This is a genomic window from Flavobacterium sp. 245, assembly GCF_004362055.1.
In the GTDB taxonomy this organism is placed as follows: domain Bacteria; phylum Bacteroidota; class Bacteroidia; order Flavobacteriales; family Flavobacteriaceae; genus Flavobacterium.
The window spans coordinates 115,343-173,013 of sequence record NZ_SNXB01000011.1 but is presented as its reverse complement, the minus strand read 5'-3'; the positions used below and the strand labels follow the sequence as shown (position 1 = coordinate 173,013).

The 57,671-nt window shown below is 33.0% G+C and carries 56 protein-coding genes (2 of these 56 running past the window's edge); 33 read left to right on the top strand and 23 right to left on the bottom strand.

Annotation, left to right across the window (positions count from 1 at the left end):
• The 6 genes from EV145_RS18920 to EV145_RS18895 form a co-directional block, all read right to left on the bottom strand.
• Positions 1–59: the 5' end (the start) of a hypothetical protein gene (locus EV145_RS18920; RefSeq protein ID WP_133526759.1), read on the bottom strand. The gene continues 688 nt to the left of window position 1, outside the view; the window shows 59 of its 747 coding nt (coding positions 1–59); the start codon lies at positions 57–59; its stop codon lies beyond the left edge, outside the window.
• A 289-nt stretch (positions 60–348) separates the two neighbouring features.
• Positions 349–813: a DUF962 domain-containing protein gene (locus EV145_RS18915; RefSeq protein ID WP_133526758.1), complete on the bottom strand. Its 465-nt coding sequence runs from the start codon at positions 811–813 to the stop codon at positions 349–351.
• Between the two features lie 99 nt (positions 814–912).
• Positions 913–2,154, bottom strand: a complete 1,242-nt coding sequence (locus EV145_RS18910; protein WP_133526757.1) for a TMEM143 family protein — start codon at positions 2,152–2,154, stop codon at positions 913–915.
• Positions 2,155–2,554: 400 nt separating this feature from the next.
• Complete coding sequence (locus EV145_RS18905; RefSeq protein ID WP_133526756.1) at positions 2,555–3,085, bottom strand: hypothetical protein; 531 nt, start codon at positions 3,083–3,085, stop codon at positions 2,555–2,557.
• Positions 3,075–3,473: a hypothetical protein gene (locus EV145_RS18900; RefSeq protein WP_133526755.1), complete on the bottom strand. Its 399-nt coding sequence runs from the start codon at positions 3,471–3,473 to the stop codon at positions 3,075–3,077. Before EV145_RS18900 ends, EV145_RS18905 begins: the two co-directional genes overlap by 11 nt.
• 103 nt (positions 3,474–3,576) lie before the next feature.
• The gene (locus tag EV145_RS18895) at positions 3,577–5,517 is read right to left on the bottom strand and encodes an AAA family ATPase (RefSeq protein WP_133526754.1); all 1,941 of its coding nucleotides are present in this window, start codon (positions 5,515–5,517) and stop codon (positions 3,577–3,579) included.
• 660 nt (positions 5,518–6,177) lie between these two features.
• Between EV145_RS18895 and EV145_RS18890 the strand changes: the two genes are divergently transcribed.
• Positions 6,178–6,390: a hypothetical protein gene (locus tag EV145_RS18890; protein WP_133526753.1), complete on the top strand. Its 213-nt coding sequence runs from the start codon at positions 6,178–6,180 to the stop codon at positions 6,388–6,390.
• A gap of 59 nt (positions 6,391–6,449) precedes the next feature.
• The gene (locus tag EV145_RS18885; protein ID WP_133526752.1) at positions 6,450–7,979 is read left to right on the top strand and encodes a SulP family inorganic anion transporter; all 1,530 of its coding nucleotides are present in this window, start codon (positions 6,450–6,452) and stop codon (positions 7,977–7,979) included.
• Between the two features lie 225 nt (positions 7,980–8,204).
• Here EV145_RS18885 and EV145_RS18880 read toward each other — a convergent pair whose 3' ends face one another.
• The 10 genes from EV145_RS18880 to miaB form a co-directional block, all read right to left on the bottom strand.
• A complete protein-coding gene (locus tag EV145_RS18880; RefSeq protein ID WP_133526751.1) occupies positions 8,205–9,926 on the bottom strand; it encodes an amidohydrolase in 1,722 nt (573 codons plus the stop codon).
• A 188-nt stretch (positions 9,927–10,114) separates the two neighbouring features.
• Positions 10,115–11,314 (bottom strand): ectonucleotide pyrophosphatase/phosphodiesterase, encoded by a 1,200-nt coding sequence (locus EV145_RS18875; protein WP_133526750.1) that lies wholly within the window; start codon positions 11,312–11,314, stop codon positions 10,115–10,117.
• Between the two features lie 402 nt (positions 11,315–11,716).
• Complete coding sequence (gene groL / locus EV145_RS18870) at positions 11,717–13,345, bottom strand: chaperonin GroEL (RefSeq protein ID WP_133526749.1); 1,629 nt, start codon at positions 13,343–13,345, stop codon at positions 11,717–11,719.
• An 87-nt stretch (positions 13,346–13,432) separates the two neighbouring features.
• Positions 13,433–13,708, bottom strand: coding sequence for a co-chaperone GroES (gene groES, locus EV145_RS18865; RefSeq protein ID WP_012023920.1), 276 nt, complete (start codon positions 13,706–13,708; stop codon positions 13,433–13,435).
• Positions 13,709–13,851: 143 nt separating this feature from the next.
• Positions 13,852–14,187: a preprotein translocase subunit SecG gene (secG, locus tag EV145_RS18860; RefSeq protein WP_133526748.1), complete on the bottom strand. Its 336-nt coding sequence runs from the start codon at positions 14,185–14,187 to the stop codon at positions 13,852–13,854.
• A 3-nt stretch (positions 14,188–14,190) separates the two neighbouring features.
• On the bottom strand, positions 14,191–15,612 hold the full coding sequence (locus EV145_RS18855) for a tetratricopeptide repeat protein (RefSeq protein WP_133526747.1): 1,422 nt from the start codon (positions 15,610–15,612) through the stop codon (positions 14,191–14,193).
• A 97-nt stretch (positions 15,613–15,709) separates the two neighbouring features.
• A complete protein-coding gene (locus tag EV145_RS18850; RefSeq protein ID WP_133526746.1) occupies positions 15,710–16,228 on the bottom strand; it encodes an LptE family protein in 519 nt (172 codons plus the stop codon).
• A 95-nt stretch (positions 16,229–16,323) separates the two neighbouring features.
• Complete coding sequence (locus tag EV145_RS18845) at positions 16,324–17,580, bottom strand: sigma-54 interaction domain-containing protein (protein ID WP_133526745.1); 1,257 nt, start codon at positions 17,578–17,580, stop codon at positions 16,324–16,326.
• A gap of 59 nt (positions 17,581–17,639) precedes the next feature.
• Complete coding sequence (locus EV145_RS18840; RefSeq protein WP_133526744.1) at positions 17,640–18,011, bottom strand: GxxExxY protein; 372 nt, start codon at positions 18,009–18,011, stop codon at positions 17,640–17,642.
• 87 nt (positions 18,012–18,098) lie between these two features.
• Positions 18,099–19,544, bottom strand: a complete 1,446-nt coding sequence (gene miaB, locus EV145_RS18835; protein ID WP_133526743.1) for a tRNA (N6-isopentenyl adenosine(37)-C2)-methylthiotransferase MiaB — start codon at positions 19,542–19,544, stop codon at positions 18,099–18,101.
• A gap of 444 nt (positions 19,545–19,988) precedes the next feature.
• Here miaB and topA point away from each other — a divergent pair, with 444 nt between their 5' ends.
• The 8 genes from topA (at position 19,989) to EV145_RS18795 (ending at position 30,993) form a co-directional block, all read left to right on the top strand.
• Positions 19,989–22,505, top strand: a complete 2,517-nt coding sequence (gene topA / locus EV145_RS18830; protein WP_133526742.1) for a type I DNA topoisomerase — start codon at positions 19,989–19,991, stop codon at positions 22,503–22,505.
• Between the two features lie 14 nt (positions 22,506–22,519).
• Entirely contained in the window at positions 22,520–23,671 is a 1,152-nt protein-coding gene (locus EV145_RS18825) for a formimidoylglutamase (RefSeq protein ID WP_133526741.1), read from the top strand.
• A gap of 262 nt (positions 23,672–23,933) precedes the next feature.
• Entirely contained in the window at positions 23,934–25,334 is a 1,401-nt protein-coding gene (gene gldK, locus EV145_RS18820; protein ID WP_133526740.1) for a gliding motility lipoprotein GldK, read from the top strand.
• Between the two features lie 57 nt (positions 25,335–25,391).
• On the top strand, positions 25,392–26,039 hold the full coding sequence (gldL, locus tag EV145_RS18815) for a gliding motility protein GldL (RefSeq protein ID WP_133526739.1): 648 nt from the start codon (positions 25,392–25,394) through the stop codon (positions 26,037–26,039).
• A gap of 52 nt (positions 26,040–26,091) precedes the next feature.
• Entirely contained in the window at positions 26,092–27,636 is a 1,545-nt protein-coding gene (gene gldM, locus EV145_RS18810) for a gliding motility protein GldM (protein ID WP_133526738.1), read from the top strand.
• A 45-nt stretch (positions 27,637–27,681) separates the two neighbouring features.
• Positions 27,682–28,671, top strand: coding sequence for a gliding motility protein GldN (gene gldN, locus EV145_RS18805; RefSeq protein ID WP_133526783.1), 990 nt, complete (start codon positions 27,682–27,684; stop codon positions 28,669–28,671).
• A gap of 166 nt (positions 28,672–28,837) precedes the next feature.
• Complete coding sequence (gldN, locus tag EV145_RS18800) at positions 28,838–29,830, top strand: gliding motility protein GldN (RefSeq protein WP_133526737.1); 993 nt, start codon at positions 28,838–28,840, stop codon at positions 29,828–29,830.
• Between the two features lie 74 nt (positions 29,831–29,904).
• Positions 29,905–30,993: an NAD(P)/FAD-dependent oxidoreductase gene (locus EV145_RS18795; protein WP_133526736.1), complete on the top strand. Its 1,089-nt coding sequence runs from the start codon at positions 29,905–29,907 to the stop codon at positions 30,991–30,993.
• Here the strand turns inward: EV145_RS18795 and EV145_RS18790 are convergent.
• Entirely contained in the window at positions 30,959–31,342 is a 384-nt protein-coding gene (locus EV145_RS18790; protein ID WP_133526735.1) for a DUF983 domain-containing protein, read from the bottom strand. The two genes, EV145_RS18795 and EV145_RS18790, sit on opposite strands and share 35 nt — an antisense overlap.
• A gap of 350 nt (positions 31,343–31,692) precedes the next feature.
• Here EV145_RS18790 and EV145_RS18785 point away from each other — a divergent pair, with 350 nt between their 5' ends.
• The 18 genes from EV145_RS18785 (at position 31,693) to EV145_RS18695 (ending at position 48,038) form a co-directional block, all read left to right on the top strand.
• Entirely contained in the window at positions 31,693–32,268 is a 576-nt protein-coding gene (locus EV145_RS18785; RefSeq protein WP_133526734.1) for a TerD family protein, read from the top strand.
• Positions 32,269–32,316: 48 nt separating this feature from the next.
• Entirely contained in the window at positions 32,317–32,982 is a 666-nt protein-coding gene (locus EV145_RS18780; RefSeq protein WP_133526733.1) for an HAD family hydrolase, read from the top strand.
• A gap of 2 nt (positions 32,983–32,984) precedes the next feature.
• The gene (locus EV145_RS18775; protein ID WP_133526732.1) at positions 32,985–33,791 is read left to right on the top strand and encodes a phosphoribosyltransferase family protein; all 807 of its coding nucleotides are present in this window, start codon (positions 32,985–32,987) and stop codon (positions 33,789–33,791) included.
• A 2-nt stretch (positions 33,792–33,793) separates the two neighbouring features.
• Positions 33,794–34,348, top strand: coding sequence for a TerD family protein (locus EV145_RS18770; protein WP_133526731.1), 555 nt, complete (start codon positions 33,794–33,796; stop codon positions 34,346–34,348).
• 5 nt (positions 34,349–34,353) lie between these two features.
• Positions 34,354–34,962, top strand: coding sequence for a TerD family protein (locus tag EV145_RS18765; RefSeq protein ID WP_133526730.1), 609 nt, complete (start codon positions 34,354–34,356; stop codon positions 34,960–34,962).
• A 9-nt stretch (positions 34,963–34,971) separates the two neighbouring features.
• Complete coding sequence (locus tag EV145_RS18760) at positions 34,972–36,060, top strand: toxic anion resistance protein (protein ID WP_133526729.1); 1,089 nt, start codon at positions 34,972–34,974, stop codon at positions 36,058–36,060.
• Between the two features lie 19 nt (positions 36,061–36,079).
• Positions 36,080–37,045 carry a hypothetical protein gene (locus tag EV145_RS18755; RefSeq protein ID WP_133526728.1) on the top strand — a complete coding sequence of 322 codons (966 nt, stop codon included), beginning with the start codon at positions 36,080–36,082 and terminating at the stop codon, positions 37,043–37,045.
• Between the two features lie 14 nt (positions 37,046–37,059).
• Complete coding sequence (locus EV145_RS18750) at positions 37,060–37,611, top strand: TerD family protein (RefSeq protein ID WP_133526727.1); 552 nt, start codon at positions 37,060–37,062, stop codon at positions 37,609–37,611.
• A gap of 21 nt (positions 37,612–37,632) precedes the next feature.
• A complete protein-coding gene (locus tag EV145_RS18745) occupies positions 37,633–38,292 on the top strand; it encodes a TerD family protein (protein ID WP_133526726.1) in 660 nt (219 codons plus the stop codon).
• Positions 38,292–38,705: a hypothetical protein gene (locus EV145_RS18740; RefSeq protein ID WP_133526725.1), complete on the top strand. Its 414-nt coding sequence runs from the start codon at positions 38,292–38,294 to the stop codon at positions 38,703–38,705. Before EV145_RS18745 ends, EV145_RS18740 begins: the two co-directional genes overlap by 1 nt.
• Positions 38,706–38,717: 12 nt before the next feature.
• Positions 38,718–39,356: a vWA domain-containing protein gene (locus EV145_RS18735; protein WP_133526724.1), complete on the top strand. Its 639-nt coding sequence runs from the start codon at positions 38,718–38,720 to the stop codon at positions 39,354–39,356.
• Between the two features lie 154 nt (positions 39,357–39,510).
• Positions 39,511–40,146: a vWA domain-containing protein gene (locus EV145_RS18730; protein ID WP_133526723.1), complete on the top strand. Its 636-nt coding sequence runs from the start codon at positions 39,511–39,513 to the stop codon at positions 40,144–40,146.
• Between the two features lie 2 nt (positions 40,147–40,148).
• On the top strand, positions 40,149–40,634 hold the full coding sequence (locus tag EV145_RS18725) for a hypothetical protein (protein WP_133526722.1): 486 nt from the start codon (positions 40,149–40,151) through the stop codon (positions 40,632–40,634).
• Between the two features lie 252 nt (positions 40,635–40,886).
• The gene (locus EV145_RS18715) at positions 40,887–41,939 is read left to right on the top strand and encodes a TerY-C metal binding domain-containing protein (protein ID WP_133526720.1); all 1,053 of its coding nucleotides are present in this window, start codon (positions 40,887–40,889) and stop codon (positions 41,937–41,939) included.
• 2 nt (positions 41,940–41,941) lie between these two features.
• Positions 41,942–43,342: a PP2C family serine/threonine-protein phosphatase gene (locus EV145_RS18710; RefSeq protein ID WP_133526719.1), complete on the top strand. Its 1,401-nt coding sequence runs from the start codon at positions 41,942–41,944 to the stop codon at positions 43,340–43,342.
• 3 nt (positions 43,343–43,345) lie between these two features.
• Complete coding sequence (locus EV145_RS18705; protein WP_133526718.1) at positions 43,346–44,857, top strand: helix-hairpin-helix domain-containing protein; 1,512 nt, start codon at positions 43,346–43,348, stop codon at positions 44,855–44,857.
• A 29-nt stretch (positions 44,858–44,886) separates the two neighbouring features.
• Positions 44,887–45,894, top strand: coding sequence for a TerC/Alx family metal homeostasis membrane protein (locus EV145_RS18700; protein WP_133526717.1), 1,008 nt, complete (start codon positions 44,887–44,889; stop codon positions 45,892–45,894).
• A 230-nt stretch (positions 45,895–46,124) separates the two neighbouring features.
• The gene (locus tag EV145_RS18695; protein WP_133526716.1) at positions 46,125–48,038 is read left to right on the top strand and encodes an ABC-F family ATP-binding cassette domain-containing protein; all 1,914 of its coding nucleotides are present in this window, start codon (positions 46,125–46,127) and stop codon (positions 48,036–48,038) included.
• Positions 48,039–48,258: 220 nt separating this feature from the next.
• On the opposite strand, the gene EV145_RS18690 is transcribed toward EV145_RS18695, so the two are convergent.
• Entirely contained in the window at positions 48,259–49,218 is a 960-nt protein-coding gene (locus EV145_RS18690; protein ID WP_133526715.1) for an App1 family protein, read from the bottom strand.
• A gap of 62 nt (positions 49,219–49,280) precedes the next feature.
• Between EV145_RS18690 and EV145_RS18685 the strand changes: the two genes are divergently transcribed.
• On the top strand, positions 49,281–50,150 hold the full coding sequence (locus tag EV145_RS18685) for a diacylglycerol/lipid kinase family protein (RefSeq protein WP_133526714.1): 870 nt from the start codon (positions 49,281–49,283) through the stop codon (positions 50,148–50,150).
• Positions 50,151–50,163: 13 nt separating this feature from the next.
• Here the strand turns inward: EV145_RS18685 and EV145_RS18680 are convergent, their stop codons facing one another.
• Positions 50,164–51,309, bottom strand: coding sequence for a peptidogalycan biosysnthesis protein (locus EV145_RS18680; RefSeq protein ID WP_133526713.1), 1,146 nt, complete (start codon positions 51,307–51,309; stop codon positions 50,164–50,166).
• 118 nt (positions 51,310–51,427) lie between these two features.
• Positions 51,428–51,916: a DUF1761 domain-containing protein gene (locus tag EV145_RS18675; protein ID WP_133526712.1), complete on the bottom strand. Its 489-nt coding sequence runs from the start codon at positions 51,914–51,916 to the stop codon at positions 51,428–51,430.
• Positions 51,917–52,093: 177 nt separating this feature from the next.
• On the opposite strand from EV145_RS18675, the gene EV145_RS18670 reads away from it, so the two are divergent.
• Together EV145_RS18670 and EV145_RS18665 are read left to right on the top strand one after the other, a co-directional pair.
• Positions 52,094–52,948 (top strand): Two component regulator three Y domain protein, encoded by an 855-nt coding sequence (locus EV145_RS18670; RefSeq protein WP_133526711.1) that lies wholly within the window; start codon positions 52,094–52,096, stop codon positions 52,946–52,948.
• Between the two features lie 234 nt (positions 52,949–53,182).
• Positions 53,183–53,488 (top strand): hypothetical protein, encoded by a 306-nt coding sequence (locus EV145_RS18665; RefSeq protein WP_133526710.1) that lies wholly within the window; start codon positions 53,183–53,185, stop codon positions 53,486–53,488.
• A gap of 90 nt (positions 53,489–53,578) precedes the next feature.
• Here the strand turns inward: EV145_RS18665 and EV145_RS18660 are convergent, their stop codons facing one another.
• Together EV145_RS18660 and EV145_RS18655 are read right to left on the bottom strand one after the other, a co-directional pair.
• A complete protein-coding gene (locus tag EV145_RS18660) occupies positions 53,579–54,112 on the bottom strand; it encodes a hypothetical protein (protein WP_133526709.1) in 534 nt (177 codons plus the stop codon).
• Positions 54,113–54,139: 27 nt separating this feature from the next.
• Positions 54,140–54,904 (bottom strand): ThuA domain-containing protein, encoded by a 765-nt coding sequence (locus EV145_RS18655; protein WP_133526708.1) that lies wholly within the window; start codon positions 54,902–54,904, stop codon positions 54,140–54,142.
• A gap of 246 nt (positions 54,905–55,150) precedes the next feature.
• On the opposite strand from EV145_RS18655, the gene EV145_RS18650 reads away from it, so the two are divergent.
• Both EV145_RS18650 and EV145_RS18645 read left to right on the top strand, forming a co-directional pair.
• Positions 55,151–55,675 carry a hypothetical protein gene (locus EV145_RS18650; RefSeq protein ID WP_133526707.1) on the top strand — a complete coding sequence of 175 codons (525 nt, stop codon included), beginning with the start codon at positions 55,151–55,153 and terminating at the stop codon, positions 55,673–55,675.
• Between the two features lie 8 nt (positions 55,676–55,683).
• Positions 55,684–56,169, top strand: a complete 486-nt coding sequence (locus tag EV145_RS18645; RefSeq protein WP_133526706.1) for a hypothetical protein — start codon at positions 55,684–55,686, stop codon at positions 56,167–56,169.
• Positions 56,170–56,350: 181 nt separating this feature from the next.
• Here the strand turns inward: EV145_RS18645 and EV145_RS18640 are convergent, their stop codons facing one another.
• Positions 56,351–57,671, bottom strand: partial view of a TlpA family protein disulfide reductase gene (locus EV145_RS18640; protein ID WP_133526705.1) — the 3' portion only. 32 nt of this gene lie beyond the right edge of the window; 1,321 of the gene's 1,353 nt are visible here — the last part of the coding sequence; its start codon lies beyond the right edge, outside the window; it ends in the stop codon at positions 56,351–56,353.

Below are 57,671 nucleotides of genomic sequence, written 5' to 3'. Positions count from 1 at the left end.
CGTCTATAGGTGAAAACATCATAACTTTCTATTTTAACTTCTTTAGCATTTATTTTCATAACGATTTCATTTAGGCAATGATAAAGTTATGAGAATATTTTGTAAGTATTTGATAATTAGTGATTAATAATGTTTTCAATACGCGGATTATACGTCATTTTTGTCATTTCGAGGAACGAGAAATCTCCGCGAGTAGCTCTACAAAGATTGACGATTTAGATGAAGGAGTTTCTTGCGGAGATTTCTCGTTCCTCGAAATGACAAGCACGCGCTAGCAACATGCAGAAAAAATCCGCTTTAACTCGTTTTAATCTGTGTCATCCGTGTTCCATTAAAAGCATTTAAAGGTTATTTTCTAGAAAATAAATTCTCGACAACCCAAGCCGGGCCAATCAATAAAAACTGAAGATCTTTTAAGAAAGATGGTTTTTTGCCTTCAATATTATGACCATAAAATTGTCCGATCCATGCAATAACAAAAACGCCAATTGAAAACATCCATAACGGCACAAACTGACTGATGTAATAATTTGCAATTAGACAAATTGCTGAGAAAATGGCAATTTTAACCGCCATTGCAACGGATAAGCGAATATAAAATACAAGAACAAATAGCAAAACAACAAACGCCCAATTTTCGATAATTGGAGAATTAAGTTTTAAAGTGTTTGCGATAATCCCACTCGGAATACTCATTAGCAAACCCACAATAGAAAAATAAATAGCTGGAACACAAATGTAGTGTATCGCTTTGTTTTTTGGGTTTTGGTGGCTTACAGCATATTCTGCAAACCATTGATCTAAGGTTCTCATTTTTGTGGTTTTAATAGTTAGTTATCGTAAATCTAATGAAATTTCTTTTACAATTACGGTATGAAAAACAATAACTAAAAAATGAGAAGTTTTCTGGTTTTAGCTTTCTTGGCTCATTTTATTATATTCAAAAACATTATCCCACAATTCATCAATTTTAATTAATGCATCGTTTAGCGAAATTACACTCCATCTTCCGTTGATTTCAATTCCGAGACCAATGTTTTTCAATTTCAATAAGGCATCATTCACGTCAAAATCTAATTCGGTATTTAATTTTGTTTCAAACCAAGATTCTATTTGTGTATCCAGTTCTTCTGCCGTAAGCGGATGAGGGCTTCGATTTAAAAAAGAATAAGCTAAAATGGTTTCTTTTAAAACTTCTTCTTCAGATGAGTTTAAAAGCGAATAAAAAGCGCCGCTGTTGTTTCCGAGGTTTTTGAAATACAAACTGTCTGAAAGAATTTTAGAATACCTTATTTTTTTGTTTACAAAATTGTTGTATTGGCGGAAACAATAAATTGATAAAATTCCTAAAGCTATTAAACCTTGATTTAGTGACGTTTTACTGTTTAGCAAATCGATGGCTTCGCCAGTTTCATAAGCATTATACATATTAATTAAGGCCGGAATTACTTTGGCGCTCAATAATGAAATTCCACCAAAAATTCCCGGAATCCACAACAGCATTTTATCCTTCAAAGACATTCTCGGAATGGCATTTGGGAAAATTGTTTCAAGATCGTTTTTTGGAACCCGTTTAAAGATTTTTAATCCGATAGAACCCGGATCAATCGGCATTTTTCCTAATTTGACTTTCTTTTTGGTCAAATAATCAGCATCACTGTAATTCAAATAAATCAATACGCGATCGTAGTACTCGATTTCAACTTCTTTCTTCCAAAAAATATATTTCGAAATCTTTTCTTTCGCTTTATGCTGACCGCGCACGTATAGTTCGTAATCTTTAAAAGCATTAAAATCAATTGACAAATCCAAACCAATCAAGTCCGATTCTGCAAAAGCAGTTTCTAAAGTGTCTTTATCAATTCTGTGGTAATTACCGCGTTCTAAAACCGTTTGCAATGTTTCTTTAAAGATCGAAAAATCACTTTTTCCAATGAAACCTTCGCGCTCTTTTTCGCTTAAATCGGGATCAAATAAGGCGTAATTTTGTTTTAGATTTTTATTGAGATTAAAAGATTCGTAATGATAATAATGCTCAATTATTTCGAATAGATTTCTAAAATCAGCAGCTTTTTCTGTATCAGCAGCAAAAGCAGTAATTTGTTGTTCGAGTAAGAATTCCTTGTTGAACGGAATATAATGTTCGCGTGTCATATTGATTTTGGGACTTAACTTGTTCTTAGGCATAGAACTGCAAAGGTAGGAAGTTTTAATAGCTTCTCCTATTTGATTGCAGTGTTGCAGCAAGTTTTAACTTTCCGAAAACAAGAAACGTTTTATATTATTTTCAAAAAAAATGAGATTTCGAATCGTTGGGAGCGACCTGAAATCTCATTTTAGCGTTCAAAAAAAATAACATCATTTTACTAATTTGCCTCGCGGAAATTATATTCTACAGTAAAAATTATTCGGTGGCAATATTACTAATTATTAAAATGGAGGCAATGCGTATTTATACGTGTTTTTTTTGCTAGCGCGAGCGTCTCGCTCGTGACTACTATGTGTTCACAAGAGCGATGCTCAAGCTAGCAGGAGAGAAGGATAGTTTCTACTCTTAATAATTATCATAAAAGTAATTTATAATTTCCATTTCTGTAATTTCGAAGTCATCAAATATATGTACTAGATTAAAAATCCCTAAAGGATATTCAGATACCTGAGCTGCAAATCTTTCGATGTTTTTTTTATCTGTAAAGTTTATATCATAAATTTTTTCAATACCCATTCCTCTATCTTTATCTATGGAAGATATTTCAATGTCGCATAAATATTTATTATTTTGATATGTGATAAATAGGCCTTTAGTTTTTTCTTTATAGCCAATAATAATTTTTTCAAATAATAATTGAAACTCCTCAATACTTTCAATATTAAATCGTTCTTGATAAAAATTAGCAAAATGTTTATTTAAATTATCATCAACTTCAACTACAATTTTATCTGAAACGATAACATTTAAAATAGTATTAGGCATTACGATATATACAAAAGATTTTTCATTATAATTTTCTATAGTAAGCTTTTTGATAATTTTAATATGCTTATTTAAGTATGATATTATTTTCTTTAATTGTTTAGTTTTCATGTTTTATTTTTTTAAACAGTTCAATGTTTGTGCCTCTCACAAATATAATGTAACTTCCATTGTTTTCTATAATTATATCATTGCCACTTGTCTTCGCTATTATTCTACCATTTTGGCGAACGATATTGTCTTCCATAACTGGATACATTCTTCCATCATATTTCATGGTTGGTTTTTGAACTTTTTCAATTCCAGAATAAAAATCTTCAATTTCTTCTAATTTTGTATTTATTTGTGCCAAAGCTTCTTCAGCATTAGTACATTCCATTGAGATTTCTAAAGTATGATAATAAGATTTTAGTCTTTCATGTTTACTAAGCACAGTTCCAGGTTGCTTTAAAGGTGGTATATCTGTAATATTATCTAAAATTTCTTTTAATCCCGGCATAATATTATTTTATTATTGATGATGCTGTACATAATTCGTAAGGTATGGGTGAAAACTATTTTTTTGAATTTTCAGTTTCTATGATTATATTTTTGTTATCGCATTATTTGTAAATCTTCTTTTTAATTTCTTCTATCCAATCTAAATTATTTCGATTTGTAAAAAAAGGTTGTTTTGCTAGCTCGATATATTTTTTTGCAAAAAGAATTTTATTGAATCCCTCTTTATCGTCAAAAAAGTCTTTTAAAACCTTCTTTTCTTTGGTTGTTAAATCAAAAAAATCTGTAGAATATTTTTCATCAATTTGAAATTCTTTTTTTGAGTATAGATCTGAAATTTCCGAATAATTTATGTTAAATTCTTGAAGAGTATGATAGAAAATTAAAGGATCTAGGCAATCTTCAATTTCTGTTGGCGGGCTCATTAATGCATTATTAACGTCTACCAAAATAGATTCATCTTTTCTTAAAACTAGTCTTTCAAAAATTAAATTTTTGTCTTTAATATATTCTGAAACATCAATTCTTTCTTTGTCGGTATCAATTAAACAAAATACTTTACCGGTAATTATATAGTCAGGATCTTTTATCGGTGTGGTTAAATAACTATATATTTTTTTTACTTCTTTAAATCCTCCGACAGGTAAAACACGAAGATTTTTTTCATTTATTTCGTTTTCAAAATAATAATCGAAATATATTTTTTCAGACTGTCCTTCACAAATTATCCAATAATATTGATTGTCCTGCATTATTGAAATTATAATTGATTGAACTAGATCATTGTAACTTTTGATGTTATAATCAATGGGTAAAGGCCCTTTATGAAGTTTTTTTGAATGAACTAGATTTTCACGGTAATTATAAAGATTTAGAAATTTATAACTTATTTCGTTTTTATTGTTTTTTGTGATTGCGGTTGCACTTCCGTTAGTAATAATAGGTAAAAAACCATACCAATGGGTAGATACTAAAATTTGATGATTATCTTTACTGATTTTTAAAAGCTTATCAAATTGTTCATAGCAATTTGATATATGTAATGATGCCTCTGGTTCGTCAATTGCTAAAATAATATTGCTTTCACGATCATTGTTTTTTCTTAAAAAAGAATATGCAACATCTATTAATGCTTTTCTTTTTTCCCCTGAGCTAAGTTCTGTTACAGGTATAGATTTTGAATTTTCAATTTTTTTATTCAAGACTTTAATAGAGAAGTAAGCCTCAATAATTTTTGAGACTAAATCAGGCATGGTCAAATTATCTTTGTAATATCCTTTGTAATGATATATTTCTAAAACTTCTTCAATTTCTTTTACAAACTTCCCTAAATCCTTATTAATTTGATTTATTGTTTTTTGTGTAATTGCTTTTTCAATTTCTCTTTGAATATTTTTATCCATTAATTTCTGCATATCTTGTGTCTCAAGCTTAGTGTAAGTCTGAACATCAGTTTCAACAGGAATGTATATATAGGAATAATGAGAATTTATATATTCATAAAATCCTTTAAAGTATCTTTGCAACTCAGTATCTTCATATTCCTTATTCGGGGTGTCATTTATAAAAGAAAGCTGATTATGAAATGAACCAAAATATATTCCAGGATCATTATATTTTTTACCAGCAAATAATAAGAAAAAGTCATCAGGATTATAATTATTCAATAATTCACTACGATGTTTATCAAAATCTCCTCTTCCTTTAAAAGTTGTTTTCCATAATAAATCTGATAATAATTTAGCTTTATTAAACTGTTCTAGATCGGGTTTAGTTTCCTTTCTTAATTTATCTTTATGAATTAAAAAGACAGGAACAATAAAAGGAAAGTTGTCCCCACTAATACCATCTGATTTAGCTTCGTTATTTATCGGCCAATCTGTTGCACCTTTTTTATTAAAACAAAAATCAAGGGCTTCTAATACAGAACTTTTACCGCAGCCGTTTTCTCCAATAATACTAGAAAATCCTACACCTTCTGAAATGGGTAAATAATTAATTCCTTTATATATTTTAAAGTGTCTTAAAAAAATCGATACTATCATTTTATTATTTAAGTTATTTTTGTTTATCAAGAATACTTATAGTAAGTATTTAAACAGATTTAAATTAGTTTCAGTAAACCTGAGATTATAATTTACAATCAGTTTAACAACAAATATCCTTTCTCAATTATTCCTGTCATTACGGAAATCCATAATTCAAAAAAATATTTATTCCCAAAACAATTATACCACTAAATAAATCTCAATCACCAAGTACTAATACGTGATTTTTCTAAATGAGTAAAGGCGTCAAATTTTAACTTTGTTTTTCATAGCAAACTTTAGCTCAAAATCAAAAAGCGCAAACATCATGAATGGTTTGCGCTTCTTTTAAGAAAACTATTTGGAAGTGGGTAATATCGTAAAAAATAAAAGTGAGACTCATAATCGCTGGCGATTTGTTATCTCACTTTATGCCCCAAAATTTAGTATAAACATTCAAGGATTTTCAACCTACCGAAAATCATGACCAATCTTTACAATTTGTTTATAACACAAGTATAGTAATTAATAGAGACTGAGCACCAGGTATTTATACGGGATTTTTGTTAATAGTTTTGAGGCTTATTATCTAATTGTCAAATTAGCTAATTGCCACATTTTCTAATTGTTTGAATGAAAGTTTTTTCTTAACTTTAAATTACTCAAATCTAGGTGATTATGGTAGTGGAAGTTTTTAAAACAAATGTAAAGAAAGAGGCAGATAAAAATTATGTTATTGCCGTTATTCAGACCCAGTTTCCAGATTATAGAATTAATTTTGATCTGGAGGACTGTGATAAGATATTAAGGGTAGAAGGTGTTGATCTTGAATGTGATAATATAATTGATTATGTACATTGTCTGGGTTATACATGCGTGAGATTGGAATAGAGTGTAGAGAATAGAAAAGCTTGGGGCTCGTCTAGTATTATTTTTTACATTTGTGTCCTATGAAAAAAGCATTCCAACTCTTCGATTTTACTCAAAAAGTCAATTATAAAAATGAAATTTTAGCCGGTTTAACTGTCGCTATGACTATGATTCCGGAATCGCTGTCGTTTGCTATTTTGGCTGGATTTCCGCCTTTGGTTGGTTTGTATGCTGCTTTTATCGCCGGATTGATTACAGCAATTTTTGGTGGAAGACCGGGAATGATTTCTGGCGGGGCAGGGGCAACGGTAATTGTTTTGATTGCCTTGATGAAATCCCACGGAATAGAATATGTTTTTGCTGCCGTTGCACTTGGCGGTGTGGTTCAAATTTGTATCGGGCTTTTTAAACTTGGAAAATTTATTCGATTAGTTCCACAGCCTGTAATGTTTGGTTTTGTAAACGGACTGGCAGTTGTGATTTTTATGTCGCAGCTGGAACAGTTTAAAACTATTGTCAACGGCCAGATTTCTTGGCTTCACGGAACTCCATTATATATTATGTTAGGATTGGTCGCGCTGACGATTGCAATTGTTTTGATTTTTCCTAAAATAACAAAAGCTGTTCCGGCTTCTTTAGTGGCAATTATGGCTGTTTTTGCTTTGGTTATTATATTTAATATTGAAACCAAAACGGTTGAAGACATTGCTTCTGTTCAAGGCGGATTTCCTCCTTTTCATATTCCGAATATTCCGATTTCTTTTGAGACTTTTAAAATCATATTTCCATATTCAGTAATTGTTGCAGCTGTTGGTTTGACCGAAGGTTTGCTGACACTGAATTTAGTTGATGAAATTACAGGAACACGCGGAAATAGTAATCGCGAATGCATTGCACAAGGAAGTTCGAACATTTTAAACGGTTTCTTCTACGGAATGGGCGGTTGCCCGATGATTGCACAGACTTTAGTAAATCTAGGAGCAGGCTCGCGTGCCAGACTTTCGGGGATAATTGCATCTTTGACCATTTTAATAATCATTCTTTTTGGAGCTCCCGTTATTGGGAAATTGCCAATGGCAGCTTTGGTAGGCGTAATGATGATGGTCGCAATTACAACTTTTGAATGGGCAAGTTTCAGGATTATAAACAAAATGCCGAGACATGATATTTTTGTTGGAATTTTGGTTGCTTTAATTACAATTGTATTGCACAATTTGGCTTTGGCGGTTTTAATTGGTGTCATTATTTCGGCTTTGGTTTTCGCCTGGGAAAGCGCCAAAAGAATTCGTGCCAGAAATTTTATTGATAAAAACGGCGTAAAACATTATGAGATTTATGGTCCTCTATTTTTTGGATCAATAACTACTTTTATGGAGAAATTCGACATTCAAAATGATCCAAGTCACGTAATCATTGATTTTAAAGAAAGCCGTGTTTCTGATATGTCAGCAATTGAAGCACTGAATAATTTGACAAAAAAATACAATCAGGAAAATAAAAAGATAGAGTTACAGCATTTAAGCGAAGATTGCAGGCAGTTACTGAAAAATGCGGATGCTGTTATAAAGGTAAATGTAATTGAAGATCCTACTTATAAAGTGGTGTCTTGATTAGAAAATGTGGCAATTTGAGAATTAGATAATTGACTTACGACATCCCAATTTTCTGTAAAGACACATTGCAGTGCGCATTATGTGTACCTATAATATATGACAAACCTGATAGGTTTTTAAAACCTGTCGGGTTTATTTGTTTAAACGTTATGTGAATGTCAGAGGTAGATGGACTTTAGTACATATCTACAGAAAATACAATTCCAAAATAAAATTATCTGATTATCTAATTGGCAAATTATCTAATTTAAAAATAGTCTTTCCTTCCTTAATGGTTTCTAAAACCTGAATGTCAATAATTTTTTTTGGATCGATTTTTAAAGGATTTTTATCCAAAATAACAAAGTCAGCTAGCTTTCCTTTCTTGATAGAACCTTTGGTGTTTTCTTCAAAATATTGATAGGCAGCCCAAGAAGTAAGAGATTGCAAAGCATTATAAGGACTAATTCTTTCTTTATGGCCAATTACATCACCAGATCTGCTGATTCTATTGACTACAGAATACAAAATCATAATACTGTTAGGAAGCGCGACAGGAGCGTCATGATGTTCTGTAAATTTCATTCCTTTTTTTAAAGCAGTGGCAGCTGGAGAAATGCGATAGGCTCTTTCTTTTCCGAGTGTTTCATCGCGGTGCCAGTCGCCCCAATAATATGTATGCATCCCAAAAAAAGAAGGTATAATTTTTAAAACTTTCATAGAATCTAATTGATCAAAACGGACTGTTTGCGCATGTATGGCAACAGATCTTCGGTCTTTTCCGCCGTACAAATCAGTGGCATTACGAATAGCTTTTATATATTCATCAATTGCAGCATCGCCATTGCAATGCGCTAAAATCTGCCAGTTATTAGCATACGCCGAATCGACTAATGAAATAGCGTCTTCTTCTTTGGGAAAAGCTGGATATCCTGAATAGGTTGTGGGTTTACCTGGAGGAGGAATTTTGTATGGTTTAGTAAGCCAAGCCGTTTTTCCTTGTGGAGAACCATCGAGAGAAAGTTTTACTCCCGCAATTCTAAAATGATTAGTATAGTTTTTTTGCACCCCATTGGCTTTCATATATTCCATTTGAGTTTGTATATCTGGATATGCAGCGACATCTATTGAAAGCTTACCTTCATTGGCTAGTTTTTTCCATGTATTACATGCATCACTACTTGCACGGCCTTCCTGAGCAGTAGTAAATCCGAATTTGGTATAGGCTGCGATGCCGGCTTCTGCAATTTTTACATTTGCAACAGTATCGAGAGTTCCCATTATCTTAAAAAGCGGTATAAACATTGCCATTTCTTCGAGAACTCCATTTGGTTCCTGAGAGCCTTCTTTTCTTCTAATAAAACCGCCTGCAGGATCTTTCGTTGCAGCTGTGTAACCAGCTAATTCTAAAGCTTTATGGTTCATCACCGCCAAATGGCCAGATTGGTGAATAATCAAAACCGGAACAGTAGTTGAAACTTTGTCTAAATCATCGGCAGTAGGAGGTAATTTTTCTTTTAATTGTGCATCATCGTAGCCAAAACCAACAATCCAGCCATATTTTCCAACTGCTTTGGAATTTTTACTTTTCCATTCATTTAAAAGGGAAATGATTGTCGAAATATCGTTTCCTGTTCCATCTGGTGCTGGAAGTAAATTTGCAGATACAGCCTGAAAACCTGCATTCCAAACATGTCCGTGTGCATCAATAAAACCCGGAAGGATGATTTTGCCTTGTAAATTATTCATTAGAGTTTTGTCACCATGAAATTTCTCGGCTTCAGCTTTTGTTCCAACAAACAGAATCTTACCATCTTTTACCGCGACTGCTTCTGCATAATTTGGTTTGTCGCCTTCCATAGTTAAGATATCGCCTCCAAAATAAATTGAATCAGCCGGATTGGTAATTTCTTTTTTACAACTCACTAAAACTAATATTAATAGAAGGAAAGGGATTTTTCTCATTTGTGTTTTTTTAAATGAAGTAGTGAATGATTTTTACAATACTTCTTAAAGTTAGAAAATATAATAATACATTAATGGTTTATTTTCAATGAATTATGTTTTGCTTTTTAGAATAAAAAAAGCCGAACAGAATTTTCTGTCCGGCATTTTCGTTTAGCGTGTTGTTGTCGAATTGTTTTATTGGCACATTATTTCAACATATTTTCAACTTCGCTGAACTTTCCGTCGACTTCTTCGATTTTTAATCCCAAAATATGCGCTATTAAAGGATAAACTGAAACATTCTGGAATGTTTTGACCGTTTTATCAACCTTAAAATTTGGACCTTTTGCATAAAAAATGGCGTGCATGTCTTTTTCATTGTTGTCATAACCATGCGTTCCGCCTTTTACATTTTGAGATTTTTTGGATACTAAACTCCAGCCTTTATCCGCTTCTATAACAAAATCATGCACACGCGGATTGGTTCCGTAATGAAGTCTTTTGGGAACTTCAGTTGATTTCCAAAAATGAATATGAGGTACTTTTTTCAAAGCATCTGCAATTGAATCTTGATAACCTGCTTTTGCCTGAAGACTCATAATTGGGTTAATTACATCTTTGTAACCCAGCCATTCTGGTTTTAAATAATCTAAAACAGCCACTTTTTTATCATCGCTTATGTTAGCCATCCCGTGATCTGAAACAATAATCAAATTGATTTGTTTTCCAATAGCAAGTTGATCTAATTTTCGGGATAACTCGCCCATAATCGAATCCATTTTGATGACCATTTTTTTGTTTTCTGGCGAAAGCGGACCATAATTATGTCCCGTATGATCAGGTTCATCAAAATATAAAGTAACCAAATGTGGACGCTGTTTTTCTGGAAGCTGTAACCATTTTAAAACGGTATCAATTCGTGCTTCATACGGAATTTTATTATCGTATTTTTTAAAGTAACTGGGATTTCTTTTGTCAATATCAGAACCAGGCCAGAAGAATGAAGCCGTTTTTACACCTTGTTGTTCGGCTAAATTCCAAATCGGATTTCCGCCATAAAATCTTGAATCATTTTTTGCATTGCTTGACAATGAAAATGATTCATTTAAAGAGGCATCATAAAAAACATTATTGATAATTCCGTGATGATCTGGATAAAGGCCAGTAACGATTGAATAGTGATTTGGAAAAGTTTTGCTTGGGTAAGAAGGCTTCATTGATTTAGCATGAACACCTTCTTTTTCAATCTGTTTTAGATTTGGAAGATTGAATTGCTTACCGTAATCCCAGCGAAATCCATCCATAGAAACTAAAACGACGTAAGTATCTTTACTGGTTTGGGCATGTAAAAAAGTACTAAGAACTAAGAATGTAAAAGATAAAAGGTCAGTGGTGAATTTTCTCATTGTGCAATTTTAAATAGAAGAGCAAAGGTAGAGATAAGAGTTTTTTTAAAGAAAAAGAGAATGTTAAGTTTCCTAGGAATTACACTAATTTCCACGAATTGTTTTGTGAAAAAATAAATGCCACAGATTATAGGATTAAAAGGATTATAATCTTTGCGTAAAAAGTTACCACAGATTGAAGGATTAAATGGATTACGATCTTTGGCTAAAAAAAGTTTGCCACGAATTACACTAATTTCCACGAATGTTTTGCGCGTAATCTTTGAAAAAAAATTAGTGAAAATTAGTGTGATTCGTGGCAAAAAAATCTTTTTAATCTGTGCAATCTGTGGCAAAAAAAATAAAAAAAAACGCCAAACAGAAATTTCTGCTTGACGTTTTATAGTTTAGAAGTTAGAATGATTACATCATTCCTGGCATACCGCCACCCATTGGCATTCCGCCAGCGCTTTCTTCTTTAATATCAATTAATGCACATTCTGTAGTAAGGATCATTCCAGAAACAGATGCAGCATTTTCAAGTGCTACACGAGTTACTTTTTTAGGATCGATAATTCCAGCTTTAAGCATATCTACATATTCGTCAGTTTTTGCATTGTATCCAAAATCACCAGAACCTTCAGCCACTTTAGCCACAACAACAGAACCTTCAAGACCAGCGTTTTCAACGATAGTTCTTAATGGAGATTCAACAGCACGAGAAACAATCTGAATTCCAGTTGCTTCGTCAGCGTTATCTGCTTTTAAGTCAGCTAAAGCAAGTTTTGCTCTTAATAAAGCAACACCACCTCCGGCAACGATTCCTTCTTCAACAGCCGCACGAGTTGCGTGCAAAGCATCATCAACTCTGTCTTTTTTCTCTTTCATTTCAACTTCAGAAGCAGCACCAACGTAAAGAACAGCAACACCACCAGCTAATTTAGCCAAACGCTCTTGCAATTTTTCTTTATCATAATCAGATGTAGTAGTTTCCATCTGACCTTTAATTTGGTTTACTCTGTTTTTGATGATATCAGCTTCACCAGCACCGCTTACAATAGTAGTGTTGTCTTTATCGATAGAAACTCTTTTTGCAGTTCCTAACATTTCGATAGTTGTATTTTCAAGAGTATAACCTCTTTCTTCAGAAATTACAGTTCCGCCAGTCAAGATTGCGATATCTTCTAACATTGCTTTTCTTCTGTCCCCAAAACCTGGAGCTTTTACAGCAGCAATTTTAAGAGCACCTCTTAATTTGTTTACTACTAAAGTAGAAAGAGCTTCTCCATCAACATCTTCAGCAATAATCAATAATGGTTTTCCTGATTGAGCAACAGGTTCTAAAACTGGAAGTAATTCTTTTAAAGAAGATACTTTTTTGTCGTATAATAAGATGTATGGAGAGTCTAATTCAACTTCCATTTTCTCTGGATTTGTTACGAAGTAAGGAGAAAGGTATCCTCTGTCAAACTGCATTCCTTCAACAACATCCACGAAAGTATCAGTTCCTTTAGCTTCTTCAACAGTGATAACACCTTCTTTTCCTACTTTAGAAAAAGCAGTAGCGATTAATTCACCAATAACTTCATCATTGTTAGCAGAGATAGAAGCAATTTGTTTGATTTTATCAGAGTCGCTTCCAACCACTTTAGCTTGTTTTGCTAAGTCGGCAACGATAGCTTCGACAGCTTTGTCGATACCGCGTTTTAAGTCCATTGGGTTTGCACCCGCAGCAACGTTTTTAAGACCTTCTTTAACGATTGCCTGAGCTAAAACTGTAGCAGTTGTAGTTCCGTCACCCGCTAAATCATTGGTTTTTGAAGCTACTTCTTTCACCATCTGCGCACCCATATTTTCTAATGGGTCTTTTAATTCGATTTCTTTTGCAACAGAAACACCATCTTTAGTAACAGTTGGTCCACCAAATGATTTTCCGATAATTACGTTACGACCTTTTGGTCCAAGAGTTACTTTTACAGCATTTGCTAATGCATCAACACCACGTTTTAATCCGTCACGTGCTTCAATATCAAATTTTATATCTTTTGCCATTTTTTTAATTTTTGTTTAAAGTTTGATTTGTTTCAAGTTAATTAAGTTCTTAATTCTTAATACTTCTTACTTAATACAATATGTTTTTTAGATAATTGCAAGGATATCATCCTCACGCATAATTAAATAATCAGTTCCTTCTAATTTTAATTCTGTTCCTGCATATTTGCCATATAGAACAGTATCGCCAACTTTTACAGTCATAGTATGATCTTTAGATCCGTTTCCTACTGCAACTACAGTTCCTTTTTGTGGTTTTTCTTTGGCAGTATCTGGAATAAAAATACCTGAGGCAGTTTTAGTTTCAGCTGCAACAGGCTCAATAAGTACGCGGTCTGAAAGGGGTTTAATGTTTAATGCCATGATTTATATTATTAATTAAGTTATACGTTTTTTAATGTTCAATAAACTTTCAGAAATTATGCCATGCTCTGAAAACTGACATTTTTTCTTAAAAAAAATGCCAGCTTTGACAGGCTGGCATTAGATTTTATATCGAGATATAATTATTTTGCTGGTGCTGCAGGAGCAGGAGTTCCTTGAGTAGGAGCCGCTGGCGTATTTGCAGGAGCTTCTGTCTTCTCAATAATTTTAGATCCAGTATCATTTAATGATCCTGTAAAGCTTAAGCTTGAAAGTAAAATTAAAACGATCAAAATAGTAGCTAATGTCCAAGTACTTTTATCTAAAAAGTCAGTTGTTTTTTGTACACCGCCTAACATTTGTGTTCCGCTGATAGTAGAAGATAATCCTCCTCCTTTAGGGTTTTGAACCATGATTACTACGATCAATAGAAAACAAACTATTGTGATTAAAACTAAAAAAATTGAAAATGTGCTCATTACTTAATTATTGTTATTGTTATTTTGTTGTAAAATCTTTATATCCGATATGCGGTCTGCAAAGAAAGTAATTTTTTCTGGATATTTCAAAATTAATATTTCATATGCTTGAATTGCTTTTGTATATTTTTTTTGTTCCAAATATACTCTGGCTAAAGTCTCTGTCATTAAATAAGAACTCTCGTCTTTATTGATGTCAAGCTGAACTGCAGCTGTTATTGCTGTTTGTTTTATAGGAGAAATTTTTGGATTAGCTTCGATAAAACGGTCAATTATTTCTGCTTTTTTCTTTTTCTCGTCTTCCGTTTTTTCTTCTTCTGCGACAGTTCCTAATGTTTGTTCTGCTTTTTCAATCGCATTTCCTGTTAGATTTTCTTCCATTGGCGCTTCTTTGGTTCTGTCAATAGGTTCTGTTCTTGCTAATTGCAGCCATTCTTGGAAAGAATGCTTCTCTTTTGCAGAAAAATCTAATGGTTTTCCAATTTCCAGATTTTCTTCTGCAATTTTTACCGCTTCAGAGACTTCAATTTTTTCTGGTTCAGGAAGTGTTTCAGTTTCTGGAAGCGTGATTACAGCTTCCGGAATTTCAATTTTTTCTGGTTCTGTAATTGTTGCGTTATCTTCAATTGCAATTGCTAATTCTGGAGTTTCTATTTCTATCGGTTCTTCTGTTGCAACAGTTTCTTCAATAGCAATTGCTTCTTTTTGAATTTCAACAACGATTGGTTTTTCAACAGTTTTAGCTTCTTCAAAAACTACATTTTCTGCTTCTTTTATAGCATCAAATACCGATTTTTCAATTGGATCTATTCTGACAGCAGGAATTTCATCGTCTAATCTGTCTTCCAGAAAAGTGCGGCTTAGTTCCTTAATAATTGGAGTTTCTTCTATAACAGAAAGTAGGGCAGGCTCTTCAATTATTGGTTCAATTGGTGTTTCTTCGACAACAGAAACTGCAGCTGATTCTTCAATTATTGGTTCAGCCAGTTTTTCTTCGATTTTTGCTGGTTCCTCAAAAGTTACTGATGTTGCTTCTTTAATAGAATCTAAAATTGATTTTTCGATTGGATCAATTCGAACTTCGGCAAGTTTCTTTTTTTCTTCTGCCGAAACAATTTCAACATCAAAAACAGTAATATTTAAAAGTTCACTGAGTTTGCGATTATAATAGTGGCCTTGAATAGGAGTAAATTCTTCAGAAGTAATAAAATCAAATAAAACCGAACGATCTGTAGTATGCGCGGCCGTAACTTTTAATGCATAATTATACTTAAAACTGTTTTGTTTGTAAAGTCCTTTTAGTCGCAATGCGCGTGCACTTTGAAAATATGGAAATTCATTCAAAACACTTCCTAATGTTTCGGCCTGTTTTTCTGTAACGGTATCAGGTTTGTTTATTAGGTATGTATAATCGGTTACGTTCATTTTTTATTGTTTAATCGTTTTTTATTGTTTAATCGTTTATTCGTTTAACTGTTTAATCGATTAAACGATCATCCGATTAACCAATTAAACAAAAAAATTACCATTTAGCCAATGACTCATTAAAAATATCCTGCGTAATTCTTTCAAAAATAGTTTGAATTGCTGTATTTAAAACTGATCCAGTTGGAAGTTCTCCTCCTGGGAAATCATTATAGAATTCAAATACTTTTTCAAAATCATCTGTTTCTTTATTCTTGTTTGAGAATCTAACATTTACACGAATAGTCAAACGGTTTTGTGCGGCTCCTACATCACCAGTTCCTGTCACAGCTGTTGCCGTCATAGGACTTATTCTATAATCTACAATTTCACCTTCATAAACTAAATCGCCACTATTACTGACTAAGTTTAAGTTGGTTTGATTCATGATTATATCCTGTAAAGCCAGCGTAAATTGTCTGTCGATTCCAGGCTCGATTAAATCGGCATTGTTCTGGAAAAAGTTAACCTGAAATGTTTTGGCATCAACTGGTTTTGCTCCTGTAAAGTTATAAACGCCGCAACTGCTAAATGTTGTGGCTACAAAAAGAATTAAAATATATTTTAAGTATTTCATTTTTTATTTTAAGAATTGTTTCGTCAATTTAATGACACTCGGTCAAAGATATTCATTTCGGTTAAAATATTTTTGTTTTAACTTCTTTGAAAGAATTACAAATCAAATTGCTTGATTTTTCTATATAAAGTTCTTTCAGAAATACCTAGCTCATCAGCAGCTGCTTTACGTTTTCCTTTGTTTTTTTCTAATGATTTTTTGATCATTTCGATTTCTTTCTGTTCTAGACGTAAAATTTCTTCTTCTTCGATGGTTTCGGCAAACAAATAATTGTCGTCCTGCATCTGATAGTTGTCTTCTCGGCTTGCCGGAGTCATAACAGCAGTTCTTGGTTCTTCTTCAAAATCAATTTCGCTGTCATTTTCTTGATTTCCGTATATCTTCTGAATTAAATTCGGATTAATGTCTTGCACTTTTGATGAGCCATTTTTCATCAATTCCAAAGTCAGTTTTTTCAGATCGTTCAAATCGCTTTTCATATCAAAAAGGACCTTGTATAAAATGTCTCTTTCAGTACTAAAATCGCTTTCTTTTTTCTTATCGCTGATTACCGAAGGCAAATTGCTTCCTTCAGCAGGCAAATACGACTGAAGTGTTGCCAGCGTAATATCTCTGTTGGTTTCTAAAACAGATATTTGTTCGGCCACATTTCGAAGCTGACGTATATTTCCGCTCCATCTAAATTTTTGAAGAAGCTGTACAGCATCATCATCCAGTTTTAAAGGAGGCATTTTATATTTATGAGCAAAATCGGCTACAAATTTTCTGAACAATAAATGAATGTCTTCATTTCTTTCGCGTAAAGGTGGCAAAGTGATTTCAACAGTGCTTAAACGATAGTACAAATCCTCACGGAATTTTCCTTTTTCGATAGCATTGAATAAATTTACATTAGTTGCTGCAACAATTCGAACATTGGTTTTCTGAACCTGAGATGAACCTACTTTTATAAACTCGCCATTTTCTAAAACACGAAGCAAACGAACCTGCGTTGTTAAAGGCAGTTCTCCAACTTCGTCAAGGAATATTGTTCCGCCATCAGCTACTTCAAAATAACCTTCACGCGTACTTGTAGCTCCTGTAAAAGCTCCTTTTTCGTGTCCAAAAAGTTCACTGTCAATTGTTCCCTCCGGAATCGCTCCGCAGTTTACGGCAATATATTTTCCGTGCTTTCTGTGCGAAAGCGAATGAATAATTCTCGGAATATTTTCTTTACCAACACCACTTTCCCCAGTTACCATAACCGAAATATCAGTAGGAGCAACCTGAATGGCTTTTTCAATGGCACGATTTAATTTTGGATCATTTCCAATAATCTCAAATCGCTGTTTTATTGCTTGAACTGTTTCCATTTGTTTTTTTTCTTTTGCCACGAATTTCACGAATTTCACGAATTTTTTTCGAAATCGCACTATTGAATAACTCTTTTATGTTGTAATGACTTTTTATTAAAGTTAACAATAATTCCTAAATCACTATCTGCCAGTTTTAAATAATTAATTGTTTGAGCTGTATGTTCATCAATTATATCTTTCGATGCTTTCACTTCTAAAATGATTTCATCATACACAACAAAATCAGCATAGAATTTATGTGCTAGAACAATGTCTTTATATTGAATGTTATATTCCTTTTCACGTTCAAACGGAATATTGTGCTTTTTAAATTCATATTCCAGTGCATCTTTATAAACTATTTCAAGAAGTCCTCCGCCGAGTATTCTATGAATTTCCATACAAATGCCAACAATTTTAAAATACTCTTCTTTTCTATACAATTCCATAATTTACTTTTTCAAGCAAATTTATCAATTGAAGAATTAAATGAAAGAAAATTCGTGTAAATTAGTGAAATTCGTGGCGAACCAATTTTAATTCATTTCGCTCAATCCAACTGCTTCACCTTTTAAGGTTCCAGAAGTACAACTTGTGATTTTTACGTTTACGAAATCTCCAATTTTATAATTCTCTTTTGGGAAAACTACCGTTATGCTTTGAGAGTTTCTTCCAGAGAATTCTTCTTTTGATTTTTTAGAAACTTTTTCTACTAAAACTTCCACAGTTTTACCAACAAATTCTTCGCTTCTAAACCAAGCGTGTTTTTGTTGTAAATCAACAATTTCCTGTAATCTTCTGGCTTTGGTTTCTTCTTCAACATCATCTTCCATTTTTCTTCCTGCCAAAGTTCCAGGGCGTTCAGAATACGAATACATATAACCGAAATTATATTTTACATATTCCATCAAACTCATTGTATCTTGATGATCTTGTTCAGTTTCTGTTGGGAAACCGGCAATCATATCTTGCGAAATCGAAGCATCAGGAACAATTGTTCTGATTTTGTCAATCAAAGCCATATATTCTTCGCGAGAGTGCAAGCGATTCATTTCTTTCAAAATTCGGTTGCTTCCAGACTGAACCGGCAAGTGAATATGTTTGCAGATATTTGGATATTTTGCAATAACGTGCAAAATGCTTTCGTGCATATCCTGCGGATTCGAAGTTGAAAAACGAATTCTCATTTTAGGAAAACCAACCGCAACCATTTCAAGCAATTGGTCAAAATCAACTGCAGTTGCTTTTTGCATTTCAGAAGCGTTTACGAAATCTTTTTTCAAACCACCGCCATACCAAAGGTAACTGTCAACATTTTGTCCTAAAAGTGTAATTTCCTTGAAACCTTTATTCCACAAATCCTGAATTTCGTTCATAATGCTTTGCGGTTCACGGCTGCGCTCGCGTCCACGTGTAAAAGGTACAACGCAAAACGTACACATATTGTCGCATCCACGAGTGATCGAAACCAAAGCTGTGATTCCGTTGCTCATTAAACGCACAGGCGAAATATCTCCGTAGGTTTCCTCTTTTGATAAAATTACATTAATAGCATCGCGTCCTTCTTCAACTTCAGCCAATAAATTTGGAAGATCTTTATAAGCATCAGGACCAACAACAAGGTCGACTATTTTTTCTTCTTCTAAAAACTGACTTTTCAAACGTTCAGCCATACAGCCCAAAACGCCCACTTTCATTTTTGGATTTATACGTTTTACAGCGTTGTATTTTTCCAGACGTTTGCGGATCGTTTGTTCGGCTTTGTCTCGGATAGAACAAGTGTTCACTAAAACCAAATCAGCCTCTTCTAAAACCGAAGTCGTGTTATATCCTCCGTCAGACAAAATGGAAGCTACTACTTCACTGTCTGAAAAATTCATCGCACAGCCGTAACTTTCTATAAATAGTTTTTTAGTATTCTCGGGTTTATTTTCTAAAACAAGACTTTCGCCTTGTTTGCTTTCTTCAATAATCTTTTCCATTGTAAAATTTCAAAGTGCAAAGATAGGTTAATTGATGTAAATATGACAAGATGTCAGATAAAGAATTAACAAATTTAATTTTAGATTTTATATTGTTGGAGCGTAATACAAAGAGAAGTTTTTAAGGTTTGTAAGAAGAATCTAAAATCTAAAGTTTGAAATCTAAAATAATAATAAGTAGCTATTCCAGCTTTTCGCTTCAAATGAATTTCACTGAACTCCGATTAAAATAAAAATATGATGAAGTAATGGGCTAGTGCAGACGATTCTAAAAAGCACATTTCGCTAACATAATCAACTAAAAGTTACACCTATATATATAATAGGTAGGAATACAGATAAATCTGCAATTTTGAGAAACATAATATTAAAATAACTCAAAAATGCACTGATAAGGTTAATATTTAAAAAAAATAGATACTTTTGTTGCAGAAAATAAGAGCAATGGCAAAGAATTTAGTAATAGTGGAGTCACCTGCAAAGGCGAAAACGATCGAGAAATTTCTTGGAAACGATTTTCAGGTGGAGTCAAGTTATGGTCACATAGCCGACTTACCATCAAAGGAAATAGGAGTAGATGTAGAGAATGGTTTTAAACCTAAATATGAAGTTTCTCCGGATAAGAAAGCCTTGGTAAGCAAACTGAAAACACTATCTAAAAATGCCGAAATGGTTTGGTTAGCAAGCGATGAGGACCGCGAAGGAGAAGCTATTTCATGGCACTTGGCGGAAGAATTAAAATTAGATTCAAAAAAAACCAAACGAATTGTTTTTCACGAGATTACAAAATCTGCGATTCTTAAAGCAATCGATAATCCAAGAGAAATTGATTATAATTTAGTTAATGCACAACAGGCGAGAAGAGTATTAGACCGTTTAGTGGGTTACGAATTATCTCCAGTTTTATGGAGAAAAATCAAAGGCGGACTTTCAGCTGGTCGTGTACAATCTGTTTCAGTTCGTTTGATTGTTGAAAGAGAGCGTGAAATTCAAAACTTTAATGCAGTGGCAACGTATTCAATTGTTGCTGAATTTGTAAACGAAGCCGGAAAAGCTTTCAAAGCAAAACTGCCAAAAAACTTCAATACTAAAAAAGAAGCCGAAGATTTCTTAAACAAAAACATCGGTTCTAAATATAAGGTAGCTGATTTAGAAACTAAACCTACCAAAAAATCTCCAACAGCACCTTTTACAACTTCAACGCTTCAACAGGAAGCGGCCAGAAAATTGTATTTGCCGGTTGGAATCACAATGCAGTTAGCACAGCGTTTGTACGAGGCCGGACTTATTACTTATATGAGAACCGACTCTGTGAATCTTTCAAAAGATGCAATGGACGCAGCTGAAGCTGAAATCATAAAATCGTACGGAAAAGAATTCTCGAAACCGAGAACTTTTGCAAACAAAAGCAAAGGAGCACAGGAAGCACACGAAGCAATTCGTCCGACTGATATGTCTCGTCATTCTGTAAATATCGATCGTGATCAGGCTCGTTTATACGATTTGATCTGGAAAAGAACATTGGCTTCGCAAATGAGCGACGCGCAACTTGAAAGAACAAACGTAAAAATTGAAGCAGATAATCATAGCGAAATTTTTACAGCTTCTGGTGAAGTATTGCTTTTTGAAGGTTTTCTTAAAGTTTATTTAGAAGGGCATGATGATGATGAGGAAGAACAAGAAGGAATGCTTCCGGCATTAAAAGTGAATGAAAAGCTGGTTAATAACTATGTTACAGCTACAGAACGATATTCAAGACCACCGGCACGTTACACGGAGGCTTCTTTAGTTAAAAAATTAGAAGAACTTGGAATTGGACGTCCTTCTACTTATGCGCCAACTATTTCAACTATTATTAATAGAAATTATGTTGAAAAAGGAACGCTTGAAGGTCACGAACGTAACTATACACAGCTTACTTTAAGTGACAATAAGGTTGCGGAGAAAGTTTTAAAAGAAAATACGGGTTCTGATAAAGGAAAATTGGTTCCAACAGATATTGGGACAATCGTAACAGATTTCTTAGTTAAAAACTTCGGAAATATTCTTGATTACAATTTTACTGCAAAAGTAGAGCAGGATTTCGACGAAATTGCCGAAGGAAATATTGACTGGGCAAAAATGATGCAGGATTTTTACAATCAGTTTCATCCAAATGTAAAAGAAGTTGAGGCAAATGCTGAACGTGAAAGCGGTGAAAGAATTCTTGGTAAAGATGCTGACGGAAGACAAGTTTCTGTTCGTTTAGGAAAATTTGGCCCGATGGCTCAAATTGGAGAAGCAGACGATGAAGATAAAAAGTTTGCCAGTTTAATGGCGGATCAAAATATTGGAAATATCACGCTTGAAGAAGCTTTGAATTTATTTTTGCTTCCAAAAAGTTTAGGTGAATATAAAGGAGAAGAAGTTGAAGTAAGTAATGGTCGTTATGGCCCTTATGTACGTCATGGAAGTGTGTTTATTTCGTTGCCAAGAGGGGAAGACCCTTTAGGTGTTTCAAAAGAAAGAGCTCAGGAACTAATTGATGAAAAAGCATTAGCTGATGCGCCAATTGCTATTTACAAAGGAGAAGCTGTTCAAAAAGGTGTGGGGCGTTTTGGTCCGTTCATCAAATGGAATGGTCTTTTTGTGAATGTGAGCAAAAAATACAATTTCGATAATTTATCTCAGGCTGATGTTGAGGAATTGATTGAAGATAAATTACAAAAGAATATTGATAAAGTGCTTCACAATTGGGAAGAAGAAGGAATTTTAGTTGAAAAAGCGCGCTGGGGCCGATCTGTTATTACAAAAGGCAAAATCAAAATCGAATTAAGTAAAGATGTTGATGCAACAAAATTAACATTGGCTCAGGTTCAGGAAATGATTGCAGCGAAAACGCCAGCTAAAAAAACGCCGGCTAAAAAAACAACAACAGCAAAGAAAGCTCCTGCTAAAAAAGCAGCAGCTAAAAAGAAATAATTTAAGTACAATAAATGGAATTTGATTTTCTAGAACCAGTTAACGACGGAATTGTAAATTTTATCAATTCGTTGTCTTCTCAAGAATTGGGTAGTAAAATAGTATTGCATACCCATGATCAATTTCCGGATATAAGCAAAATAAATATAGCCATTATTGGTGTTTTAGAAGACAGACGAAACATTAATATGGTGAATGAAGTTAATTTGACTGCCATTCGCAAGAAGCTTTACGGTATGTTTCCAGGCAACTGGGATGCGTCTATTGCTGATCTTGGAGATATCTTGGCGGGCGACTCAGTAGATGATACTTATTTTGCGCTTAAAAAAGTTGTGGCTTCATTAATCAAGAATAAAGTCATTCCTATAGTTCTAGGAGGTTCTCAGGATTTAACCTATGCTTTGTATCGCGCTTATGATGATCTTGAGCAAATGGTAAACTTGGTTTCAGTAGATAACCGTTTTGATTTTGGTAAAGAAAATGAATCCGTTTCGGCTAATTCATATCTGACTAAAATAATTATTGACGAGCCGAATAATCTTTTCAACTATTGCAATATTGGATATCAGACCTATTATAATAGTCAGGAAGAAATTGATTTGATAGAGAAACTATTTTTTGATGCTTATCGTTTAGGCGAAATTTCAAATAATATCGCATTGGCTGAACCTGTTTTTAGAGATGCTGATTTGGTTAGTATTGATTTGAATTCTGTAAAATCTTCTGCTTCAGGAAATTTAGTTTTATTTGAGCCTAATGGTTTCAATGGAAAAGAGATTTGTTCTCTGGCAAGATATTCAGGAATTAGCGATAAAGTTTCGGCATTCGGGATCTTTAATCACAATAGTACCGTGCATGAAGCTGCTCTAATTGCTCAAATTGTTTGGTATTTCGTAGAAGGATATCATTATCGCTCAAAAGAATATCCATTTGGTAGCAGAACAAATTATTTAAAATATATTGTTCCTCTAGAAGATGAGGAGCTTATCTTTTACAAAAGTGATAAAACAGATCGTTGGTGGATCGAAATTCCGTTTGTTTCTGATGGAAGCAATAAATTGAAAAGAAATACGTTATTACCGTGTTCTTACGACGAATATTTATGCGCTTGCAACCAAGAATTGCCAGAAAGATGGTGGAAAGCACAGCGAAAAAATGCTTTGTAAAAGAAAATTTTGATGAAAATCTTAATTTTTTTAAATTTTAAAAAATTATCAAACAAATATTAGTAGGAAATAAATTATAAATTATAAAATTTAATGTCTTACGTCGATTTTTTATGCTAGTTTATCGATAAAATATTTTTTTTTTATTTTATTTAACATTATTTTTGAACGGTAAAATAAATTTCGCAACTAGTATTGTTTTTTAGATAAATAATAAATACGTTTACGAACTATAATAATGAATAGATAATCCCAAATTTATATGAAGAAGTTTATTGCATTTGCAGCAATTTTAACACTGGTAATTGGCTGTGGTAAATCAGGTGACAAAGGTGAGTTAGTTGGTGTTACAGGAGGGAAATGGCATCCTGAAAAGCCATATGGAATGACTTTGGTTCCAGGTGGATCTTTTATTATGGGTAAAGCAGATGCTGACTTAGCTAATGTAGAAGATGCTCCAACTAAAACAGTAACTGTGCGTTCATTTTATATGGATGAAACTGAGATCACAAACAGTGAATATCGTCAGTTTGTGGAGTGGGTAAAAGACTCTACAATGAGAGTTCGTTTAGCGATCTTGGCTGATGAAACTGGTCAAAAAGCTACTGGTGATGCTAAAGGAAAAAAAGGTGGCAGTATTGCTGATTATGCATTTAATGATTCTGAGCCAGATAAAATGACGGCTTACGATAAGTACATGTATGATAACTACTATAGTGTAGGAACTAAAGATGATCCTTATGCTGGTAGAAAATTAAACAAAAAAGTAAAGTTAATTAAAGATACAAAAGCTTATCCAGACGAGTATTATGCTGAAGTTATGGATTCTATGTATCTTCCAATAGAAGAGTCATACAATGGTTTAAGAACTATTGATGTAAATAAATTGAAATTCCGTTATTCTTGGATGGATATTCAGGCTGCTGCAAAAGCAAAAGTTGGAAAAAGAAAAGACTTTGTTAAAACAGAACAAGTAAGTGTTTATCCTGATACAACAGTTTGGATTAAAGATTTCGCTTATTCATATAATGAGCCAATGCACAATGATTATTTCTGGCACAAAGCTTATGGAGATTATCCTGTAGTTGGTGTTACTTGGAAACAAGCAAAAGCTTTCTGTGCTTGGAGAACTTTAAACAAAAACAGTTATATCAAATCTAAGAAAAAAGGACGTGACTTAGTTAATGCTTTCAGATTACCAACAGAGGCAGAATGGGAGTATGCTGCAAGAGGAGGTCTGGAATCTGCAACTTACCCATGGGGAGGTCCTTATACAAAAAGCGACAGAGGTTGTTTTATGGCAAACTTCAAACCAAGCAGAGGAGATTATGCTGCTGATGAAGCTTTATATACTGTTGAAGCTAAGTCTTATGAAGTAAACGGTTACGGTCTATATAATATGGCAGGAAACGTTTCAGAGTGGACGGATTCAGCTTACAACCCAAATGCATACGAGTATGTTTCTACAATGAACCCTAACGTAATTGACGGAAACAACCAAAGAAAAGTGGTTCGCGGAGGATCTTGGAAAGATGTTGCTTACTTCCTACAAGTAAGTACTCGTGATCACGAATATGCTGATTCAGCAAGAAGTTACATTGGATTCAGAACTGTACAAGATTACATGGGAACTCAAGTAACTGGAAGCAGCAAAAAGAAATAATTATATAATTAAATTCAATAACCAACAAATCTATTTTAAAACCTAAAAAAAAGTATTATGGCATTATTAAGTAAAAAAGCAATGAATTTCGCTTATGGTATGGGAGCGGCAGTAGTAATTATTGGAGCATTATTCAAAATTACTCACTTTGAGATTGGGCCATTAACAGGAACATTAATGCTTTCTGTAGGATTAGTTACAGAAGCGTTAATCTTTGCGCTTTCTGCTTTCGAACCAGTTGATGAAGAGTTAGATTGGACTCTTGTTTATCCTGAATTAGCAAACGGACAAGCTAGAAAAAAAGCGGATAAAGTTGAAACTCCAACTGATGCTCAAGGATTGCTTTCTCAAAAATTAGACTCATTATTGAAAGAGGCTAAAATTGATGGAGAATTAATGTCAAGCTTAGGAAATTCAATCAAAAACTTTGAAGGAGCTGCAAAAGCAATTTCTCCAACAGTTGATTCAATTGCAGGACAAAAGAAATATGCTGAAGAAATGTCTATGGCAGCTGCACAAATGGAATCATTAAACAGTTTATACAAAGTTCAATTAGAAAGTGCTTCAAGAAATGCACAAGCTAATAGCGAAATCGCTGACAATGCTGCTAAATTGAAAGAGCAAATGCAATCTATGACTGCTAATATTGCTTCTTTAAACAGTGTTTACGGTGGTATGCTTTCTGCAATGAGTAACAAAGGATAATTAGTTTTTAACTATTATATTAAAATTATTAATAAGAACTAATTAGAAAAAAATGGCAGGAGGAAAATTAACCCCTAGACAGAAGATGATTAACCTGATGTATCTGGTTTTCATCGCAATGTTAGCAATGAACATGTCCAAAGAAGTTTTATCTGCTTTTGGATTAATGAATGAAAAATTTGAAAATGCTAACACGTCTTCAGAACAATCAAATGCAGGTTTATTATTGTCGTTAGACCAAAAAGCGGCTGAGGCAAAAGGAGAATTCGCAGATGCAGCAGTTACTGCTCATAAAGTTGAAACTATTTCAAAAGAATTTTATGGATACATCGGTTCTTTAAAAGGTGATGTTTTAAAAGGTTTTGAAACTGATAAAGAAACAGGAAAATTACCTTACGAGTCTATGGACAAAGGTGATAATATCGACAACTGGTTTACTGGTGAAGGATACACTAAAAAAGGAAATGAAATCATTTCTAAAATTGAAAAGTATAAAGCGGACATGAAAGCTGCTTTGACGGATAAAAAGAATAAATACGGAACGATCATTGCAGAAATTGAAAAGAAATTTGATGTTTCTGATGTAAAAAACAAAGAAGGCTTAAAAGATAAATATTTAGCTTACCACTTTAAAGGTTTCCCTGCGGTTGCTTCATTAGCTAAACTTTCTGCTTGGCAAAATGACGTTCAAAAAGCGGAATCTGATGTTTACAGTGCTGCTTTAGGAAAAGCTGCGGTTGCTGCTGCTTCTTACAGTAATTACCAAGCAATTGTAGTATTAGAGAAAAATGCTTACTTCCAAGGTGAAAAAGTTACTGGTAAGGTAGTTTTAGGTCGTTATGATGAAAACACTAAGCCAACTTCTTTCCAAGGTCCTGGACAAATCGTTAACGGACAAGCTGTTATCTCATTAACTGCTGGAGGTGTTGGAGAGCAAAACATTAACGGACAATTTACTTTCTTGGAAGATGGAAAAAACATTCCGCTTAAATTCGCTGGAAAGTATGTTGTAGTTCCAAGACCAAATTCAGCTACTATTTCTGCTGATAAAATGAATGTTGTTTATAGAGGTGTTGTTAACCCAATCTCTGTATCATTCGCTGGTGTTGCTGATAATAAAGTAGTTGCTAGTGCTCCTGGATTGAGTTCAGCTGGTAAGCCTGGTAAATATAGCATGAGTCCTGGTGCAGGTACTGAAACAACAATTTCAGTTACTGGTACATTGCCAAATGGAGATAAAGTTTCAGATAAGAAAACATTCAGAATTAAAGGTATTCCTGGACCAACTGGTACAATTAGAGGTGATTATGGTGTTGTTAAAGGACCTAAATCTAATTTAGAAGTTGCTACAATTGGTGCGAAATTAATGGATTTTGATTTCGAAGTTGGTTTAGATGTTGTTGGATTTAACTTGAAAATTGCTGGACAACCTACAGTTGTTGTTACTGGTAACAAATTAAATGCACAATGTAAACAAGTACTATCAAGAGCTGGTAGAGGAGATCAGGTTACTATTTCTGAAATTAAAACTAAACTTGTTGGAGCTGGAAGCTATTTATTGCCAAGAACTGCTCCAGTAATTTTCGAAATACAATAATAAATGTAGATAAAACTACGTTCAATATCTTATAATGATATCATGATGAAAGTAAGAAATTTTTTAATAGCTATTGTTTCTATCGTTGGAGGTTTTGCTTCTCACGCGCAATCTAATTTGCTTAACGCGAAAACACCTGCTCAAATAGGACTTAAAACTCCTGCGCAACTTATCTCAGATAATGATAAGCCTTTAGCTTACGGTTATGTTGATGATAGAGATATTTTGATGGGAAAAACAACTTGGGAGATTATTGATTTGAATGAAAAAATCAATTTTCCATTGTATTTTCCTGTAGATACAGCTAACATTGGTGCTGATAGACGTTCTCTTTATGACGTTTTAACCAAAGCTATCAAAAAAGGTAAGATAACTGAAGTTTACACAGATAGTTATTTTAATACTAAAAAATCTATGAAAGACATCGAAGGATCATTATCTCGTATTGATACAACTGATGCTGGTAGAGAACTTATCAACCAAAATCCAGACGACTATAAAACACGTGTTGTGAAGAAAAAAGTGGTTACTGGAACTGGTAAAAAGAAATCAGTTAGTTACGTTGATGAAACGGTACCTCCTTCAAGAACTGTACCTGCAGAGTATGTCTTAAAGCAAGATTTAACTGCTCAGGATGTTACACAATACAAAATCAAAGGATATTGGTATTTTGACAAACGTCAAAGTGAATTAAAATATCGTTTACTTGGAATTTGTCCTGTAACTCCAGACGTTTATACAATGAACAGTGATGAAAAGGATTATATTGAGTTGTTTTGGGTTTTCTTCCCAAATTCGAGAGAGGCTTTGCATGAAGCAAAAGCATTCAACGATAACAACTCTGCATTGCCAATTTCATTCGATCAGATCTTGAATTCTAGACGTTTTAATGCAGTTGTTTACAAAGAGGAAAATCTTTATGGAGACAGAGCTATTAGCGACTACATGAAAGATAATGCTCAAAATCAGTTGTTAGAATCTGAAAGAGTAAAAGAGAAGATTCGTAACTTCGAACAAGATATGTGGAACTACTAAGTACCAATATAACATTATAAGAAAAACTCTTACTACCTTTGTAGTAAGAGTTTTTTTTTGCTTAGAACTCTTATGACGGTTAAATAAATCTTTACGATTTTATTTTGTAAGAAAAAATGCACAATATATTTAAGAATATTTCGTTTAGTTTCTTATACTATTTATTATGAAGAAAGTAAGAAATTTTTTTATCGTTATGTTTTCTGTTGCGGGAAGTTTTGTTTCTTATGCACAGTCTAATTTGCTTAACGCTAAAACTGTTCAGCAGATTGGCGTTAAGACACCTGCCCAACTTATCTCTGACAATGATAAACCTTTAGAATATGGTTATGTTGAAGACAGAGATATTTTAATGGGGAAAACTACTTGGGAGATCATTGATTTGAATGAAAAAATCAATTTTCCGCTTTATTACCCCGTAGATACTGCTAATATTGGCTCTGACAGGCGCTCTCTTTATGATGTTTTGACAAAGGCAATCAGGAGTGGTAGAATAACTGAAGTGTATACAGACAGTTATTTCAATACTAAGAAGACGATGAAAGATATTGAAGCTTCATTGTCTCGTGTTGATACTACTGATGCTGGACGGGAGCTTATTAATCAAAATCCAGATGACTATAGAGAACGTGTTGTGAAAAAAAAGGTTGTGACTGGTACCGGTAAAAAGAAATCGGTTAGTTATGTCAACGAGACAGTTGGACCATCAAGAACAGTTCCTGCTGAGTATATTCTAAAGCAAGATTTAACTGCTCAAGATGTTTCACAATATAAAATAAAAGGGTATTGGTACTTTGACAAACGTCAGAGTGAATTGAAATATCGTCTAATTGGTATTTGTCCTGTTACTCCAGACGTTTATACGATGAACAGCGATGAAAAGGATTATATAGAGTTGTTTTGGGTTTTCTTTCCAAATGCTCGAGTCGTACTTCATGAAGCAAAAGCTTTTAATGATGTGAATACTGCGGCTTCAATTTCATTTGATCAGATATTGAATTCGCGACGTTTTAATGCAATTATTTATAAGGAAGAAAATATGTACGGCGATCGTGAAATCAAAGATTATATTAAAGATAATGCACAGGGTCAATTGCTGGAATCAGAAAGAGTTAAAGAGAAGATTCGAAATTTCGAAGAGGATATGTGGAATTACTAAGTTTTCAAATTAAGTTATACAACAAACTCTTACTATCTTTGTAAGAGTTTTTTATTTTACCTATACACTGCACAATGCTTGACTATTTAATTGTCGGATCTGGATTGGCCGGAATTTCTTTCGCCGAAGTGGCTCTTAAGAACAATAAATCTATTTTGTTAATTGATAATCAATCACAGCATTCCTCTAGAGTGGCTGGCGGGTTGTATAATCCTGTAATTTTGAAACGTTTCAGTGAAGTCTGGAATGCGAAGGAGCAATTGATTTTGATGAATGATTTTTATGATCGAGTTGAAGATAAACTGCAGGAGAAATTTAATTTTCAAATGCCAATTTTGAGAAAATTTTTCTCAATAGAAGAGCAAAATAACTGGTTTGCTGCATCAGATAAAATAAATTTAGCGCCATTTTTATCTACTAAATTAATAACAAAGAAATATTCAGGTATCGATTCTCCACATGATTACGGAGAGGTATTGCATACTGGATATGTCAATACTGCTTTATTGCTAGATAAATATCAGCAGTATTTGCGTGAGAATAATTTACTTCTTGAAGAATCTTTTAACAGCAACAACATTGAGTTTTTGGATTCTGGAATTCAATATAAAAATATTCAGGCGCGCCATATCATTTTTGCCGAAGGATTTGGAATGCATAAAAATCCATTTTTTAATTATTTGCCTTTAGATGGAACAAAGGGAGAATTGTTAATTATAAAAGCACCGGATTTAAATCTGGATTTAATCGTCAATACAAGTGTTTTCATTTTGCCTATGGGAGAGAATCTATTCAAAGTAGGAGCAACTTATAATTGGCACGACAAAACTGACGCACCTACAGAAGAAGGCAAACAAGAACTTTTAGATCGAATAAAAGAAATTATTACTTGCGATTTCGAGATTGTAAGGCACTTTGGAGGAGTTCGCCCTACAGTGGCAGATAGAAGGCCTTTGCTTGGAACTCATGAAGTTCATAAATCATTGCATATTCTTAACGGACTTGGAACACGCGGCGTTATGCTGGGTCCTGCTTTGGCGCAGGCTTTATATGATCACATTGAAAATGAAATTCCTATACCTCAGGAAGCCGATATTAAGCGATTCCATAAAAGATACTTAAAAAGTCTTATTTCTGAGCAGCCTTCGGATCGTAAGAAATAAACATATTGATGTATAAATTTCTGGAAAGTCTTAAAACAAACGGAAATAAAAGGATTAAAGTAACTACTATCGAAATAAATGATTGTTCGATTGTTGTTCCAAAAAAGACAAACGAAACAATAAAGGCAGCAATTCCAACAGCTACATTCAGTCCGTAGCTCACATACATTGCACCATAAAAAAATGAAGGTTCAATTTGATATTTTAGACCGCAGTGACTGCAGTTTTCATTCATTTTTAAAACTTTTGTCAAATGAAGCGGATTCTGATCTGAATACATACTTTCTTTTTGACATCTTGGACAGCTTCCGGTGAAAATACTGTTTATTTTGGATCCTTTTTTAAACATTTTTTGTGTCGTTTTTTTAATTCTGAAATCAAAAAAAAATGATTTGCAAAAAGAACATTCTAAAAAAAGAAGTTCAATTGCAAATATAAGATTTTACTGTTGAAAAGGCTGGAAGCATCAATTAAAATGCGTCGAGTTTTTTTTCGATTTTTTCCTTTAACTTTTTTATTCATATTACTGTGACGCCAATTATGTTATAGTTCAAAAAAGTTTCTTGCGTTATTTATTTGCATAATAAAAAAGGGTTGGATTGTTAATAAGTATTTTCGGCTTTTACGGAAACCCTCATTTTACTTCATTGCCTTTTTTGTATCATTGTAGGGTTATAAATTTTTTTAAAGATTATTATTATGGCAATAAATTTGCAAAAAGGGCAAAAAATTGATATTGGCTTGTCACGAATCACTGTTGGATTAGGATGGGATCCTAATGAAGGAACAGGAAATGATTTTGATTTAGATGCTTCTGCTATAATGATAGATTCTAATCGAAAACTTTTACAGGAGGATTATTTTATTTTTTACAATAATTTATCTTCTCCAGATGGTGCTTTAGAACACACCGGCGACGATCCGACTGGAGGCAACAGTGATGGGAGTGATGATGAAGCAATTAAAGTAGATTTGAATAAAATCAACCCTGAGGTTCAGGAAGTGCTTTTTGTGGTAACTATTGAAGACTTTGAAAGAAGAAAACAGAATTTTGGCCAGGTAAGAAATTCTTATATCAGAATTGTTGATGACGCGTCAGGTCAAGAAATTGCTAAATATGAATTAGATGAAGACTTTTCAGTTGAAACTGGAGTTGAATTTGGAAGGCTTTATAAAAGAAATGACCAATGGAGATTTGAAGCTTCGGGAATTGGTTACAGAGCAGATCTTGGATTCTTCCTTGAAAAATATTATTCAGGTCAGATTATAAAATAAGCCGGATAGCTTCAAAAGGTTAGAATAAAAGATTTTAAAAATTAAAATTTGAAAATAAATTACGAAAAATACAGTCACATATCTTTTGATTTATGGCTAACATTAATAAAATCCAATCCAGAGTTCAAAAGTAAAAGAAATGCGCTATTAAGAGATTTTTTTGAAATTGATTCTGATATTGAAAAGGTGAATCAAGTTGTGCGTTATTATGATGTTTTGTGCAATAATATTAACGAAAAGACAGGATTAAATTTAGATACATTCGAAATTTATTATTTAGTTTTAGGCGCACTTGGACTTGATATAAAAGAGATCGAAACCAAGAAATTGGGTGAGTTTTATCTTGAATCTGAAATTTTGTTTATGAAGTACAAACCGGATTTGATTTTTTCTGACACAAAAAAATTGATGAAGGAAATGACCGGGGCAGATAAAACGATCAATATTTTGAGTAATACTGCTTTTATAAAGGGAAAAACCTTGAAAGAGCTTTTGGCATATTATGAACTTTCGGAATTTTTTAAGTTTCAGATTTATTCTGATGAAGTAGGTTTTTCGAAGCCAAATAAAGAAATTTTTCAGCTGGTTCATGATGAAATAAAGATTTATAAAAAAATAGAAAAAAAAGAAATATTGCATGTAGGCGATAACAAAGTTGCAGATTATAACGGAGCTGTAGATTTTGGATTTGATGCCTTCTTATTAAAAATATAAAAGTGAATAAAAGTTTTAGTTTACATAAAGTTACTGACAGTGAAAATTGCCCTTTTCAAGAGGCAGAATACAGCAGATTTAAATTTGGCGATAAATTCTATGCTGAGAAATTTGCAAAAGAACTGTTTGCTGGTTTTGTTGCGCAATATAAAGACTTGATTTTGTCTGAGCAGGAAGTTGTTATTTTGCCAAGTCCTTATCTTTCAATCCCTACCGCCTCTAATTTTTTATGTTATTATTTCAAAAAAGAACTTAACAGCTTTTTGTTTAAAAATGGCAAAAAAGCGTGCATCGAATCTAAAATTTACAGAAATCAGACTTATGTTACTGATTACGGAAATTTAGATTTTGCTGAAAGAGTTAAATTAATTTCTAATGACACTTATTATATAGACCGCAATTTTATTGCTGGGAAACTATGCATTTTTGTTGATGATATTAAAATTACTGGAAGTCACGAACATACTGTTAATCGAATTTTAGATCAGTATGACGTGAAGGGTGATTTTCTTTTTGTGTATTTCGCTGAATTAACTAACAAAGAGATCCATCCAAAAATCGAAAATTACTATAATTATTTTGCTGTTAAAAATGTTGAAGATATTGCTGCAATTATAAACAGTAATCATTTTCAGTATAATACTAGAATTGTGAAATATATTTTGAGTCTTAATGAAGAACAATTTATGTTTTTGATTGATTCTATTTCAGAAGAAAAAAGTAAAGACCTATTTCACCTGGCTATCAGCAACAATTATCATCAAATATTAGAATACAAAACAAACATAAACGTTATAAAAATAGATTAAACATGGCTATTAATTTACAAAAAGGACAACGCGAGAATATTAACGCACCTAAATTTACAATTGGTTTAGGATGGGATACAAATAACAGCACGACAGGTTCAAGTTTTGATCTTGATGCTTCAGTTTTTATTTTAGGAGATAACAAAAAAATAATATCTGATTCTCATTTCGTTTTTTACAACAATCTTAAATCACCAGATGAAGCAGTAATTCACACCGGAGATAACTTGACAGGAGACGGAGATGGTGATGACGAACAAGTTAAAATCGATTTGACTAAAATTAACGCAGCAGTTAAAGAAATCTGCATTGTGGTTACTATTCATGATGCTGTTGCCAGAAAACAAAACTTTGGACAGGTTAGAAATTCATTTATACGCATTGTAGATGACAGTAATAATACTGAAATCGTAAAATACGAATTAGAAGAAGATTTTTCTATTGAAACAGCTGTTGAATTTGGAAGAATTTACAACAAAGATGGACAATGGAAATTTGAAGCAATGGGTGTAGGAATGAAAGGTGGATTAGAAGATTATTTAAACAAATATAACTAATAGATATGGCAATTAATTTAGAAAAAGGACAGCGTATAAATCTTGAAAAAAGCAATGGTACTAAACTACAAAACATTTGTGTAGGTGTAAACTGGGGCGCCATCGAGAAAAAAGGTTTTTTTGGTACTAAAAAAGAAGCAGTAGATTTAGATGCAAGCTGCGCTGTTTATGATGAGAAAAAAAGTCATATTGATTCAGTTAACTTTAGAAAATTAATTTCAAGCGACAGAGCAATCAAACATAGCGGTGACGATTTGACTGGCGATTTAAATGGTGATGACGGACTTGATAACGAAGTAATCACACTAGATTTTTCAAACTTAAATCCATCTGCAAATTATGTGGCTTTTTTTATAAATAGTTTCAGAGGACAGGATTTTAAAGATATTCCTTTTGCTTCGATTCGTATTTATGAAGGAACCCCAACAAGAGTAAGTCAGGAATTTGCACGTTTTGATGTGGCTAATGATGCTACTTTTGCAGGCAGTGTTTCTATGGTTCTTGGTGTATTTTATAAAAGAAATGACGAATGGAAATTTAGCGCTGTAGGAACTCCAACAAGCGATAAAAAATTAGAACAAACAATTGTTACTATTCAGCAAAATCATTTATAAGATATTATTATGTCAGAAAATCAACTGGTTGCACAAGAAAATACTTCATTAATTGATAAGGACGGAAATGTAAATCTGACCACGATTTCTGAAGCAGAAATTAATAGTTTTAAGTCGATTTCGAATCAGCTGAATGAAAATGATGCGAACTCAATCATCAATTACGGTGCTGAAATTCAAAATTCGATTGCAAAACAAAGTGATACATTTTTAACAAACGTTAGAACTTATAATTCTGGCGAAGTTGGAACTTTGATTAATGAATTATTAACAGAATTAAATTATGTTGATGTCGACCAGCTTGATCAAGGACCTTTTAAAAGATTTTTATCTAGAATTCCGCTTCTGAACAAATTTGTAATTGATGTTAAGAAACTTTTTCAGCAATACGATAAAATTACTGTGAATATTGATAAAATCAGTAATAAAGTAAAAGCTGGAATGATCAATTCGGTTAAGGATAACAGCGCACTTCAAACTATGTTTGATGGCAATGTGAACCTTATCAAAGAAATGGAAAAACACATTATTGCGGGACAAATTCGATTTAAAGAATTGAACGAAGAACTGGCTGTGATGGAAGGAAATCCTGCGCAATATCAGGATTATCAAATTTCAGATAAAAGAAACTTTATCAATCGTCTAGACAAACGTTTAGCCGATATGAAAATTGTACGTTTCATCATGCTTCAGTCTTTGGCACAGATTCGTGTTGTTCAAAATAATAACACTTCAATTGCCGAAAAAGCACAGTCAATTTTGACAACTACAATGCCAGTTTGGAAAAACCAATTGACACTTGCGGTTGCTTTACAAAGACAAAAGCAAAATATTGAAGTGCAAAGAAGAGTTTCTGAAACCACAAATACGATTCTGCAGAAAAATGCCGAAATGCTGAAACAAAATAGTATCGAGGTTGCGAAAGAGAATGAAAATACGGTTGTATCGCTTGAAACTTTAAAAATGACTACAAAATCATTAATTGATACGTTGACAGAGGTAAAACAAATTCACGAACAAGGAACTGAAACAAGAAGACAGTTAGATGCCGGATTACAAAGCCTTGAAGCCGAATTAAAAAAAGGAGTTATAAGCTAATAGAATAGAATTCTTTTAAATGCAAGAGGAAGAGGAACGGTATGTTCAAATAATAAATGACAGTAACAGAAAGCTTGTGGTTTTAAAATTGTTATCCAATTTTTTTAACCACAAGGATTTTGTTGGTGTTTTAGTAAGAACAAAAGTCATTCATTCGCTTTTTCAAAAGAATAAGACTTTAGATATAAATAAGCTGGAACTGTTTCATATTCAGTTTACAAACAGTCTAATTGAATTATTTCAGAAGATTAAAAAATCGAAGGAACAACAATATCTTCTGGTTTCAGATGAAATGGATATCAATGCCGATATCATTGCAAAAATGAAGCTGGAAATTGGAGATGAAAAATTCTCAGATAGAACAAAAGGACACGCGCAATTGATGTCAAAAAAAATCGAACAATTGTATCATTCTTTTGAATCAGGTAATACTAGTTTTTTTGACTGGCATGATATTATGTCTTTCTCTGACAGGGTCAAATCAGAATATTACAGAGAAATAAGTATTGAAGAATATGATTTGCTGACAAATGTCAAAAAGAACCTGTATGAAAACAAATACGCTAAGTTTGAGAAAAAACTTCTGGGAAGATTAAATATTCTAAACTTTAAGATTAAGTTTTTATGTGGTTTAGAATGTAATAATGAAATTATTGAGGTTTACGAATTTAGAGATTCTAACGACAGATTCATTTTTGTTGGCAACGAAAAGTCTTTTTATTTCATTGATGAAGAAAAGGCAAAAGGAATCAACCTTTCTAAAAATAATTCGGCTAAAGCGGAAATTATTGCGCAGTTAGAAGAAAAGAATGCTTTGTCAGCAATAGAAATGAGTACAATAAAAACCTCACTTCCTGAAAATGTTCAAGATGTGCTGAGAGATTATTTACATAAAATTTCGTCTGTTGACTTTTTAGAAGATCTGCAAAATGTAGACGAGCAAACCAATATTTTAAGAACAATGTTGAATATTAATATTAATTAAAAAGATAAATAAAAATGGCAATTAATTTAGAAAAAGGTCAAAGACAAAGTATTGACGCACCAAAATTTACAGTTGGACTTGGCTGGGACAGTAATTCTAGCAATACAGGATCAGAATTTGATTTAGATGCTTCCGTTTTTTTGGTTGGTGCAAATGGCAAAATTCCTAATGACAACCATTTCGTTTATTATAATAATTTAAAATCACCTGATGGTGCAGTAACACATACTGGAGATAATTTGACTGGTGCAGGAGATGGAGACGATGAAAAAATATTAATTGATTTGTCAACAATATCGCCGGATGTTCATGAAATTTCATTTGTGGTAACCATTCATCATGCTGATACAAAAAGACAAAACTTTGGTCAGATCAGAAATTCATTTATCAGAATTGTGGATCAGACAAATACAGAATTAGTGAAGTATGAACTTGATGAAGATTTCTCAATTGAAACTGCAGTAGAGTTTGGAAGAATTTATAAAAGAAATAACGAGTGGAAATTTGAGGCGGTTGGTATAGGAATGAAAGGCGGTTTGCAAGATTACTTAAATAAATATAACTAATTAAAATAACTATTTAAAACTATGGCAATTAACTTAACCAAAGGACAAAAAATTGATTTGCGAAAATCAAGCGGTGAATCATTAACTAATTTCTGCGTTGGTGTAAACTGGGGTGCAATTGAAACAAAAGGATTTTTAGGATTATCAAAAAATGTAATTGACATTGACTTAGACTTAAGTTGTGTTTTGATTGATGACCAAAACAAACTTTGTGATCATTTATATTCTCCACTTTACAGAGTAGAAGTACTGCAACAATTTGGTTTGCCAAAGGGTAAACTGGTGAGTGTAGATAACGCTTTAAAACATACAGGCGACGATTTAGCAGGAGATAAAGGTGGTGATGACGGCTTGGATAATGAAATTATAACGGTTGACCTTACAAAAGTTGATGCTAAAGTAAATCAGATATTTTTCTTTTTGAACAATGCAGGAAAAGAAGATTTCTCTCAAATTCCATATGCAAAAATTAGAATGTATGAAGGAACTCCAACTCGAGTTGTTTCAGAATTTGCATCTTACAACGTTTCTGCAGACAGTCAATATGTAAACAAACGTTCAATCATTATGGGGAAATTATACAAGCGTAACGACGAGTGGAAATTCAGCGCAATTGGTGACCCTACAGATGACACATTTTTAGGACAGACAATTCATAAAATCGTAAAATCGTACCTATAATGGAAATCAAAAATATTGAAGGACTAAGAGTTTCGCAGGTTCGAGACCTAGTGCAGCAGGGCGGTAAATTTGTTGTATTTCCATACACAGTTTCATTTATTTTAATGACTTTGAAAAGAAGTTCTGATATTTATTTTATCAGACCAGATGAAAATACATTCAAATATTCTTACGGATATGTAATCCTGAATTTATTTGTTGGCTGGTGGGGAATTCCATGGGGACCAATTTATACAATAGGATCTGCGTATCATCATATAACAGGCGGAAAAGATTTGACTCACGCAGTTATGGGACACTTGACACAGCATGATCCTGAAGCCAATACAAATACTTATAATATTAATGGAGTTGAAAGTTCTAATAACGGAAGCACTGCTTCTGAAACGCCAACTTATAATATTCCTGTATAAAACATTATAATCATGAGAAGACTGCCTGTTTACTTGCTATTAGACACATCGGGTTCAATGACTGGCGAACCTATCGAAGCCGTTAAAAACGGCGTTCAGATGATGATCAGTTCCCTGCGTCAGAATCCGCAGGCAATCGAAACTGCTTTTTTAAGTGTGATTACTTTTGATACAGCAGCACAGCAAATTATTCCGTTAACAGATTTAGCCTCTTTTCAAATGGTTGATCTTAGAGCAACTGGTGTAACTGCGCTAGGCGATGCACTAAGATTAACAGCTCAAAAAATTGAATCTGAAGTTGCAAAAACAACAACAGAACAAAAAGGAGATTGGAAACCATTAGTTTTTATAATGACTGATGGCGTGCCAACAGACAGCTGGGAAAGCGGTCTGGCCGAATTTAAAAAAGTTAAAACGGCTTATACGGTTGCTTGTGCAGCGGGAGGAAACGCAGATACAAACGTATTAAAACAAATTACAGATAATGTAGTTAGTCTTGATTCAGCAGATAGTGCAAGTATTGGAAAGTTTTTTCAATGGGTAACCGCTTCGATTGGAGTAACTTCGACAAAAATCGAAGATTTAGGTAAAGAGTTTACAAATTTTAAAGATTTGCCTCCGCCGCCATCTGAGTTAAATATTGTAGTTTAAACAGATGGAGGCTGAGCTTCTTTCCGTTTTTTAAAATTAAACAAACTTTGTAGGATTGCATTTTTATTAAAATGTACTTTCAAAATTTGTATGTCATTTACTTTCTAAAACCAGAATCAGGAATTTCATTGTTTTACTATTTTTAAAAAATAATATGAGAAGACTACCAGTATATTTTTTGCTAGATACTTCAGGTTCTATGTACGGTGAGCCAATTGAGGCGCTGAATAATGCTTTAAGCGGTATGATCAATACATTGCGTTCAGATGCTCAGGCACTAGATTCCTTATGGATTAGCATTATAACATATGACAGAGAAGTAAAAGAAATTGTACCTCTGACTGAGCTTGTTCATTTTCAGCTTCCAGAAATTACCTGTCCTCAAAGCGGCCCAACAAATACCGGAGCGGGTCTGGATTTTGTAATTCAAAAAGTAAAAAAAGAAGTTATTAAAGGCTCGGCAACTCAAAAAGGAGACTGGAAACCTTTGCTTTTTGTTTTTACAGACGGAAAACCGTCCGACATTCAGCTTTATAGAGAGAAAACGCGTGAGATTAGAAACCTGGATTTTGGAGCAGTTGTAGGTTGTGCGGCTGGACATATGGCAAATGATGAAATTTTAAAAGAATTGACAGACAATGTTGTTCATTTGGCTTCAGCTGATAGTTCTACACTGAAACAATTTTTTAAATGGGTTTCTGAAACCATCGAACACGGCAATAAAAGTCAAGGAACTGGAGAGAGCGTAACATTACCTCCACCACCAAGCGAAATAACGGTTGTGATTTAATTATGGAAGTACTTTCATTTATAATTTCTATTGTTGGTATAATTATACATATTGTGCAAAAAGCCGATAATTCGTCATACAGCAGCAACAGAAGTTCTTATGGTTCTACTACTACTCACGAAGTTGTTCACAAATTTACGCCGGAGGAAAAATTAGAAAACATGAATATCGACAGTTTGAACATTTGTTTGAAAACTGGAGAAGCCTTTAATTTTTCGCTTGAAAAAGCCAGACTTACATTGCTTAATAAGTACGTACAGAGTGATTTTTATATTGACGACGCCTTGATACGTAAAAATTGCATGTACATCAAAGTAAGACATTCAATTCCGTTTAAGGGCAGCAATAAATGTTATGGAGCTTCTTTTTCGATCAATTATATGACAGTAAATAATGGTATTTCGGTATATGGATCGCAAAAATTAAACGCTGATGAAAAGCAGGTTTTTGAAGAAATAGCAAATGAACTAATTAAAGCAATTTCATAATGCATATACTTAAAATTTTTATTCAGATTCTAATTATTGGGCTGTTTTTATATTCAAAATTATTGCCTTATAAAGACAAATTAAATTCGCAGTACCGAAGTATTTTTGATTTTTTCAATAGTATTTTTTCGCCCATATTTAATTCCTTGAAAACAATAGTAAAGCCTTTTCAGGTTGGAGTTGGTTTAGCGGTTGATATGACACAGGTTTTGCTTTTAATTATTTTTTTAATGTTATTAAATTTCCTTTAAAATGAGAAGACTACCGATATATTTCTTAATCGATATTTCTGAATCAATGGTTGGAGAACCAATTCAACAGGTTGAAGAAGGTTTAGCTACAATTATTCAGGCTTTAAAAGCCGATCCGTATGCGCTTGAAACCGTTTTTGTTTCCATTATCGTTTTTGCTGGTCAGCCAAGAACTCTAGTACCTTTGCAGGAAATTGTGAGTTTTTATCCTCCAAAATTTCCAATTGGAAGCGGAACATCATTGAGTAAAGGTTTAGGTCATTTAATGCATGAATTAAGGACTAATATCGTTAAAACAACTTATGAGGTAAAAGGTGACTGGAAGCCAATAGTTTTTCTATTTACAGACGGTGTCCCTACTGATGATAGCCGTGCCGCAATTGCCGAATGGAAACAGAACTGGCAGAAAACAGCCAATTTAATTGCTGTTTCATTTGGTAATGAAACAGATACAAAATTATTGGGAGAGCTGACAGATAATGTCCTGCATTTTAAAAATACAAACGTACAATCGTACAAAGAGTTTTTTAAATGGGTAACCGATTCGATTAAAACAAGCAGTATAAGTGTTGAAAATAATGCCAGCGGTTTTGAATTAGCAAAATTAGATGGTGAAACGCTTTCAAAAATAGACCTTACTAAAGAAGAGCCAAACCGTCAATATGTCGATGATAATTTTGTGGTTCTGAATGGTAAATGCCAAAATACCAAAAGGCCCTATTTAATGAAATACCGTAAAACATTTGCCGAATCAATTTATGCCGGAATTGAATTGGCTTCTAAAAATTATAGGCTTGTAGGTGCTTATCAGGTAGATAATTCTTATTTTGAATTGGCAGATTCTAGCAATTTCAGCAACAAAGTAAATACAGATGAGCTTATTGGTGGTCCAAATTGCCCTTGTTGCGGTAATCAAGTTGCATTTGCAGTTTGTGTCTGCAGTAAAATTCATTGTATTGGCGACGAAAATATAAGTACATGTCCGTGGTGTGGCAATCAAGGAAGTTATGGCTGTGGAGAAGGAGGCTTTGACGTCAACAGAACGCAGGGATAAAAATGGAACACACAAAAAGATACCTGCAGTCTTTTTTATCACAGCATAAAATAGATGTTACATCCAATAAACAGGCTTTTTTTGAGCAGTTTATTGCCGATGAAGAAAATATTAATGCAGTAAAAATAATTCAGGAAAACCAAAAATTGATTATGCAGAATTGGAAGTTAAAAACTAGAATTGATGATATTATAATGCAGTCAGTTTCTATTCCAAATGGGACAGTAAACAAAAAATATCAGGCAAAAATTGATTTCGAAAAATTGGGTTGGAATGATATTGTTTCTTTTGAAGTCAAAGGTTTAGAAGGAACTGGTCTGACATTTAATGAAAATGATGAATTAATCGGAATTCCTGAAATAAGTGGTGATTTAAAAATAAAAATTGAATTCAGAATTGAGGAAGAGCCTGAAGATGCTGTTTTAAATGAAAAAGTACTGACACTTATTATAAATCCGGATCCAAAATCATTATGGAAAAATCTTGAAAGCGATAAAAATGCTCCTTTTTGGAAAACAGATAATGAAGCAGTTTCAGGTACTTTTTTGGATAAAAATATTGTAATAGCATCTAAAAGAGGCCGAAGCCATGCAAATGTTGGATCTTTTAGAGAAGATGATTTCGCTTTCAAAAATTTTGCAAGTACTGGCTGGAGCGTTCTGGCTGTTTCTGATGGTGCAGGTTCTGCAAGTTTATCCAGAATGGGTTCAAAATTAGCCTGCAATGCAGTTGTTGATTATCTGGAGGAAAATTTTAAAACTGAAAATATATTTGATAAAATCGTGTCAGATTATTATCAAAAAGCAGATAGCGAAATATCAAAAAAAATAAGCCATTTTGTTTATGATAATCTTTCAAAAGCGGCTCATTTTGCACATCAAAAATTGGAAGATTTTGCTGTTAAAAATGAAACCGAACTTAAAAATCTCCATGCGACTTTAATTTTTGCATTGGTCAAAAAATATGAGTTTGGTTATGCTGTATTGACTTTTGGAATTGGAGATTGTCCTATTGGTTTAGTAAATAAAAGTGGATCTGAAATTACATTGATGAATTGGCTTGATGTTGGTGATTTTGGAGGAGGAACACGTTTTATAACGATGCCTGAAATTTTTCATAACGAAAAATTTCCGTCGCGTTTTGGTTTTAAATTAGTTGAAGATTTCTCTTATTTGGTGCTGATGACTGACGGAATTTATGATCCTAAATTTGTTGTTGAAGCAAATTTGGAAAAAATAGAAAAATGGAGCGAGTTTTTTGAAGATTTGCAAGGAAAAAATGAAGATGGTATCCAGGTTGATTTTGATAAAAAAAATACTGAAATTGCCAATCAGCTTTCGAACTGGATGGATTTTTGGAGCCCAGGAAATCACGATGACAGAACACTTGCTATAATTTATTAAGGTATGAGTACTAAAACAGTAAAGTCTATTAACGATCCTTTAAAAAGCTATCAGTTTGTTGATAATGGCGAACCTATGCGCGGTGGTGTAAAGGATGTTTATTTTAGTCCTGACAGAAAATATGTTGTAGCTATTTTTAGAGATAAATTAGATTTTAATCAAAAAGAAAGACTTCAGAGAATCACTAATAAATATTTGGCTCAAATTCAAAATGGAGATGCCGGAGATTATTATTTAAATGAAGTTTACCGATGGCCAACAGATGTTATTGAATATAATGGCCTTACGGGAATTATTGTTCCAATTTATGATTCTAAATTCTTTTTTAGAAAAGGATATGAAACCAGTGACTTGATTCAAGGAAAAGAGAAAAACGGAAAATGGTTTGCAGGTTCTAAATTCAGAAATCCGCTTTTTCCGCTTCGTGTTGCCAAGTCTGAATTAGGAGATTGGTTGAGTTATTTTCAGGTTTGTGTGAATTTAAGCCGTGGCGTGAAAAAAATGCATGCTATGGGATTGGCACATTCTGATTTGTCTTATAATAATGTGCTTATTGATCCTATTCAGAAATCAGCTTGTATGATCGATTTGGACGGATTAGTTGTTCCCGGATTATTTCCTGCCGAAGTAATTGGAACCGCTGAGTTTATCGCGCCCGAAGTACTTTCAACAAAACACCTGAGCAAAACCGATCCAAACAGGAAATTGCCAAATCGATTGACAGATTTGCATGCTTTGCCAGTTTTAATTTATATGTTTTTATTGCACAGGCATCCATTAAAAGGAGGAAAGGTGCACGATCTCGATACCGAAAAAGATGATTTATTGTCGATGGGAGAGAAGGCCATGTTTATTGAACATCCAACAGATGCAACAAACAGACCAAAACTCAATCAGGTTTCTAAATGGGATTTGCCATGGGCAGATATTGATAAATTGCCGTACACGATTACGGGACCTTATTTAAAGACCTTATTTGATAAAGTTTTTATAGACGGTCTTCATAACCCGATGCAGCGCCCAACAGCTGAAGAATGGGAAATTGCACTATTAAAAACGACAGATTTAATGCAAAAATGCCACAATATTTCCTGTGAGCAAAAATGGTATGTTTTTGATAATACAAATACCCCTAGATGCCCATTTTGTAATACAGCGCACAGAGGCACGCTTCCTGTTTTAGACCTGTATTATCAATATCAGGACACGGTCTGGAAACCCGAAAATCATAGATTAATGGTTTATAACGATCAATATTTGTTTCAGTGGCATGTTAATCGTAATATTGTCCGAAATGAAAAGCTTTCGCCGGAGCAAAAAGTGCCAGTTGGATACTTTACTTTTTATAATGATAAATGGGTTTTTGTGAATCAAAAATTGACATCATTAAAAGATTTGACAGAAGATCAAGAAGTTCCAATAGGAACAATGATTGAACTCACAGACGGCAAAAAAATACTCCTTTCAAAAGAAGAAGGAGGCAGAGTAATAATGATAACAATGGCCAATAAATAATTTTTAAAACAAACTAAATTAATAAGCAAATGAATCAACACCCTATTTTTTCAGAACACCCAGGATTAATAATAATTTTTGCCATAGCAGTAGTAATTATGCTGTTGTTGGATTTGGGTATTTTCAACAAAAAAAGTCACGTAGTAAGTAACAAAGAAGCTATAACATGGTCATTAGTATGGATCAGTTTAGCAATGATTTTTAGTGGTTTGGTTTATTATTATGCGGGAGCCGCAAAATTTTATGAATTTCAATCGGCGTACTGGATCGAGAAAGCACTTTCTGTAGACAACCTTTTTGTCTTTATTTTGGTTTTTAAATTCTTTGATGTTGCCAATCAAAACAAACATAAAGTATTGTTTTGGGGAATTATTGGAGCTTTAGTTTTAAGAGCTGTTTTCATATTCTCAGGCGCATTTTTAATTGAATTGACGTATTTGAATAAACTTTTAAGCCTTGCAGGATTGTCAGGATTTAAATATGATATTAACTTGATTATGACTGCTTTTGGATTGTTTTTGGTTTACGCCGGAATCAAATCTTGGTCTGCAGGTGATGAAGACGATGAGGAAGATTACAACAATACGAGAGGTGCAAGATTAATCAGAAAGTTTTTTAGCGTAAGCGATAAATATGATGGAGATAAATTCTTTACAATCGAAAATGGAAAAAAACTGGCAACACCGCTTTTAGTTGTTGTAGCAGTTATTGAGTTCACAGATTTATTGTTTGCGGTAGATTCTATTCCTGCGATTTTTGCAATTTCTAACGATCCATTTATTCTTTACACGTCTAACATTTTTGCAATTTTAGGATTAAGAGCATTATTTTTCTTATTGGATAATTTCATTCACTTATTCAGCAAACTTCAATACGGATTGGCAATTATCCTTTCTTTTATTGGAGTAAAAATGATTATTTCTCCTTTCTATCACATTGAATCAATTTATTCTTTGATTGTTATTGGAGGAATTTTAGCGATATCTGTATTGTTATCCATTTTATTGCCAGAGCCAAAAGAAGAAATCGCAGAATAAAACAACTTTTATATAAAATAAAAACGGATGTAAAATGGAATAATTTTACATCCGTTTTTTTATGGTTACAATTGAGGCCTTAAAATAATTTTAAAGATAAAAGGGACTTAATATTTGTTTGGACAGAGACAGTCGAAACTTAAATTAATTGTCATACTTTTGCACTTTCAAAAAGTAAAGGAAATAAAGTACTTAAAACCTTTACAGCCTGTAATAATAGTCAAAAAATTATGCTTAATATACACAATCTTTCCGTTTCTTTTGGTGGAACTTATTTATTTGAAGAAGTTACTTTTCGTTTAGGCGCCGGCGACCGCGTAGGTCTTGTTGGTAAAAACGGAGCCGGTAAATCGACAATGCTTAAAATGCTTGCAAGAGATTTTGCTCCAGATTCAGGAGTTATTTCTCAGGAAAAAGATATCAAAATGGGCTTTTTACGTCAGGATATTGATTTTGAGCACGGAAGAACGGTATTGGAAGAAGCTTATGAAGCTTTTACTGAAATCAAAATTGTAGAAAAAAAGCTGGAAGAAATCAATCATCAATTGGTTACGAGAACCGATTATGAAAGTGAAGAATACGGACAAATCATCGAAGATTTATCTGATTACACGCATCGTTTTGACCTTCTTGGAGGTTATAATTATGTGGGAGATACAGAAAAAATTCTTTTAGGTCTAGGTTTCAAAAGAGAAGTATTCAATAACCAGACTGAAACATTTTCAGGAGGATGGAGAATGCGTATTGAGCTTGCAAAGCTTTTATTGCAATCTAATGATGTATTGCTTCTGGATGAGCCAACCAATCACTTAGATATCGAAAGTATCATTTGGTTAGAGAACTTCCTTCGCAATTATCCGGGTGTTGTAGTAATCGTATCGCACGATAAAATGTTTTTGGACAATGTTACCAATCGTACTATCGAAATTTCGTTAGGAAAAGCATACGATTTTAATAAGCCTTATTCTCAATATTTAGAATTGCGTCATGAAATTCGTGAAAAGCAATTAGCGACGCAAAAGAATCAGCAGAAAAAGATTGAAGAAACTGAAAAATTAATCGAGAAATTCCGTGCAAAAGCTTCAAAAGCTTCTATGGCACAGTCACTGATTAAAAAATTAGATAAAGTAGAAAGAATTGAAGTTGATGAAGACGACAATTCGGTAATGAATATTTCGTTTCCAGTTTCGAAAGAGCCAGGAAAAGTAGTTATTGAAGCCGAAGATGTAACGAAATCTTACGGAGATAAAACGATTTTGAAAGACATCAGTCTGCTTGTTGAAAGAGGCAGTAAAATTGCTTTTGTTGGTCAAAACGGACAAGGAAAATCGACTTTTATCAAAGCACTTGTAAATGAGTTTGAATACGAAGGAAATATCAAATTAGGGCATAACGTTCAATTAGGATATTTTGCTCAAAATCAGGCAGAATATTTAGACGGAGAGATCACTTTGCTGCAAACTATGGAAGATGCAGCAACAGATACAAACCGTTCAAAAGTTCGTGATATGCTGGGTTCATTTTTGTTCCGTGGCGATGACGTTGAGAAAAAAGTAAAAGTACTTTCTGGAGGTGAGCGTAACCGTTTGGCACTTTGTAAATTGTTGTTACAGCCAATCAACGTTTTGCTGATGGATGAGCCTACAAACCACTTAGATATCAAATCTAAAAACGTTCTGAAAGCGGCACTTCAAAAATTTGGCGGAACATTATTATTGGTTTCTCACGACAGGGATTTTCTTCAAGGAATGTCAAATATCGTGTACGAATTCAAGGATCAAAAAATCAAAGAATACCTTGGAGACATTAATTATTTCTTAGAACAGCGCAATCTTGAAAACATGCGCGAAGTAGAGAAAAAAGATGTTGCTAAAGCTGCAGCTCCAAAAGAAAGCAATAAAACCTCGTACGAAGATCAGAAAAAAGGAAAAGCACTTCAAAACAGATTAAGCAAGGTTGAAAGTCAAATTAAGCAATTAGAAAAAGACATTCAGCACGACGACAAGATGTTAGAATCAAATTATGATAAACATATCGAAGATGCTTCATTTTTTACTGCATACAATAAAAAGAAAGAAGATTTGGAACAACTTCTATTAGACTGGGAAATCGTTCAGGAAGAAATTGACAATTTTAATGCATAATATCTTTTGTTTTAGGTTTCAGGTTTCAAGTTGTATTCTTGACGCGTAAATTTAACCGCAAAGCACACAAAGGATTACGCAAAGTTCGCAAAGCTTTTTTGACAAAGCTTTGCGAACTTTGCGTTTTTATGAAATCTCGTAGGCCAAAAAAACTTAGCGTACTTTGCGGTTAAATATTCATTCAGATCAAAACCTGAAACCTGAAACTTGAAACAAAACCTTAAATAATGCCAATAGATTTAGAATGTTCAATTGCTTTGCTGCTTTCTTTAAAATAGCAGATAGCAACATCAAGCGATTCTATATTTTTCATGATTTTTTTTACTTCTTCTTTCGGAGTTTTGCCGGTTTGTCTAATATAAACTGCAATTACAGTAACCGGAAATATTTTGCAGATTCGCTCATATAAAACGGGATCATGCTGCGAATCATCTCCTAAAAGAATATATTTCAGATTGGGATAAAACTCTAAAACATGCTTTATTTTTTCAAATTTATGATCGTGATTCCCGCGTCCGCTCATGAAAAAATCGGTAATTCCTCTTCTAATATCTTTTAGCAAAATTACTGCTCTCGGCAAATGGTGTATTTTGGTAAACTGAACTATAAAACGGTACAAATTCCATTCGCTGCTCGAAATATAAAAAAATGCATTTACCTCTTCTTTGTTTTTTCTTCCAGCCGAACTCAACGCTTGATAATGCGCTACAACATCTTTAAAAACTTTACGGTCATTTACATTTTTAAAAAGCAAAATGTATATTTTCCTAAAAATATTGTTGGTGTGGGAGATTAAAAAAGTATCATCAATATCAGAAATGATTCCTAAATTTCCGGTATGCGGATGTATGAAGCTTCCTTTTGAAGTAATAATTTGGGAGTTGAGTTTAATGCTGACTTCATAATTCATCCACCCAAAATGGGCTTGTTTTTCAACAGGAATACAAAATTTAAAATGACCGTCGTCTAATGTTTTAGTGTGAATCTCTTGATTGCCATATTTCAAATAAACATCAAAATTTTTGATTGTTTTTATCCGAAACTGATTGATTATGGAAGTCGCATTTTTTAAATTTCTCTTCTGAAAGTCGTATTCGTATGTTCTTTTAAAAACATGTCCCATTACAATTAATTCTTCTTCATTGGCATAACCTCGATATAATTGTAAGATTGGTTTCATTTATTACGTACATTTATGGAACTGTAAATTACTTAATTTAATTGATTTTTAAAGAGAAAATTTTGAAAAAGAACATCTTATTTGTTGTAAATCCCATTTCTGGAGATCTTGATAAAAGTGAATTAATCCAGATTGTAGAAGAATTTGCAACTGTAAATCATATAAATCTGGAAGTGTATGAAACGACTGGAAAAAACGATTTAAATAAAATAAAGTCGCTCTATAATGACTTTCTTCCGGAGAGAATTATTGTTGCCGGTGGCGACGGAACCATTAAAATGGTAGCCGAAGCCATGGAAGAGTATGATATTATTATTGGCATTTTGCCCGCAGGATCAGCAAACGGTTTAGCTGTCGATTTGAATTTGCCTGCCGGAATAGAAGAAAATTTGAAAGTTGCTTTTTTGAGTCATTATGTCGAAATCGATATGATTTGCATAAATGGCAAAAAAAGTATTCATTTGAGTGATCTCGGTTTAAATGCTAATTTGGTCAAGAACTACGAGGAGGGCGATGTGCGTGGTTTTTGGGGATATGCACTTCAGGCTTTTACAACTTTAACAGAATCTGAAGAACCATTTACGGCCACAATTTCGGCCAATAATAAAACAGTTGAACATGCCGCGCGCATGATCGTTATTGCCAATTCGCAGAAATATGGAACCGGCGTAATCATTAACCCAAATGGAGCTATGAACGACGGAAAATTTGAATTGGTTATTTTAAAAAGTCTTGATTTATTGCTGATTGGAAAAATTATTACAGGAAATATGCCAATTGATTCAGATGATGTGGTTATTATTTCGACGGATAAAGCGACTATAAAAACAGATTATCCAGTGAATTTTCAGATTGATGGCGAATATTGCGGCGCGCAAACCGATTTAGAAATCCATATTCTGCACAAACAAATGAAAATGGCAGTGCCTTAAAAAAAACTCTTTTTTATTTAAACGGATTTCGTTCCTGCCATTCTGTTTTTGGTTCCAAATATTGAAATAATTTTGCAATATTGTGATTGATCAAAGCATTGCTGTGCGTTATTAAACCATACATTTTTAATGGTTTTGCGCCTACAGAGCTTTTAATTTCGAGTGCAGTTCTGGCAAATACAATGGTCGAAAAACCTTGGTTGATAGAGTAGGCAATCATGTCATACAACATGTTCAGATACAGCATTTTTTCTCGCTGTAGATTTTCATCATAACCCAAAAAATAAGTATCCATTACAGCGCCATTTTTAATCAATGTATTGAAGCCAATAAGTTTTTCATTTAAAAAATAACCATAAAACAAAAAGTTGTCTTTCATGATTTCTTTGAAAAAACTAAAATGATTCCGTGATAGAAAAAAGGTGTTGAAAGGCGCATTTTTTGCCACATGAAAATACAAATCATAAATAACATCTTCGTATTGCTTAATATCAGGCAAAGACATTTTTCGTTTTACGATTCCTTCCGTTTTTTTGCGGGCACGCTTGTACTGATCTCGATATTTTTTTGATAAAGCATCGATATAATCTTGTTCGGTTTTCCAATTTTTATTGATTTCAAAAATCATATTGGGCTGTGTCGAAAAAGTATAATTGTTTTTGAATTCGGCTTGAAGTGGTTTGATTTCCTCTGAAGTAAAATCTTTTATACTTGTAATATGAACTTTTTTACCCGAAGCTTTTAAATCTTTTTTAAGCTGATTAATTGCTTTATGAAGTGTCTTGACAGCTTTTGGCAGCTGAATGTTTTTTGCGAAAGCAAAGGCATTTTGTCCTGTAAGCATATTATTTCCTACGAATAATACATGAGAAGCAAAATTTTTAAATGCAAAATTACGCACCGAAGTTTTTAAACATTGATCACGCTCGCCAAAAGATTCTAGTTTTTCGGCAAATAAAAATTGAGTCAAAGCAATTCCCGAAAGTTTTTCTTCTTCAAAAATTCCAATAAAATGACAAATCATATTGACTGGACAAGAGTTTTCCAATACTTCGAGATATTCTCGTGTCAAAAAGATGTTTTCTGAAGCAAGCGAATTCCATTCTAAAGGAAGCGATGCCGTACTATTATAGATTTGAAAAGAATAAGTTGTATTCAAAAGAGTGCGCTAATTTCTTCAAAATTAGATAATATTTATAATAACTGACTTTCTTTAAGTTATTATTAAGAAAAACCCGTTTGCCTTTTAGTTTCAAACGGGTTTTGTAAAGTTTAATTTAGGCATATGCGCAGATAATGCCGCCCATTAGCATAAGTGTAAGCATCCAATAACCAGCGTGGATGAAAATATATTTCCAAGATTTTCTTTCAAATAAACCATTGATTCCAACAATCGGAAAAGCAAAAAATAAGCCTGACATAAACCCATGAAGCGCACCATGCTTAAAGGTTCTGTATGCCGTTCCATAATCGGCCATAAAGGCTGCAAATGATGGTTTTGCGTTTGCCAGCATCGGGGGTCCGCCAACCATTCCTACGGCACCAGACTGGTGAATTGTCAAAGCCATTAAAATAACAGTAATCATCAAAGAAAAAACATAAGTCAATCCGAAGATTTTAAGCATATTTCCGGTTCTAAGCTGTTCCTGTGTAAAGTTATTTTCTTTCATCCAGATTGTTCCAAATACTTTTGGATGATACCAAATGAAACCTGTAAAAAGTGTAACAACAGCAGCTAAAAATAAAGCAATAAAGTTAATTTCCATACTATTAGGTTTTTATGTTAGTTGAATCAAATTTAAGCAAAAAAAGCACTAATTTAACATTTTTTAAAAGTAGTATTAAAGCTGTTAAATATTTACTTATTAACACTTTATCGACATTAGGTGCATTATGTCTATAGAATTCCTACTTTTACGCTCGTAACAATCCCCAAATCTGTTATGAAAAGCTTATTTACATTTTTTTTAGCATTCGCTTTTTCTCTTAATTCTTTTGCAGATACTGTTTCAGATAAAGAGAAAGAGGCGTTGATCAAATTATATCATGCCACAAATGGTTCGCAATGGAAGATAAAATGGGATTTATCCCTTTCTGTTTCAACCTGGTATGGAGTGCGTGCTGAAAACGGAAAAGTGATAGCTCTGGATTTATCAAATAATAATCTGCAAGGTGAACTGCCTTCGGAATTTTTTGATTTGGTAAATTTAGTTGAGGTGAATTTTCAAAAGAATAAATTGGAAGGAAATTTGCCAAATAACATCCATAACCTAAAAGAACTTGAAGTTTTAGATGTTTCTGATAATAAAATTTCAGGAACAATTCCGGTGGGAATATGTGAATTGCACAAACTGAAAGATCTTGAACTTTTTAAAAATCAAATATCGGGTGAGTTGCCTGCAGATCTAGGGAAATTAAATCGATTAGAAGTGCTTTCGGTTTTTAATAATGAAATTTGCGGCGCACTGCCAAGTTCAATTTACAAAATCTCGACGTTGAAAGTATTGCTTTTAAACGGCAATAAATTAACGGGAAACCTGAGCAGGGAAATTGCAAATTTTGGTGCTTTGGAAAACCTTAGTTTGTTTGATAATAGTTTTGAAGGAGAAATTCCGGATGGACTTGGAAAGCTTCGCAACCTTTCTGAAATGAATCTTTCTTATAATAAATTTAAAGGAGGAGTTTCAAGAAAAATAGCATTATTAGATGCTTTAAATATGACAATGTTTGATGAAAATGGGAATCCGTTTTTATTAGAAATAAATGCTGAAAGACAAAAGGATATTACCGAAAATTAATCGTGCTTATGGAATGAATTTTACTCGTTGAAAAAAGTTGATTAAATATATTTAGTTAATTGTTGAAAACCGTAACTCGTTACGGTTTTTTTTATTTCTGATTTTGCGATTTATTATTTTAAATTTGTAGAAATATTTAGAAAATTTTTGTTTTTTTTCTTTAACTTTAAAATTAGATTCGTCTTTTGGTTAAAGCCGGATAGAGAAAAATAATTAACCTTTTAATGTAAAATTATGACACTGCAATATCAAGGCGAACAATATGGAAAGCCAACAACATTTACACTAAGAATCATTGGTAATAATTTATCAAAAAGCAGTTCAAATTATCAAATTGATCTTTTAGTAGGCGATAAAAAACTGCCAACTTTTACAAGTGAAATCCATCAAAGTCTTTCAAATTGTTTAAAAGAGATTTATTTGTTTAGAAAACATAACGGAATCACATTCGATGCATCTTCAGAGAAAATCGTTTCGCTTTATGTTCCTTACGACAAAGTTTTATTCAATCACAATAAATTTGCTTTGTTCAGAGCTTAAGTTTTTGAAATAAATAAAAATATAAAGACCGTTCAAAAAGAACGGTCTTTTTTTGTTTTGATGTTTAGAAGATTAAAAATGCTCAGTAAATTATTTGGGCTGTTTTTTAGGTTCCTTCTTTTTCATTGTCTCCAAAATCAGGAATACCTTTTTTAAGTCGGCAGCCGAATTTGCATTTGCAAAGGCATGAATGTATTGATTCCAGCCTTCATTGCTTCCGCTCTCAAAAATAGACTGAATAGAATATTTGCCTTTGCAGTTATAGACTCTCCAGTCGGCATTTTTGTTTAGAATTTTGCTCTTTATCTTTTCCGTTTTACAGCTGTCACTAGCTGATTCAAACAAACTTGGGTAATTGCCGAAATAAAAACCGCCTGAAAAAGCTGCTGTGGCTGTTGTATCTGCAGGGACGAAATAATAAACAGAAAAATCAGGTCCTATGTTTTCCTTAATTGTATATTTTTTTGGGATAGAAATATAGTACTTGCTGTCTCCAATTTGCTTTTCTGCTAATTCTTTCAAATAAGGATTCTCAGGAATGGGCTTCGTTTTTTTATCCGAACATCCTAAAATGGTAAAGATTAGAAACGCAGAAAGAAATGAAATTTTGAGATTTGAGTTCATATTTATTTAGATATTGATTAGTAAATTTTATTTTCCCATAGCATATGTAATGCCTCCAAGTAAATGCTGTACAAAAAGAGGGTCGCTGTAACTTTCAGGGCTGTGTCCCAAAGCAGTATAAAACGCTCTGCCACCATCATATTCATGATACCATGCCAAAGGATGATTGTCGCCATGTTTGCCGCCTTTGTATGAAGATTCGTCAATTTTTATAAGCACATGTACATCTGGATTTAAATATTTAAAATTGTACCATTCGTCTTTTCGTTCCCAAATTGCCGGAAGATGTTTGGTAGATGCATGTTCATGATCGACAATTACAAGTTTTGCATTTTGCGGTTCTGGATGCCCGTCAAAAATACCACCAATCATTTGTGTGTACCAAGGCCAGTCAGGTTCGCAGTTTGTAGCCGAATGAATGCCGACAAAACCATTTCCTTTTTCTATAAATTTTTGCAAAGCCAATTTCTGATTTTCGCCTAAAACATGACCAGAAGCGCTTAAAAATATAACAGCCTGGTATTGTTTTAAATTCTTTGAATTAATTGCAAGAGAATCTTCAGTAGCATCTACCAGAAAATGATTTTCCTGCCCCAGTTTTTTAATAGCTGCGATTCCGGCTGGGATACTTTCGTGTCTGAAACCATTTGTTTTAGAAAAAATCAAGACTTTTTTGATTTTATCAGAAGTTGTTTGTTCTGTGTTTTTTTGATAAAAAGAAACTAGAAAAAAGCTTATTAGCAGAATAACGGTGCATAAAAAAGATTTTTTTATTGAAGATAGTAGGTTCATTTTGTAAAATTTTATTTTTGGAAGATAGAAAAAAAATCCTTTGAGAAATGTTTTGTGTGAGATGAGACTTATTAATATTTCCGATTTTAATTTATATTTGTCTCAAAGGGAAGAAAAATTAAAAGAAACTTGGCGAAGAATAGAATAGTATTAAAAACGCTCTTTTCTGCATCAGCAAATTGAATTTTTGTTATAGCAAAAAGGAATTTACAGTCATTTATTCTCAGCAACAGATAAAATTATTTAATGGAAAAAGAACTCTCATATCAGCAAATAAAAGAAATTAAAGAAGCGTATTTAAAAGATAATTTATCTGTTGAGAATCAAATTATAAAATTAATTGTTGCAGGATATGACGAAAAAACTGCAGAAGAACTTATTAATAAAGTAATTAGAGAGTATAAAAGGGAACTTTTGGAAGCCGCACAGGAGAAAAGTGAAGATAATGAAAACCAAGAAATTACAGGAGTTATCATTATGGTAGCGGCTATTTTAGGGCCGGTTTTAAGCATCAAAGGATATGAATGGTATATATTGGCGTCTATTATTGCAGGGGCTGCGGGGTATTTTAATTTAAAAAATGAACCAATAGCTGGAGTAGTCAGATCGATAGTTTTAGTTGTATTATTTCCTTTAGCTTTTGAATTGTATATAAATACTAGAAGTTCTTATTATGTCGTGGAGTTATTGATTCCTTTTTTTATTTGTTTTCTTATTGCATATTTATTCCAACTCTTAATTTCTAAGATATTTTATCCAGAAGAAATTTAAATCTATATATGATGTTATCTAAATATAATTATAATGAAAGCTTAAAACGCTTTGAGCCAAAAGAAAAAAGATGTGGTTATTGTTTTCAAAACGAAAGTGAAAACATTAATAATTACGACTTTATAAAGCTTTATAAAGTAAAAGACAGAACTAATTTTGTTGTCTACAGAAGTTTAAAGTATGAGGAAATGATGATAGGAATTTCAAGATGCAATGATTGTGTTGAATTTCATGAAGAAGCTTCTCGTAAGTCTCCAATATTAAAATATGCAATTTATCTGTTAATTTTAATTTTTGTATTACCTGTTTTTGGCCTAAAAGTGTTTATAGTTGGTATGGCATTGAGTATAACCTTATTTTTTGTATTGCATAAATATGCAAAAAAAAGTAAAAATCCAGAAGAGAGATTAACATTAAAACAAGGAATTGCATCAAATGAAACTATTCAGGATCTTGTTATTGCTGGTTGGATATTTGATAAACCTTCGGCTTAATTAAATAACAGGGCTAATGATTTGTGCTTAAAAAAATATTTATGCAATAGTAGACATTAAGTGTTAAGAATAAAAAAGCTTCAGATTTCTCTGAAGCTTTTGCTTTTTATTAGAAAGTCTCAAGTATCTAATAAGTTTATGGATGTTTTTGGATAAAAGTTATTTGAATCGTAATGCAGCTTTATATTTTTAAGCTGTTCAATAAATCAATAAGTTTAGGGTCAGAAGGTTTTGGAGCGCGTGCAGTAACAATATTGCCATTAGGATCAAGAAGAATAAATGTTGGAACTCCCCAAACAGCATAATCTTTTACGAATTTTGATTCCCATTCATTTTCTGCCAATAATTGAATCCCGCCCAATTGTTTTTCGACAACAAATTTGCTCCATTTAGGCTGATCTTTTAACGCATCAATCGAAATACTGACAAACTCTAGATTTTTTCCTTTATATTGCTCTTCCACTTTCTGAAGAAATGGAATCTGTTCACGGCACGGACCACACCATGTTGCCCAAAGATCGATGTAAATATATTTTCCTTTCAGATTTTCTAAACTAGTTTTACCTCCTTTTTGATTTTCGTAATCAAATTTCGGAGACGGATTTCCAGGTTGTAATGCTTTTGTTGTGTTATAATTGGCGGTTAGTTTTTGTTTGATAATTGGATCGCTTGTAATGGATAAATATTCCTGATATGTTTTATCATAATTCAGATTTTCCAGACTAACATCGTTTGTGAAGTTTTCTATTAAACGATTTTTTATGCTTTGGCTTTTTAAAGTTTTAATTTCTGGAATTGAATTTTTAGCAGTAAGATAAAAACTACCCTCATCTCCTTTCATCTTTTCATAAAATTTGATTATCACAATACCCTGATATTCATTAGAAAATAAAAAATCAGAATTATTGTCTAAATCGATTGTGTCGTCAAACTTTGGGTATTTTTCAGAAACTTTAAAATCATACTGTTTTGCCAAATAATAATGTTGTTTTGTATAAAAAAGCAAATGTTTCTGCTCTAAATAATGAATGCTTCTGGCTTCTTTTGCTTTGAAATCAGAATTAGTAAATTTTGTTTTTAGGTACAAAGTGTTAACTGAATTTTTTATTTCTTGGAGCTTTTTCAGGAACACACTTTCGTCAAGTTTATAAAGTTCCTCGTCTGCAATTGCTGAAGTTATAAGCTGTTTTTTAGCAAGATATTGATTTTCTACACTTCCGTTACCTGTAAATTTTAAAGTTGAAGCTAAATTCGTATCATCAGCATTAATTATCAATTTAGAATCTTTAGTTAAATATACTGGAATGCTGTTTTTAGTAGTTTCAATTTTATAAACACCATCATAATCTAATTTTAGATTTTCTGAAAAACTGCCATCTGGTTTTAGCTTGATTTCTTTATTAACAAAATCCCCTTTGATTTTAATTATTCCATTTTCGGTATTGGTTATTTTACCTGAAACAATCGTTGTCTCTTCCTGAGTTGTGAATGAGTATAAGGCT

Coding starts and splice junctions, on each gene's coding strand:
- miaB (WP_133526743.1), bottom strand. CDS start 19,544: ATGGAAAAGATTATTGAAGAAAGCAAACAAGGCGAAAGTCTTGTTTTA.
- EV145_RS18825 (WP_133526741.1), top strand. CDS start 22,520: ATGGAATTTGATTTTCTAGAACCAGTTAACGACGGAATTGTAAATTTT.
- EV145_RS18670 (WP_133526711.1), top strand. CDS start 52,094: ATGAAAAGCTTATTTACATTTTTTTTAGCATTCGCTTTTTCTCTTAAT.
- EV145_RS18790 (WP_133526735.1), bottom strand. CDS start 31,342: ATGTTTAAAAAAGGATCCAAAATAAACAGTATTTTCACCGGAAGCTGT.
- EV145_RS18660 (WP_133526709.1), bottom strand. CDS start 54,112: ATGAACTCAAATCTCAAAATTTCATTTCTTTCTGCGTTTCTAATCTTT.
- EV145_RS18760 (WP_133526729.1), top strand. CDS start 34,972: ATGTCAGAAAATCAACTGGTTGCACAAGAAAATACTTCATTAATTGAT.
- EV145_RS18750 (WP_133526727.1), top strand. CDS start 37,060: ATGGCAATTAATTTAGAAAAAGGTCAAAGACAAAGTATTGACGCACCA.
- EV145_RS18675 (WP_133526712.1), bottom strand. CDS start 51,916: ATGGAAATTAACTTTATTGCTTTATTTTTAGCTGCTGTTGTTACACTT.
- EV145_RS18745 (WP_133526726.1), top strand. CDS start 37,633: ATGGCAATTAACTTAACCAAAGGACAAAAAATTGATTTGCGAAAATCA.
- EV145_RS18905 (WP_133526756.1), bottom strand. CDS start 3,085: ATGAAAACTAAACAATTAAAGAAAATAATATCATACTTAAATAAGCAT.
- EV145_RS18725 (WP_133526722.1), top strand. CDS start 40,149: ATGGAAGTACTTTCATTTATAATTTCTATTGTTGGTATAATTATACAT.
- EV145_RS18715 (WP_133526720.1), top strand. CDS start 40,887: ATGAGAAGACTACCGATATATTTCTTAATCGATATTTCTGAATCAATG.
- EV145_RS18655 (WP_133526708.1), bottom strand. CDS start 54,904: ATGAACCTACTATCTTCAATAAAAAAATCTTTTTTATGCACCGTTATT.
- groES (WP_012023920.1), bottom strand. CDS start 13,708: ATGGCATTAAACATTAAACCCCTTTCAGACCGCGTACTTATTGAGCCT.
- EV145_RS18915 (WP_133526758.1), bottom strand. CDS start 813: ATGAGAACCTTAGATCAATGGTTTGCAGAATATGCTGTAAGCCACCAA.
- EV145_RS18700 (WP_133526717.1), top strand. CDS start 44,887: ATGAATCAACACCCTATTTTTTCAGAACACCCAGGATTAATAATAATT.
- EV145_RS18690 (WP_133526715.1), bottom strand. CDS start 49,218: ATGAAACCAATCTTACAATTATATCGAGGTTATGCCAATGAAGAAGAA.
- EV145_RS18845 (WP_133526745.1), bottom strand. CDS start 17,580: ATGGAAACAGTTCAAGCAATAAAACAGCGATTTGAGATTATTGGAAAT.
- EV145_RS18850 (WP_133526746.1), bottom strand. CDS start 16,228: ATGAAATACTTAAAATATATTTTAATTCTTTTTGTAGCCACAACATTT.
- EV145_RS18855 (WP_133526747.1), bottom strand. CDS start 15,612: ATGAACGTAACCGATTATACATACCTAATAAACAAACCTGATACCGTT.
- EV145_RS18665 (WP_133526710.1), top strand. CDS start 53,183: ATGACACTGCAATATCAAGGCGAACAATATGGAAAGCCAACAACATTT.
- EV145_RS18755 (WP_133526728.1), top strand. CDS start 36,080: ATGCAAGAGGAAGAGGAACGGTATGTTCAAATAATAAATGACAGTAAC.
- EV145_RS18770 (WP_133526731.1), top strand. CDS start 33,794: ATGGCTATTAATTTACAAAAAGGACAACGCGAGAATATTAACGCACCT.
- gldM (WP_133526738.1), top strand. CDS start 26,092: ATGGCAGGAGGAAAATTAACCCCTAGACAGAAGATGATTAACCTGATG.
- gldK (WP_133526740.1), top strand. CDS start 23,934: ATGAAGAAGTTTATTGCATTTGCAGCAATTTTAACACTGGTAATTGGC.
- EV145_RS18840 (WP_133526744.1), bottom strand. CDS start 18,011: ATGGAATTGTATAGAAAAGAAGAGTATTTTAAAATTGTTGGCATTTGT.
- EV145_RS18795 (WP_133526736.1), top strand. CDS start 29,905: ATGCTTGACTATTTAATTGTCGGATCTGGATTGGCCGGAATTTCTTTC.
- EV145_RS18730 (WP_133526723.1), top strand. CDS start 39,511: ATGAGAAGACTACCAGTATATTTTTTGCTAGATACTTCAGGTTCTATG.
- topA (WP_133526742.1), top strand. CDS start 19,989: ATGGCAAAGAATTTAGTAATAGTGGAGTCACCTGCAAAGGCGAAAACG.
- EV145_RS18705 (WP_133526718.1), top strand. CDS start 43,346: ATGAGTACTAAAACAGTAAAGTCTATTAACGATCCTTTAAAAAGCTAT.
- EV145_RS18765 (WP_133526730.1), top strand. CDS start 34,354: ATGGCAATTAATTTAGAAAAAGGACAGCGTATAAATCTTGAAAAAAGC.
- EV145_RS18895 (WP_133526754.1), bottom strand. CDS start 5,517: ATGATAGTATCGATTTTTTTAAGACACTTTAAAATATATAAAGGAATT.
- gldL (WP_133526739.1), top strand. CDS start 25,392: ATGGCATTATTAAGTAAAAAAGCAATGAATTTCGCTTATGGTATGGGA.
- EV145_RS18900 (WP_133526755.1), bottom strand. CDS start 3,473: ATGCCGGGATTAAAAGAAATTTTAGATAATATTACAGATATACCACCT.
- secG (WP_133526748.1), bottom strand. CDS start 14,187: ATGAGCACATTTTCAATTTTTTTAGTTTTAATCACAATAGTTTGTTTT.
- gldN (WP_133526737.1), top strand. CDS start 28,838: ATGAAGAAAGTAAGAAATTTTTTTATCGTTATGTTTTCTGTTGCGGGA.
- EV145_RS18645 (WP_133526706.1), top strand. CDS start 55,684: ATGATGTTATCTAAATATAATTATAATGAAAGCTTAAAACGCTTTGAG.
- EV145_RS18875 (WP_133526750.1), bottom strand. CDS start 11,314: ATGAGAAAATTCACCACTGACCTTTTATCTTTTACATTCTTAGTTCTT.
- EV145_RS18650 (WP_133526707.1), top strand. CDS start 55,151: ATGGAAAAAGAACTCTCATATCAGCAAATAAAAGAAATTAAAGAAGCG.
- EV145_RS18695 (WP_133526716.1), top strand. CDS start 46,125: ATGCTTAATATACACAATCTTTCCGTTTCTTTTGGTGGAACTTATTTA.
- EV145_RS18890 (WP_133526753.1), top strand. CDS start 6,178: ATGGTAGTGGAAGTTTTTAAAACAAATGTAAAGAAAGAGGCAGATAAA.
- gldN (WP_133526783.1), top strand. CDS start 27,682: ATGAAAGTAAGAAATTTTTTAATAGCTATTGTTTCTATCGTTGGAGGT.
- EV145_RS18785 (WP_133526734.1), top strand. CDS start 31,693: ATGGCAATAAATTTGCAAAAAGGGCAAAAAATTGATATTGGCTTGTCA.
- EV145_RS18910 (WP_133526757.1), bottom strand. CDS start 2,154: ATGACACGCGAACATTATATTCCGTTCAACAAGGAATTCTTACTCGAA.
- EV145_RS18735 (WP_133526724.1), top strand. CDS start 38,718: ATGAGAAGACTGCCTGTTTACTTGCTATTAGACACATCGGGTTCAATG.
- EV145_RS18880 (WP_133526751.1), bottom strand. CDS start 9,926: ATGAGAAAAATCCCTTTCCTTCTATTAATATTAGTTTTAGTGAGTTGT.
- EV145_RS18740 (WP_133526725.1), top strand. CDS start 38,292: ATGGAAATCAAAAATATTGAAGGACTAAGAGTTTCGCAGGTTCGAGAC.
- EV145_RS18710 (WP_133526719.1), top strand. CDS start 41,942: ATGGAACACACAAAAAGATACCTGCAGTCTTTTTTATCACAGCATAAA.
- groL (WP_133526749.1), bottom strand. CDS start 13,345: ATGGCAAAAGATATAAAATTTGATATTGAAGCACGTGACGGATTAAAA.
- EV145_RS18885 (WP_133526752.1), top strand. CDS start 6,450: ATGAAAAAAGCATTCCAACTCTTCGATTTTACTCAAAAAGTCAATTAT.